We start from the raw sequence: 54,942 nt of genomic DNA, 5'->3' as shown, positions 1-54,942 counted from the left end.
GCAAACGGTAAAGCGAGTGCCGGTTGGGGCCGTTGACGTCGAGTTTTTCACCCAGCGTAAACGTCACGCCATAGTTGAGTTGGCAAAATTCGGCGATCTCTTGCTCGGTACCCGGTTCCTGCCCGGCAAACTGGTTGCACGGCAGACCCAGTATCTCCAGGCCCTGGTCCTTGTACTGCTGATAGAGGTTTTCAAGTGCCGCGTACTGCGGTGTCAGCCCGCATTTGGACGCGACGTTGACTACCAGAACCACTTTTTTTCTGAAATTCGCCAGCGGCAGTTCCTGGCCACCCAGCGCTTTCAATTTGATGTCGTGAAAAGCACTCATGAGAACCCCTTTTGAAACAAGTCGCCCCAGGCTACAACCCGAAAAAAGGCACCGTGACCGCACGCGTAACGAAAGTCGTCATCGCAGAACAGCCAGGGCGCCTTTTCAGTGCCTGAGCTTAGCAGCACAAATCAGTGTTGATGACCGCCTTCGCCGTGAACATGGCCGTGAGCCATTTCTTCTTCACTGGCATCACGGATGGCCACAACCTTCACGTCGAAGTTCAGGCGCTGACCCGCGAGCGGATGGTTGCCGTCAACGGTGACGTCGTCGCCATCCAGATCACGGATGGTCACGATCTGCATGCCGCCATCCGGGCCGGAAGCGTGAAACTGCATGCCGACTTCAAGCTTGTCGACGCCTTCGAACATGCTGCTGCTCAGGGTGCTGACCAGTTCGGCCGAGTACTCGCCGTAGGCGTCTTCGGGCTCGACGGCGACTTTCACCTGCTCGCCTACTTCCTTGCCTTCCAGTGCCTTTTCCAGGCCCGGGATGATGTTGCCTGCACCTTGCAGGTAAACCAGCGGCGCACCACCGGCAGAACTGTCGATGACCTCACCAGCGTCGTTGGTCAGGGTATAGTCAATGGAGACAGCCTTATTGGCGGCGATCGGCATGGGGACAAGACCTTTTGCTTAAGATTGAAGAACGGTCAAGTTTAACCAAGCAATCGCCCGAAAGCGAACGCAACTCTGACGGACGGCCCTGATTGGAAAGTTCAACCGTTATCGGTTTCAGTCAGGATGAAGAAGGGCACTGGATTGCGCTACTGTCCTGCGGCCACACTCAGCACCTGCGTCATCAGCCTCCCTGGCAGTCACGCGCCTGGGTACTGGCCCCTGCACAGCGTCAACAGATGACCGGTAAAGCCTTTCGTTGCGGCTGGTGTGCGAACGCTGCGGATAACGATAGTCTTGCGGCAGAGAAATCGCGTTAGACGGTTTCCGGACTTTTTCGGTCGGCAGCGGTTCCCTATGTGCTGCGACCCTTGCACTGCTCAATCGAGAAGCCAGTATGCAGACTTTTTTTATCGCCCCCACTGACTTTGGCGTGGGGTTGACCTCCATCAGCCTGGGACTGGTGCGCACGCTGGAGCGCGCTGGTTTGAAAGTAGGCTTTTTCAAACCGATCGCCCAGCCACATCCCGGTGATCTGGGCCCCGAGCGCTCGACCGAACTGATGGCTCGCACCCATGGCCTCAAGCCGCCCAAGCCTCTGGGACTGACGCATGTCGAGCGCATGCTCGGTGATGGTCAACTGGATGAACTGCTCGAAGAGATCATCAATCTTTATCAGCAGGCAGCGGTCGGCAAGGACGTGCTGGTCGTCGAAGGCATGGTCCCGACCCGCAGCGCGAGCTATGCCGCACGGGTCAATCTGCATTTGGCCAAGAGCCTGGATGCCGAAGTCATTCTGGTCTCTGCTCCGGAAAACGAAGTGCTCGCCGATCTGTCGGGCAGGGTCGAATTGCAGGCCCAGCTGTTTGGCGGCCCCAAGGATCCCAAGGTGCTGGGCGTGATACTCAACAAGGTGCGCACCGAAGAAAGCATGGAAGTCTTCGCCTCGCGCCTGAAAGAGCACTCCCCCTTGCTGCGCAGCGGCGACTTTCGCCTGCTGGGCTGCATTCCGTATCGCGCCGAACTCAACGCGCCGCGTACCCGCGATGTGGCCGAGCTGCTCGGCGCGCAGGTGCTGAACGCAGGCGACTACGATCAGCGCCGCATGACCAGAATCATCATTTGTGCGCGGACCGTGCTCAATACTGTTCCACTGCTCAAGCCGGGGGTGCTGGTGGTGACGCCGGGCGACCGCGACGACATCATCCTGGCGGTGAGCCTTGCGGCAATCAACGGCGTACCGCTGGCCGGCCTGCTGCTGACCAGCGATACCGTGCCCGACCCACGCATCATGGAGCTGTGCCGCGGCGCACTGCAGGCGGGGCTGCCGGTGCTGTCGGTCAGCAGCGGTTCGTATGACACGGCCAATCGTCTGAATCAGTTGAACAAGGAAATCCCCATCGATGACCGCGAGCGCGCGGAAAACATCACCGACTTCGTTGCCAGTCATCTGGACGCCAACTGGCTGCACCAGCGCTGCGGCACACCCCGTGAGCTGCGCCTGTCGCCCGCGGTGTTTCGCTATCAGTTGATCCAGCGCGCGCAGGCGGCCAACAAGCGCATCGTGCTGCCTGAAGGCAACGAACCGCTGACCATTCAGGCTGCCGCCATCTGCCAGGCGCGCGGTATCGCGCGTTGCGTGTTGCTGGCCAGGCCCGAGGAAGTGCATGCCGTTGCGCAGGCGCACGGCATCGAGCTGCCGCAGGGGCTGGAAATTCTTGACCCGGACCTGATTCGTGAACGCTACGTTGCGCCGATGGTGGAACTGCGCAAAAGCAAAAGCCTGAACGCGCCCATGGCTGAGCAACAGCTCGAAGACCCGGTGGTCATCGGCACGGTGATGCTGGCGCTGGACGAGGTCGACGGGCTGGTGTCCGGCGTCATTCACTCCACCGCCAACACCATCCGCCCGGCCCTGCAACTGATCAAGACCGCGCCAGGCTGCACGCTGGTGTCTTCAGTGTTCTTCATGCTCTTTCCCGAGCAGGTGCTGATGTACGGCGACTGCATCATGAACCCGCATCCGAGCGCCAGCGAACTGTCCGAGATTGCCTTGCAAAGCGCCGACTCGGCCACTGCGTTCGGCATCTCGCCACGCGTGGCGATGATCAGCTATTCCAGCGGCAACTCGGCCAGCGGCGAAGAAGTCGAGAAGGTCCGCGAAGCCACGCAACTGGCACGCGAAACCCGCCGCGATCTATTGATCGACGGGCCGCTGCAGTATGATGCGGCCGCCAACGAACAGGTCGCCCGGCAGCTGGCTCCAGACAGCGCGGTCGCAGGACGCGCCAACGTGTTCGTGTTCCCCGACCTGAACACCGGCAATACCACGTACAAGGCGGTGCAACGCAGTGCCGACTGTGTGAGCATCGGCCCGATGCTGCAGGGCCTGCGCAAACCGGTAAACGATCTGCCGCGCGGCGCGCAGGTCGACGACATTGTCTACACCATCGCGCTGACAGCCATACAGGCCGACACGCTGTCCTGATACCTGACCCGAGTGCCGCAGAGCAGTCTGCGGCTTCCGATAACTTGCGGAGCCATCTTCCTAATGGATTTTCTGCCTGCCCCGTTACGCGGCGTCATTGCCTCGCTGTTGCTGGCGCTGAACACCATCGTCTGCTGCACGGTGCTGTTCGCGGTCACGATCCTCAAGATCTGCCTGCCCTTCTCTGCGGCACAGCGCTTCACCGACTGGCTGATGAGCCACATCCATGAAACCTGGATCGGCAACAACAATGCCTGGATCAGACTGCTGTGCCACACCCGCTGGCACCTGAGCGGCCTGGAAGGGCTGGATTACCAGCACTCGTATCTGGTCACCAGCAATCACCAGAGCTGGGTCGACATCATGGTCTTGCAGTACGTGCTCAACCGACGTATTCGCCCATTGAAGTTTTTCCTCAAGCAGGAGTTGATCTGGGTCCCGGTGATCGGTCTGGCGTGGTGGGCGCTGGGCTTTCCGTTCATGAAGCGCTACTCCAAGGCGTACCTTGCCAAACACCCGGAAAAGAAAGGCAAGGACCTGGAAACCACTCGCCGCACCTGCGCGAAGTTTCGCCATAACCCGGTGGGGATTTTCAACTTCGCAGAAGGCACGCGCTTCACGGCCGGCAAACACGCGCAACAGAACTCACCCTTCCGCCACCTGCTCAAACCCAAGGCCGGCGGCATTGCCTTCGTGCTCGATGCGATGGGCGAACAGCTGGAATCGATCATCAACGTGACCATCCACTACCCTGGCGGACAACCCGGCTACTGGGACCTGCTGTGTGGGAATGTGAAGGAAGTGGTTGCGCACTTCGAAGAGATCAAAATCCCGCAGCAGTTTCTCGGCAAGAATTACGACCAGGACGGCGAATACCGCCTGGAATTCCAGCAGTGGATCAATACGCTATGGGAAGAGAAAGACCGACTGCTGGACAGCCTGCATGAGCAGTATCCGGCGCCGCATTGATATTGACTTGTGGGAAGTGGAAGCGAGCTTGCTCGCGAAGAGGCCATCAAGGCCGCCGCAAGCCTGACGTTTCAGCCATCCATCGTGCCAATGCTCCGCGTTGGCATGCCGTTCTGGACGCTCTGCGTCCTCTTTGCGACGCAGAGCGTCGCGAACTGCATTGCCACGCTGGAGCGTGAGGAACGATGATCTCAACTATCGTGATGATACTCTGCGTCCGCATTCAGGCGGACGCAGCGGCATTTATCAGTACTGCTGACCCGGAATCGGCTTGAGGTTAACCTCTACGCGGCGGTTCTGGGCGCGGCCGTTGACGTCGGCGTTGCTGGCAATCGGTTGATCAGGCCCTGCACCGCGCACTGACAGGTGCGCTTGATCGACGCCTTGCGAGGTCAGGTAAGTCGCGACGCTCTGGGCGCGCTGTTGCGACAGGTCCATGTTGTGCTGGCGGCTGCCGGTGCTGTCGGTGTAACCGACGATTTCAATGTTGTTCTGGTTGAACTGCTTGAGCGAGCTGGCCAGATTGTTGAGCGGCGAATAGAAGCTGCTGGCAATGGCCGAAGAGTCCGTCGCGAACGTGATGTTACCCGGCATGATCAGTTTGATCTGGTCACCCTGACGCTGTACCTCGACACCGGTGTTGGCCATGCTCTCGCGCAGCGCAGCTTCCTGCTTGTCTGCGTAGTAGCCATAACCCGCCGATGCGGCACCTGCCACTGCTGCGCCAATCAGGGCACCCTTGCCGCGATGATTGTGATCGATGGCCGCGCCGGCTACCGCACCGGCCAATGCGCCGAGTCCGCCGTACTTGGCCGTTTTGCTCATACCACCGGAGCTTTGCGCCTGGCCTTGATTGTCATAGGGATTGGATGTTGCACAGCCGGAAAGCATGGCTACGGCGGTGGCAACAATGATCAAACGACGCGAGGTAAACATTCAGGTGCTCCTGGTTTTGACGAACGCTGGTAACCGGATTAGAGCATACCCGCTATCAAAAATTCCTTAACCCGTGCTGAACCGCCCGTCTTGCGGGCTTCTGCGCTCAGCGGCGCTCCTCGCGAATGTAGGGTTCGCCCAGCGCACCGGGCTGGCTGCTCGATTGACGCTTGCCGCTCGCCACCCAGACCATGACCAACAGGGTGACCGCATAGGGCGTCATCAAGACGAAATACTGAGGCAGGCGCACGCCGGTTGCCGCCAACTGCGGAATCAGCGCCTCGATACCGCCGAACAGCAAGGCACCGGCCAGCGCACGCCACGGCGACCAGCGCGCGAAGATCACCAGTGAAACCGCGATCCAGCCGCGTCCGCCGGTCATGTCGGCGATCCACATCTTGGTGCTGAGCACGGCAATGAAACCGCCGGCCAGCCCCATCAACGCGGAGCCGGCGACAATCGCCGCCAGGCGGTAACCGAGCACGGAAATACCTGCGGCATCGGCGGCCTGCGGGTTCTCGCCCACCGCGCGCAAACGCAGCCCGGTGCGCGTGCGATCGAGCAGCCAGACCACCGCGATGAAAATCACCACGGTCAGGTACACCAGCGGGTTCTGCACAAATACCCGGCCCACCACGGGCAGCTCGGACAACGGCCACAGCTCGACCGCCTGAAGGCCGCTGACCGGACGGTTGGTCCAGCCCAGCAGCGTGCCCAGTAGCCCGGTCAAGCCCTGACAAAAGAACACCAGCGCCAGCCCGGCGATCACCTGGTTGATCCGCAACACCAGCACCATCAGCGCAAACAGCAACGACACCAGACCTGCCGCCGCCATCGACGCCAGCAGCGAAAGGCCCGGCGAGCCGAGGCTCAACTGCATACCGATGCCCGCCAGTGCGCCGACCAGCATCAGCCCTTCGACGCCCAGCGCCAGTACACCGCTGCGCTCGATGAGGATCAGGCCCAGCGCTGCCAGGGCGAACGGCACGGCAAAATCCGGTGCGCTGCCCAGCCAGTGGGAAATAAGCTCCATCAACGTTCTCCTGCCTGAATGCGTCGCAGGCGATGGCGGATGAAAAAGTCCGACGACGCGACGCAGATCACCAGAATCGCCTGGATCAGTTGCACCATCGAAAACGGAATCTGATAGAACACCTGCAGGTTGCGCCCGGCCACGAACAGCATGGCGATCAGCAACGCGACCACGGTGGCGGCCACCGGGTTGTTGCGGGCCAGAAAGGCGATGAGAATCCCGGAAAAACCGTAGCCCTGATAGAACGATTGAGTAAGGCGCCCTTCCTGCCCCGAGGTCACGACAAAACCTGCAAGCCCGGCCAGCGCGCCCGACAGCAGCACGGTGCCGATGATCATCTTGCGCACCGGTACGCCCACCGCTCCGGCAACTTTCGGGTTGGCATCGACAAAGCGCAGGTACAGCCCGGCCCGCGAAACACCGACGAACCACAGGGTCAGACCAGTGACCAGCAGCGCCAGAGGGATCGCCGCGTTATACCCGGCAAACAGGTCGGGCAGCCGCTCGAAGCTCTGGAACGCGGGGGAATAGGGAAAGTTGTCGCGCGGGTCCTTCCAACTGCCGTACACCAGGTGCAGGAGGAAATTGGCGGCGATGTAATTGAGCATCAGCGTCGAGATGATCTCGTTGACCTGCCACTTGAGCTTCAGCAGCACCGGCCCCAGGCTCCACAACAATCCGCAGATCACGGCTGCCGCCATCATCAGCGGCAGACGCAAAGCCTCCGGGCCCACCTGAAACAGCGAAATCGCCGTGGCGCCAATCGCGCCCCAGATCATCTGGCCTTCCAGCCCCAGGTTCCAGAAACGCGCCCGAAACGCCATGCACCCGGCGAGCCCGACCATGATCATCGGCGATGCCTGAAACAGCACTGCCTTGAAGTTTTGCGCATCGAACACCGTCTGCACGACGAACTCGTTGAGCAGCTCGTCAGCAGGCACGCCGGCAAGAATCAGAATCACGGTGCAGATCGTCAGTCCGATCAGCAACGCCAGAGCAATGATCAGCGCCTGCAATAGCCGGCCGGTCTGCTGACGAAGCTCCAGGGTGTAGCGCCGCGCCAGCAAGGGTTGCCGTGCGGATGTCATCGGTTGTACTGATTCAGTCATGGCTCACCATCGCTTTGCCGATGGCTTGCCGGTCGGCAGGGTGCGCGAACTCGGCGACGATGCGCCCGCCGTTCATCACGCCAACACGGTCAGCCAGGGCCAATACCTCGTCCAGATCCTCGCTGATCACCAGCACCGCAGCACCCGCGTCCCGTGCTGCTCGCAAACGGGCGTGCACCGCCTGGGTGGCACGCACATCCAGGCCGCGGCTCGGGCTGTGCACCAGCACCAATTGCGGGTCGCGGCTGAATTCGCGGGCGATCACCAGCTTCTGGGCATTGCCTCCCGACAACAGCGCAGCTTTCTGATCGAGAGAGCGCACGCCCTGTACGTCGAAGTCCGCCACGGCGCGCTGCGCGTCCTGCTTCAGACGCTTGTAGCCCAGACGCAAGAAAGAGCCGTATTGCCCGCTGTGGATGTTGCCGATAGCAAAGTTCTCGGCCACCGACAGCGACCCGGCCAGCGCCGCGCCGTAGCGGTCGGCCGGGATCGAGGCGATGCGCAACTGCCGACGCTGATCGGCCGACGCGTCGCGCAAATCGCCAAACCCGGTCATGTGGATTTCACCCTCGGTCGCTTGCGCCAACCCCATCAGCGCGTTGGCCAGCTCGGCCTGACCATTGCCACCCACGCCTGCGATGCCGTAAATCTGCCCGGCGTGCAGGGTCAGGTTGACGCCATTGAGCGTACTGCTGCCGACGCTGCGCAAGTCCTTGACCTGCAAACGCACCTCACCGGGTGTCGCCGGTTGATACTCGGCAACCGGCACCGATTCGCCCACCGTCAACTGCACCAGTTGCTCGACGCTGACACGCTGCGGGTCAAGGGTCTGTATCGTGCGCCCGCCGCGCATGACCGTTACCCGGTCGGCATAGCGTTTGACGTCAGCCATCTTGTGCGTAACCAGAACCACCGCCGCACCCTGCCGGGCGAATGCCTGAACGGTCAGCAGCAGACGCTCGGCTTCCTGATCGGTCAGCACTGCCGTCGGCTCGTCGAGGATCAGAATCCGCGCACCGGCCAGCAGCACCTTGAGAATCTCGACGCGCTGCTGCTCGGCGACCGACAGGCTGTCGACGGTGCGCGCCGGGTCAATCGCAAAACCCAGCGCCTCGGCCTTGCCGATAATCTCCTGCTCCAGCGTACGCAGCCGCTTGCGATAGCTGCCTTCGCCGGGTTGCTCGGGCAGTGCCAGGAGAATGTTCTGCGCCACCGTGAACGGTTTCACCAGCTTGAAGTGCTGGTGAACCATGCCGATCCGGTAGCGGCTGGCGTCCCTAGGGCCCTGAAGCTGAACCGGATTGTCGTCCAGCAGCAGGGTGCCGGTTTCCGGTGCATACAGCCCGGCGGCGATGTTCATCAGCGAGGACTTGCCTGCACCGTTCTCGCCCAGCAGCGCGTGCACTTCACCCCAACAGGCGGTGAAGTCGGCGTCGATCAGCGCCTTGAAGCCATCGAACGATTTGCTGATGCCGGTGAGTTGCAGCGCATTGACCTGACTCATTGCTGAGTCTTCACGCCTTCGACGAACCAGTCCATTTTCCACAGATCCGGGTCAGACAACTGCTGACCGGCCGCCACCCGCTCCTTGCCGTCACGATCGGCCAGCGGGCCGCTGTAGATGATTTTCCGGCCGGCCAGCAGCTCGGCGCGCTCGGCCTCGATCTTCTTGCGGTCCGCATCGGAAATGATCGTGTCCGCAGTCAGCTTGATATCGGTGCCGCCCTGCTGCATCGACAGCAGCGCGCCGTTGGCGGGCGGCGTCCAGTTGCCGGCAATGATGTTCTTCAGCTCAGGCCCGAGGAAGCGATCCCAGACCCACAGCGAAGAACAGACCGTCGCCTTGGGGGCGAACTCGCTCAGGTCGCGATGGTGGCCGGTGCCATGAATGCCGCGCTCCTGAGCGACGATCTGCGGTGTCGGGCTGTCGACGTGCTGACCGACCACGTCGGCACCATTGTCGATCAGCGCCATGGTTGCTGCGCGTTCCTTGACCGGGTCGTTCCAGGCACCGGTATAGACCACGGTGACGGTGGCCTTCGGATTGATCTGCCGGGCGCCCAGTTCATAGGCGTTGATGGTCCAGTTGACCTGGCCGAACGGGTTGGCGGCGACAAACCCCAGCTTGCCGGTCTTCGAGGCCGCGCCTGCGGCCATACCGCACAGGTACTGGCTCTCGTAGGTACGCCCGTAAAACGATTCGAGGTTGGGTGCATTGGTGGTGCCCGAGCCATTCAGGAACGCGACTTTCGGGTATTTCCTGGCCAGTGCAAGAAAGGTGTCGGAATAGCCGAATGCAGTACCGACGATGATGTTGGCACCGCGTGCGATGAGTCGGTCGACCACCGGCGTAATCGCCGCAGCGTTCTCGGGCACGCTCTCGACGTACTGGATTTTTGTGTCCAGATCCTTCTCCAGCTTCACGCGCGCTTCGTCGAAGGCCTGAGTCCAGCCGCCATCATTGCGCGGGCTGATATACACCATGGCGATTTTCGGCTTCCCTTCGAGGGTCAACCCTTCAGCCTGAGCAAGGCTGACCGCTCCCAACGCTACGGCCGCACACAATGTCCCGGGCAACAGTTTCTTGTACATAGACGTTTTCCTGAGGGTAATGGCCGATGAGGACCGCACAGGCAGGCATTAGCAGCATCCATGCCAGTACAGGAAAAGCGCTATGGAACAACGACCTGACGCCATCGAGACGAAGAAAGCAGATCAAATGGTCTGAATCGGAGCACTTGGTTTGTGCAGGACGCCCGCGCACTGCGCGAGCGGGGTGCGCGGGTCAGGCCCGGCGAGGTCCATTCACGCCTTGCGCGGCAGGATCCCGTCCAGAACCATGCTGCGCAGGCTCGTCAGCACCTCGTCGAAAAACGCCGGATCATCCAGGGTCTTGCCGGTCACGGCCTCGACCTGAGTACGGAAGTCGGCGTAATGCTGGGTGGTCGCCCATAGGGTGAAAATCAGGTGGTGCGGATTGATGGGCGCCAGCTGACCGCTGTCGATCCAGTGCTGAATCACCGCCACCTTGGCCTGCACCGTGTCACGCAACGGGTGCTGCAACTCGCCCTGAATCAGCGGTGCGCCTTGCATCACTTCCATGCAGAACAGCCGGGATTCGGCCGGGTGATCGCGGGACATCTCCAGCTTGGCCTTGATGTAGGCGCTGATCGCCTGCACCGGCTCCTTGTCGGCGGTGAAGTGCACCAGCGGGCTCAGCCATACCTCGAGCAGCTGGCGCAGCACGTTCAGGTACAGGTCGTCCTTGCTGCTGAAGTAATACAGCAGGTTGGTCTTGGAGACATCCGCCAGGCTCGCGACCTGATCCAGGCTGCTGCCATGCACGCCGTAGCGGGAAAATATCTCCAGCGCCGCATCGAGAATCAGCGTGCGCTTGCCTTCCATCAGGCGCATGCGCCGCTTCAGGGACGTCGCACTGGGTTCGCGGGTCGTCTTGACCACAGTCTCTGGCTTGGCCTTGCGTACGCGTTTGTTCGCCGGGTCAGCCAGGGGAGGTTTCTTGTTCACGCACATCCATCCAGTGATGCCGAAATGAGCGGGCATCTTAACGGGCGCAGCTGTTTTGTCGATACGGATTGCCTGCGCCGTCCGCCCTGCCCCATCTGCGTGCGCCGCGCACAAACCAAGTGCTCTGATTCGGACCAAATGGTCTGAAACGAACAGGAAAAATTCACAAGCTATTGAATAAAAACAATAAAAATTTATGGCCCGCTTAATGCAAAAGCTTATTGAGAGACGATTGAAAGGCGATTCAAGTGCCGCCAGTCGCGCTTTGGCACGCATCGACCCACGCAGAGAGGCCTCATATGGACATTGGAATCTTCATCCCCATCGGCAATAACGGCTGGCTGATTTCCAGCAATGCTCCGCAGTACATGCCGACCTTCGAGCTGAACAAACAGATCGTGCAGAAGGCCGAGGGCTATGGCTTCGACTTTGCGCTGTCGATGATCAAACTGCGTGGCTTCGGCGGCAAGACGCAGTTCTGGGAACACAACCTGGAGTCGTTCACGCTGATGGCCGGTCTGGCCGCAGTCACCAGCCGGATCCAGCTGTTCGCCACCGTTGCCACTCTGACCATCCCGCCCGCCATTGCCGCGCGCATGGCCTCGACCATCGACTCGATCTCCAATGGTCGCTTCGGGATCAACCTCGTCACCGGCTGGCAGAAGCCGGAATACGAGCAGATGGGACTGTGGCCGGGCGACGAGTTCTTCCACACCCGCTATGAATACCTGGCCGAGTACGCTCAGGTTCTGCGCGACCTGTGGGCCACCGGCAGCAGCGACTTCAAGGGCGAACATTTCAGCATGCAGGACTGCCGCGTCAGCCCTCGCCCACAGGCCGACATGAAGCTGATCTGCGCCGGTCAAAGTGAAGCGGGCATGGCGTTCTCGGCGCAATACGCCGACTACAACTTCTGCTTCGGCAAAGGCGTCAACACGCCCACGGCCTTCGCGCCGACCGCACAGAAACTGCTCGAAGCCAATGAAAAGACCGGCCGCAACGTCACCTCCTGCGTGCTGTTCATGATCATCGCCGACGATACCGACGAAGCCGCACGCGCTCGCTGGGAGCACATCAAGGACGGTGCCGACGAAGAAGCCATCGCCTGGCTGAGCGAAAAAGGTTCGGCGGATAAAAGTGCCGGCTCCAACCTGCGACAGATGGCCGACCCGACCTCGGCGGTCAACATCAACATGGGCACGCTGGTGGGCTCGTGGGCCACGGTGGCGAGAATGCTCGACGAGGTGGCCAGTGTGCCGGGGACTCAGGGCGTGATGCTGACGTTCGATGATTTCGTCAAAGGGGTCGAGGATTTCGGCGAGAAGATCCAGCCACTGATGACCAGCCGCAAGCACATCGCGCAGCTCAGGGAGGTGGTCTGATGACAACCCCGACAACCGTCGCAGGCGTTGACCTGCCGGACCTGCAGCCCGCCCGCGAGCTGCCCGCCCGTCCCGAGCCGCTGCGCATGAAACCCGGCGAAACCGCGCTGGTGGTGGTCGACATGCAGAACGCCTACGCCTCGCTCGGCGGGTATCTGGACCTGGCCGGGTTCGATGTCAGCAGCACCGCGCCGGTCATCGCCAATATCAACAAGGCCTGTGCCGCCGCGCGTGCAGCAGGCATTCCGGTGATCTTTTTCCAGAATGGCTGGGACCCGGCCTATGTCGAAGCCGGTGGCCCCGGCTCACCGAACTGGCACAAATCCAATGCCCTGAAAACCATGCGCAAGCGCCCGGAGCTCGAAGGGCAACTGCTCGCCAAGGGCGGTTGGGACTACCAGCTGGTCGACGAACTGACGCCACAGCCTGGCGACATCGTGGTGCCGAAAATCCGCTACAGCGGCTTCTTCAATTCCAGCTTCGACAGCGTGCTGCGCAGCCGCGGCATTCGCAACCTGGTGTTCACCGGCATCGCCACCAATGTCTGTGTCGAGTCGACCCTGCGCGACGGCTTTCACCTGGAATATTTCGGCGTGGTGCTGGCTGACGCGACCCATCAGGCAGGCCCCGAATTCGCTCAGCAAGCCGCGCTGTTCAACATCGAAACCTTCTTTGGCTGGGTTTCCAGCGTCGATGACTTCTGCACCACTTTCAGCCCTGTCGGGCAACCTTCGTGAGGACACCAGCATGACCAAGAAAGCGATCATCCCTGCCGGCACCAGCAAACCCATCGCGCCGTTCGTACCGGGCTCCATGGCCGACGGCGTGCTCTATGTCTCGGGCACGCTGCCGTTCGACAAGGACAACAACGTGGTACACGTCGGCGACGCCACTGCGCAGACCCGTCACGTGCTGGAAGCCATCAAAAGCGTGGTCGAGACCGCGGGCGGGACGCTGGACGATGTCACCTTCAACATGATCATGATTCGTGACTGGGCCGACTACGCCAAGGTCAACGAGGTATATGCCGAGTATTTCGCCGGCGAGAAGCCAGCCCGTTACTGCATCCAGTGCGGCCTGGTCAAACCCGAGGCGCTGATCGAAATCGCCAGCATCGCCCACATCGGCTGAATCGCGACCGTGGGCAGTTGACGCCCACCCGGAGAAAACCCATGTTCCATGAGTTTCATGCCTGCCAGCATGCCGATGCACCGACCCTGGTGCTCAGTTCCGGGCTGGGCGGGTCTGGCCGCTATTGGGCGGATGACCTGGCACTGCTGACCCGCGACTACCGCGTGCTCGTCTATGACCATGCCGGAACCGGGCGCAGCCCTGCGGTGTTGCCGGCGGATTACTCGATCCGGCACATGGCTATCGAGTTGCTGGCCCTGCTCGACTCACTCGATATCCAGCGCTGCCATTTCATGGGCCATGCACTGGGCGGCCTGGTGGGTCTGGAACTGGCCCTGCTGCGCCCGGAACTGCTGCAAAGCCAGGTACTGATCAATGCCTGGAGCAATCCGAACCCGCACAGCGCGCGCTGCTTTTCAGTGCGCAAAAAACTGCTGCTGAACAGCGGACCGGAGGCCTACGTACAGGCTCAGGCGCTGTTCCTCTACCCGGCAGACTGGATCGCCGCCAACGGCCCGCGGCTGGCCGACGACGAAGCCCACGCTCTGGCGCATTTCCCCGACACCGACAACCTGCTACGGCGCATCCATGCGCTGGAAACCTTCGACGTGGCGGCCGATCTTTCACGCATTCACACCCCGACCCTGCTGATTGCCAACCGCGACGACATGCTGGTGCCCTGGCAGCAATCCCGGCACCTGGCCAACGCCCTGCCGAATGCAACGCTGGTGCTGCTGGAATATGGCGGCCATGCCTCGAACATTACCGATCCACTGCCCTTCCAACGCGCCCTGCGTGCTTTTCTCAGCACACAACCCTGACACACAACCCTGAAAGGACTCTTCCAATGCCTACCTCCTCTGCAACTCCCGCCATTCTGCCCATCGCCGCTGTCAGCCAGCTGGCGTTTCGCGATGCGATGTCCGGCCTGGCCGCCGCCGTCAACCTCATCACCACCGACGGCCCTGGCGGACGCGCCGGCTTTACCGCGACCGCCGTGTGCAGCGTGACGGATCAACCGCCGACGCTGCTGGTCTGTATCAACCGCAGTGCGTCGGTGTATGACGCCTTCATCGAGAACGGCACGTTGTGCGTGAATACGCTGGGCAACGGTCAGCAGGACTTGTCCAACCTGTTCGGCGGCAAGAGCTCCCAGCAGGAGCGCTTTGCCTGCGGGCAGTGGGAGGCCGGCGTGACCGGCGCACCGGTCCTGGACAGTGCAAAACTGGCGCTCGACTGCAAAGTGAGCCAGTCAGTCAGCGTCGGCACGCATGACATTCTGTTCTGCGAGGTGGTGGATATCAGGCATCAGAGCGGTGCAGATGCATTGGTCTACTTCGGCCGTCGCTATCATCACCTGCCGAGCGAAACGCCAGCGGCCTGAGGGCTTTGCCGGTTGACTGGCGGACTTCCAGAATGAACCAGCCAGAATGAGCCCGCCGGAATGTACCAAATAGACATGATTTTTTGCGACAGCTCCGTATACTGGCACTGTGAGATCAGAACAATCCTTGCAGTCAACGAGGTGAAGTCATGTCGATCAACAGCGCCTGCATTCTGCTGATAGCCGCCAGCAGTCCATCGTATGCTCGTTGCGCTTACCCGCCACCAGGCATGCCTACGCACGCAGGTGGCTGAGCATGCTGAAGAAAATACCGGTGGCTGATCTTGCCCTGGGCATGTACATCCATAAGATCTGCCGCCGCTGGACCAATGACCCATTCTGGATAGGCCTGGTCGAAGTCATGCTCGATGACGTTGAAGTGCTCGAGCGCATTCAGCAATCAGGTACCAAAGAAGTCTGGATCGAAACCGGCAAAAGCCGCGTCTTGGCCCCCCGGCCCTCAACGCCATCGGCCAGCGACGATACAACGCCGGCCAGCCTCGAAAAGGAAATGCTGCGCGCCAGGCTGATCTGCGGACGGGCCAGAGATGCGGTCATGTGCATGTTTACCGAAGCGCGCATGGGCCGGGCCATGGATGTCGACAATGTGCAGTTGCTGGTGGAGGAAATCTCCAACTCGATCCTGCGCCATCCGCACGCGCTGATCAGCCTGTCACGCCTGAAGACGTCCGACGAGTACACCTACATGCACTCGGTGGCGGTCTGCGCGTTGATGGTCGCGCTGGCCAAACGCATGGGCATGCCTGACGATCAGGTCCGTGAGGCTGGCGTGGCCGGGCTGATGCACGATGTCGGCAAAATGATGATTGCCCCGGCGGTGCTCAACAAACCGGGCCGCCTGACCCGCGACGAATTCGAGATCATGAAGGCCCACCCCGAACTGGGCGTGAAGATCCTCATGGACACGCAGCCCGTGGCCGCGTCGGTGATTGACGTCTGCCTGCATCACCACGAAAAGGTCGACGGCTCGGGCTACCCGCACGGCCTGAAAGGCGACCAGATCAGCATCTTCGCGCGCATGGGCGCGGTCTGCGACGTGTATGACGCCATCACCTCCGACCGCCCCTACAAAAAGGGCTGGGGCGTTGCCCATTCGATTCGCGAGATGGCGTCGTGGCAGGGACATTTTGACGACGTGGTCTTTCAAAGCTTCGTCAAGACCGTGGGTATTTACCCGATCGGCACACTGGTACGCCTGGAAAGCGGGCGCCTCGGCGTGGTGGTCGAACAAGGTCAAGCGTCGCTGTTGAAACCGAAAGTGAAGGTTTTCATGTCAGCGCGCACCGGCAAGACGTTCGCCGCACAAGTCATCGACCTGGACTGCCCTTCCGACCCGGACAGGATCGCCAGAATCGAAAAAACCACCGACTGGGGGCTGGAAGAAGTCGATACGCTGTGGGCGGGCAGCCCGGCCTGAGTGGCCCGGTGAACGCCGTTGACGTCAACCCAGCAAGCCCAGTGTCTTGGCCCTCGCCACCGCTTGAGTGCGACGCTCGACCCCCAGTTTGCTGTTGATGTGACTGGCGTGAGTCTTGACGGTGTGCAGGGAGATGAACAGCTGCTCGCTGATTTCCTGATTGGAACAGCCCTGTGCAATCAGTTGCAGCACACCCAGTTCGCGCACGCTGAGGCAATCGCCGCCATGTGCCGCCTCGGGCGACGGCGTGCAACAGGCCGGAAGCTTTTCCAGCAATGCAGCTTGAACCCGGCAGGGTGGCAGTTGCACAAGTTGCTCATGCAGCCACTCGGGGTGCTCGCCCAGCAGCGCCTTGAACGGCATCAATGCACCGCCGGACGCTGCGGGCAGGCTGCGCAGCAACAATGCCCGCGCCTCGTCGCGTCGCGCCTGACTCAGCAGCAAGCCGATCTGCTGGGTCATGGCGATCAGTCCAAGCAGTTTCGCCCCCACCTCCTGAGCGCGCCGCTCGAGCGCCTGCAAGCGCTGCTCGCAGGCAACGCCGTCACCCTGCTGTCGTTCGAGTACGGCACGCTGCAACTCAATGTATTGCGGCAGTTGCGGATGGCACTCGGGGGCCGCAGCACCGAGACCGCCGTTGTAGGTCTGCGTCAGGCGCAGCAGCCACGCTTCGGCAAGGTCCATGCGCCCCTGCAACAGCCACAGCTCGCATTTGACCAGGGTAATCATCGCCAGGTAGTAGATCGGCGGCACGTCCCAGATGTGCATCAGCCGTTCGGCCTCGGCGAGTTCGGCGAAGGCTTCGGCAAAGCGGCCGGTGCAGCCTTCCATGGTGGCTATTACACAGTGACCGATCAGCACGCTGATGTCGCGGCAGGCGCGTGCCTCGGCCAGACCGGCCAGCAATAACACCCGCCCTTCGTCCACCTGCAGACGCAGGGTCAGCAAGTAGCCTTCATACAGCGTCAGGCGCGCGCGGACCGCGTAGAGCCGAACGGTGGACAAGCCTTTGAGGCGTTGCTGCCCCTGCCGCACTTCCTCCAGCGCGCGGAGAATTTCGCCACGCGCCTGCAGAACTCTGGCGCGGTCGTAATGCGCCAGCGCCTCGAACAACGGATTGGCGACCCGCTGCGCCAGCTCCAGCGCATCGCGATTCAACACGCGGGCGCGCCACAGATCACCGCTGGCGACCGCGAGGTTGGCCAGTGTCGACAGGCACACCAGCCGCTGGCCATAGCGTTTTTCCGGCAGGCTCAGCAGGGCTTCGGTGCAATAATGTTGAGTCTTTTCACTGTCTCCGCGGCCACGGGCGATGATGCCGCTGAGCGCCAGCCATTGGGCGAGCATGGATTTCTGAGCGGTTGCCGAGGGTGCCGGCAGAAACCGGCTCAGTTGATTGGCCAGCTCTTCGGCGGCATCCAGCTGGCAGGCCAGCCCCAACGCCCAAGCGTAAAGCACGATCAGGCGTGGCGTGCTGGTCAACAGGTCGTCCGGCAAGTCCATCTTCCAGCGCAGCAACATGCCGACATTCTGTTCGGCCAGCAGCTGTTCTTCGGAGAGGTTCTGCACCAGATTGGCCGCCACATCCAGATGCCCGGCGCGCAACGCCTGCTCGACCGCTTCGTCGAGCTGGCCCTGAGCGCTGAACCAGCGGCAGGCATTGAGGTGCAGGCGGGTCGGTGGTGCACCGGCCGCCTGCCGAGCGCGCAACAGATCGGAAAACAGATGGTGATAGCGAAACCAGTGGCCCTGCTCGTCCAGCGGTACCAGAAAGACCTGATGCGCCTGCAGATAACCCAGCATCCCGGCGCTGTCGTGACCATCCCGCGCGGCGTCGCACAGCTCGGCGCAAAAACGCTCCAGGCAGGCGGTGTCGTAGAGAAACGCCTGAACATCGGCCGGCAGGCAGTCGATCACTTCTTCCAGCAGGTACTCGCGAATCAGCACCTCACTGCCGCGCAGCGTCTGGGGCAAGGCGCTTTCATCACCGGCTTCGGACGCCGCCAGCAACCAGAAGCGCAGCCCGGCGACCCAGCCTTCGCTGCGCTGAATCAGGCTTTGCAACGCCTCGCTGTCGAGCGATCCGCTGTGCCGCTCCAGCACTGCCATGGATTCGGCGTGCGTGAGGCGCAGGTCCTGTTCGTTGATTTCCAGCAACTGCCGCGTCAGACGCAAGCGTGCCAGATGCCAGTCCGGGCGCTGCCGGCTGGTCACCATGACCACCAGCCCGGCCGGTAGATGGTTGAGAAGGAACTGCAGGCAGCGATCGAGTACCGGCCCCTGGGCCAGATGATAGTCATCGAGCACCAGCAACAGCGGCTTGCTCAGCATCAGGTGCATGGCCAACTCGTCGAGCAGGCCGTCGAGCCACTCCTCGAAGGCAAACGGCTGGTGGCGCTGGCGCATCTTCAGCAAAGCCATCGCCTGAGTACCCAGTTGCGGGAAGAACTGTTGAAGGCTGGCCAGCAAACGCTCGAGAAAACGACCCGGGTCGCTGTCCCGCGCGCTCAGACCCAGCCATACGTTTTGCCAGTTGTCCGGCAACCCCTGACAGAACTCGACAGCCAGCGAACTCTTGCCGAACCCGGCCGGGGCGCAGACCAGCAGCAGTCGGCCGCCAAGCCCGGCATCGAGACGCTGACACAGGCGCGCACGGGGAACATAACCCTCAGGCAGAGGTGGACGGAAAAACCGCCCTTCCAACGCAGGAATCGCGCCGTCTGCAAACCCTTGCATTCGGGACAGATCAGTCATGGCCGGCTCGTGTAGGAATCGTTGTTTCGGCATCGCGGTGTTCGGAGACTAGCGGGTAAATCGCTACTTTTGAAAGGCCATCACCGAAAAGACTGTAACAAAATTCCTACAGCTTATAAGGCCACTTCCCACAACTTAAAAAGCCCCGATCAAGGGGCTTTTCAGGCGCACAAGGCAGGCGCTGCGCTACAGCGTGTATCGGTCAGGTATCAACGAACCCCTTCCTGACGCAGCGCGTTGGGGGTGAAGTCGCTGGTGCCGGCCGTGAAGCCGAACTCGTAGGCCTTCTTCTCTTCGTTTTTCATGCCCAACGCCACGTAGCGACCCGATTGCAGGTCGTACAGCGTCTCTACCGCGTACCACGGTACTTGCTTGTCGTAGTAGTTTTCCGAGTGCGCCTCGGCCACGCGCCACAGCTGACCACGCCCGTCGTAATGGTCGATGACGGCGGCCTGCCAGGTGTCTTCATCGATGAAGAAGTCACGCTTGGCATAGATATGACGCTGCCCTTCCTTGAGGGTGGCGGTCACGTGCCAGACGCGGCGCAGCTCGTAGCGGGTCAGGTCCTGGTTGATATGGCCGGCCTTGATGATGTCGGCGTACTTGAGCGTCGGATCGTCCAGCTTGTGGCTGTTGGCGGCGATGTACATTTCCTGCTTGCCGATCAGTTTCCAGTCATAGCGATCCGGCGCGCCGTTGTACATGTCAAGGTTATCGGAGGTGCGCAGCCCGTCGGAGGCAGTACCGGGGCCGTCGTAGGACACCTGCGGCGCACGACGCACGCGGCGCTGACCGGCGTTGTACAGCCACGCCGAGCGTGGTTCGGCCACTTGGTCCAGAGTTTCATGCACCAGCAACACGCCACCGGCCAGACGCGCCGGAGCGGTGACTTCCTGCTTGAAGTAGAACAGCACGTTGCCCGGATTTTTCGGGTCGAAATCCCTCATCTTGTCGCGAAACACGAACTGATCGGAGAAATACACCAGGCTGTAGGAGCCGTTGGGCTGTGGTGTGGCCTGGGTGACCAGACGCTTGACGCTGCCGCCGCGGTAGCGGGTGATGTGGTTCCAGATGACCTCGACGCCACTGGCCGGGATCGGGAACGGGATGGCCGTATCGAAGTTTTCCAGGCCACTGCCGCCACCGACCAGCTTGCTGGTGGTGGCGTTTTTTTTGATCGCGGCGAACACGTCATCCGGCACGGTGGCACCGCGATGGGTCGGGTAGACCGGAATCCGGTAGCTGTCCGGGTAGCGCTTGAACATCGCGTATTGGCCCGGCGCCAGCTTGTCCTTGTACTGCTCGACGTTGGCCGCGGTGATGATGAACAGCGGTTTTTCACTGGCGTACGGGTTGGCAAGGAAACCCTTGCTGTCCACCGCCCCGGCGTTTTTCGGCATCGGGCTCCAGGCCGGAATGGTGTTGGCCGCATTACCGGCCTTTTCCGCGCCCATCGGCGTCAGCGAGGTGCCCAGCTTTGCCGCTTCGGACTCGGACACCGCCGCCATCACACCCGTCGCCAGCAGCGACATACCCAGAACCCCGACCTGCAACAGATTTTTTGTTATTTTCATGTTCATCGTCATCCTGAAAACCATGTTCTTAGAAGTTCATGCCGAAGCTCAGCGCCACGAAGTCCCGGTCATCGACCGTGGTGTACTTGCCATCAAAGAAGTTGGTGTAGGAAAGGTTCGCGGTGTAAGTGTTCTGGTACTCGGCATCGAGCCCCAGGCTGACCGCCTTGCGCCCCTCTTCGAAGTTGCCGCCTGGGCCGGGTGAATAGCCTTTGACGTCATGCGACCAGGCCACGCTCGGCTTGAGGTTGACCCCGGCGAACACGCTGTTGTAATCCCAGATGGCGCGGGCGCGGTAGCCCCAGGAGTTGGCCGTGGTAAAGCCGTCGTCTTCGCAATAGCGGGTCAGGTTGTTCTGCTCGGCACCGGTCAGCGTGCCGGCGTTCAACGTTGCGCACTGACCGCCAGGCAGCGGCCCGGGGCCGTACACCGGATCGCGGCCGTAACGGATTTTGGAGGTGCTTTCGAGCCCGCCCACGTGCGTCCAGCCCACTTCACCGACCACCGTCAGACGCTCGGCGCCCATGACCTGATCGAAGAACTGGGTAAATGTGGTCTGCATCTGGGTGATTTCTTTGCGGCGATAACCGGCTTGATCCGTATTCGGCTGCCCGCTGAGCAGCGACACGTTGGGATTGAGCGGCGAAATGCCCGAATAGAGGATGTCGGTGGTATTGACCTGAATCGGCGCGTTGGGGCGGTAGCTGATCTCGCCGCTCCACGCCGTGCCGGTGGGCAGCGTGGTCGAGAAGCTCAGGCCGTACAGACGAATGTCTTCGGGGTATTCGACGTAGTAACTGGAGTTGCCCGCCACCACCACCGGCAGCAGGCCGGGGGCCAGCGCGGCGGCAGTGCTGGCAGGAATACCGTTGCGCACCAGCGAACCGACCAGCCCTTGCGGGCTGAACGAAGCAGCCGAGCCGCCGCGCCCGCTGAAAATCGGTGCACGGCTGTGGTAATTCATCATGTACGCGCCGAACTCGGTGTCCAGCGGTTCGAAGTTGTAACGCAAGGCGAAACCGAACTGGCCGCTGTCGCGCGCATCGCGGTCAGGGCCTCGGCGCACCACCGCGCCCTCATCCGGGTTGCCGAACACCACGCCCTGTTGCGACAGCGAATTGAACACCGCACCGCGCGCGCCAGCTGGCAGACCGGCCGCCGTCAGCGAGCTGTTCAGGCCGCTGCGGCTGCGCAATACCGCGAGGTTGTTGTTGCAGCCATCGGCAATCACATCGGGTTGCGAGAAGAAAGTGCCGCAGTTGTCGACGACCGTCTGGTCCCATTCCAACTGGTAGAAACCTTCGGCAGACAGGTTGTCGGTCAGGCTCTGGGACAGGTAGAACATGTTGACCGGAATCAGGCCTTCCTTGATTTCCGAACCGGGTCGCCGGAAGGCCGAAACATCGACCGGGTTGACGCTGTTGATGCCGCCCTGAATGAAGGTACTTTCCCCCCAACTGATGACCTGCTTGCCGAAGCGCACCGCGCCCGGCTGATCGGCAATCGAATAGTTGTGATAGACGAAGGCGTCGAGCAGCTGGAACCCGGACGACTTGGCGCCCTCCTTGCGGCCCGAGTCGCTGATGTCCTTGAACTCGCGGTTTTCATCCTTGAGTTCGAAGTCGTACCAGTATTTGCCGCGCAGGAACACACCGGTATCGCCGTACTTCAGTTCCAGATCATGAATGCCCTTGAAGATCTTCGAAAACGTCTCCCCACGCTTGAAGTTCAAGTGACCGTCATCGGACGTCTGCGACAGACCACGCCCGCCGTTGTTGGCGCCGATAAGGTTCTTGTTGGGATTGGCCGTCGACCAGCTCGCCCCCACTGACAGCGACGAGTCGAAACTGCCTTCGATCTCGCCGACATTGAAGGTCACGGCAAAGGCCGGGCCGGCGAGCGACGAGGCAAGGCTGACGGCCAGAGGCAGCCTGGCCCGACGCCAGAAGGGGGATGTGCTTGTCATCGACGCTACTCCTTGTGTTTTATTGTTATGGCGGTGGGGAAATCCAGAAACGAATCAGTCATCGAATCAACACACGCGCCAGGTCCGTTCTTGCCATTCCCGGTGCTGACTATAGCCAGCACGCTCTGACGCTAGATCCCTCTAAAGTGTGATTTGCACGACCAACGCCTCTGGACCGACCGTTTCCGGGAAGCCGCCAAAAAACATGTGGCGGGGAGGATGGCGTAATTTGCAAATTTGGCAAGTCACAGAGCAGGACCTGCAGCGCAGACACGTGCCGTCGCCAACGGATACGGCACGCCCGAGGTGTCAGAGGGTCGAGAGAAAGGCACTGTTGCTGCTTTGCCACTCCACGATGTCCAGGCGCATGCGTTTCTTGTCCAGTTTGCCGACGCTGGTCTTGGGAATTTCGGTAACAAGCGCGATCTGGCTGGGAATGGCCCACTTATTGATGTGACCTTGCTCGACAAACGGCTTGAGGTGCTCCTTCAAACCCTTGGCATCGAGCTGGTGGCCATCGCGGATCACCAGCAAGGCAAACGGCCGTTCTCCCCATTGCGGATCGGCGATGCCGACCACTGCCACTTCGCGCACTGCCGGATGGCGGCTGCACAAATCTTCGAGTTCCAGCGACGAAACCCATTCGCCACCGGTCTTGATCACGTCCTTGATGCGGTCGCGAATGTCGATGAAGCCCATGCCGTCCAGCGTCGCCACATCGCCGGTGTGCAGCCAGCCGCCCGCCCACAGCTCGGCGCCTTTTTCGGGCTCGCGAAAGTAGCTTCCGGTCAGCCAGGGCGCACGCAGCACCAGCTCTCCCTGGGTTTCGCCGTCGGCCGGGAGGAAGTTGCCCTGCTGATCGATGATGGCGGCTTCCACCAGCATTCCCGGCACGCCGGCCTTGATCCGGTAGGTGATGCGCTCGTCTTCACTGCCGGCTTTCAACTCTTCGTTGATGTGCGCTACGGATATGAGTGGTCCGGTTTCAGACATGCCGTAGGCGGCAGTGAGCTGGATGCCGCGGGATTTGGCGGCCTGATACAGGCTGCGGGTCAGGGAACTGCCGCCAATGATGATCTTCCAGCCACCGAAATCGACGCCCTGGGCAGAGTTGGCGTTGAGCAGCATTTGCAGAATGGTCGGCACGCAATGGGAAAAGGTGACGTTCTCCCTGCGCCAGAGCTCCACCAGCAACTCGGGATCGTAGCGGCCGGGGTACACCTGTTTCAGACCGAGCATGGTTGCCGCATAGGGAATGCCCCAGGCGTGCACGTGAAACATCGGTGTGATGGGCATGTAGACGTCATCGGTGCCCAGCAGCCGGGTGCTGTCGATACAGCCCATGATGGTCGCCACGCCCATGGTGTGCAGCACCAGTTGGCGGTGGGTGAAATACACCCCTTTGGGGTTGCCAGTGGTGCCGGTGGTGTAAAACGTGGTGGCGACCGAGTTTTCGTCGAAATCCTCGAACACGTATTCGGGGCTGGCCGCCGCCAGCAGGGTCTCGTACTCGCCCACGAGGTTGGGCAGCTCGGCAGTCTTGTCTGGCAAATCCGTCAGCAACAGGGTCTTCTCGACCGTGCTCAGGTGTCCGGACATCGCCTGATAGAGTCCCGTGAACTCGCTATTCACCAGCACCAGACGGTCGTCGGCGTGGTTGATGGTGTAGGCGATCTGCTCGGGAGAAAGTCGCACATTGACGGTGTGGATGACCGCGCCAATCATCGGGATGGCGAACATGCATTCCAGGTAGCGGTGGCTGTCCCAGTCCATAACCGCCACGGTATCGCCAGCCTTCACGCCCGCCGCTGTCAGTACGTTGGCCAGGCGACAGATGCGTTCGTTGAGGGTCGCGTAGGTGTAGCGGACCGAATCACGGTAGATGATTTCGCGCGTCTTTTCATAACGACCGCCCGACAACAGCAGGCGCTTGATCAACAGAGGGCACTGATACGCGCCATCGGCGGGCGGAAGAACGCGAGTCTGTAACATATGAAGCCCTTTTTCAAAGTCCATAAGCGTGCTGAAAATATGCACTCTAGGGCCTCGGGCTGCCAGTGAAATCAGTAAAAGGGATGATTTTTCGAGACGCCCCGCGCTGTCTGCAAGGGGCGTCCGGACTGCTGCATGTGCTCGGTAAGCGGCGTACTGAACTCAGGTTTCAGCGCACTTCGGTCAGCGCCAGCTTGATGCCCAGCGCGATCAGCACGCCGCCCATGGCCCGGTCGAACCAGTGCCCCATGCGCGCGAATCCTGCGCGCACCCGGGCCTGGCTGAACAGTCGCGCCACCAGACAGAACCACGCCGCCGTCGCCACTGCGAGGTACACGCCGTAACCGCCCTGCACCAGCAGTGGCGTGTGCGGATTGATCACCACGGTGAACAGCGAGAGGAAGAACAGCGTCGCCTTGGGATTCAGGCCATTGGTGACGAAACCGCTGATGTAGGCACCGCGTGCCGTGCGCTCGCCGGGAGGGGCCTTGATGGCGGTATCCCCCGTTGCAGCGGCCGGCTTGGCGCGCAACGCCTTGATGCCGATGTACAGCAGATAGGCCGCGGCTGCCCATTTCAGCGCGTTGAACAGCACGATGGACTGGGAGACGATAATCCCGATCCCCAGCAGCGAATAGCCCACATGCAGAAAGATCGCCGAGCCGACGCCCAACGCCGCCCAGGTCCCTGCCTTGCGCCCATGAGTGACGCTTTCACGCACCACCACCGCGAAATCCGGACCGGGGCTGGCAACCGCCAGCAAGTGAATCAGCGCAACGGTAAGAAATTCTGCCCAGTACATGTGGGACCTCCTGGAGGGTTGACGTCTGACCCGGCAGATTACGCTGTCTGATGTCTTCGCAACAGATGCCGGCATTGATGCGACGCAGGGCGTGCTCTAACTATCGTGCGTCGCATGCCTTTCCGGACGCTCCGCGTCCTCGTGACGACGCAGAGCGTCGTGAACTGCATTCCCACGCTGGAGCGTGCGGAACGATCATCGCAACTATCGTGCGACGCTCCGCGTCGCATGCTGTTCCGGACGCTCCGCGTCCTCCCGGCCCATATCCTGTTAGACTGCGCGCTTTTTCAGGAGCCATTCCATGGACCCGCGCAGTGAAGTGTTACTCCGTCAGGCCGAGCTGTTTCAGGGCTCGCTGTTGTTGGTCGGGCTGCCCGCCGATGACCTGCTCGGAAAACTGCCGGATGCACGTGGTTGGTGCTGGCACGCCGGTGATCAGGCGGCCCTGGATGCGCGTTTTGAAGGGCGCGTGGATTTCGGCGTCGAGGCGCCACAGACTGGCTTCGAAGCCGCCGTGCTGTTCCTGCCCAAGGCACGTGATCTGACCGACTACCTGCTCAATGCACTGGCCTCGCGACTGGCCGGACGCGAGCTGTTTCTGGTCGGCGAGAAACGTGGTGGCATCGAAGCGGCTGCCAAGCAACTGAGCCCGTTCGGCCGCGCGCGCAAGCTGGACAGCGCCCGCCACTGCCAACTGTGGCAGGTCACCGTCGAGCACGCACCGCAAGCCGTCAGCCTGGACAGCCTCGCCAGGCCCTACCAGATCGAATTGCAGGACGGCCCGCTCACCGTCGTCAGCCTGCCCGGTGTGTTCAGCCATGGCCGGCTCGACCGTGGTTCAGCCTTGTTGCTGGAAAACATTGACAAGCTGCCCAGCGGCAACCTGCTCGATTTCGGTTGCGGCGCCGGCGTGCTGGGCGCGGCGATCAAGCGTCGTTACCCGCATAACGAAGTCATCATGCTCGATGTCGATGCCTTCGCCACCGCCAGTTCGCGCCTGACCCTTGCCGCCAATGGCCTGCAAGCCCAGGTGCTGACCGGTGACGGCATCGACGCAGCGCCGATGGGCTTGAACACGATTCTGAGCAATCCGCCGTTCCACGTCGGGGTTCATACCGATTACATGGCAACGGAAAACCTGCTGAGAAAAGCACGCCAACATCTTAAATCAGGTGGCGAACTGCGCCTGGTCGCGAATAACTTCCTGCGTTATCAGACGCTGATCGAGGAGCAGGTCGGGCAGTGCGAAGTCAGGGCTCAGGGCAACGGTTTCAAAATCTACAGCGCCAAACGCCCCTGAAATAAGCACTTGCCGAAACGTTTTCGCGGAGGCAGAATCCGCTCCGTCCTAGGGGAGTAGTCTCCCACGAGCGCCATGCTCGTCCGGCACGTATCAACATACTTGGTCCTCAGGCCATGGTACGTGCGACCCGGAATCCGCTCAGACGGATCGGTGGTTTGACAAGACCTATGACACGAACACCTTACCCGGGGCGGGGAGGTCGTACGTGTCATAGCCGTGTCGACCCGCCCCTCAGGAAGCCTGATGCTGGAATCATTCTTAGTCCCTACCGCAGTGGTCGCGCTCGCCGAAATCGGTGACAAGACGCAGTTGCTCGCGCTCGTTCTCGCCGCGCGCTTTCGCAAGCCATGGCCGATCATTGCCGGCATCGTTGCCGCAACCCTCGCCAACCATGCAGCCGCCGGCGCAGTGGGTGCGTGGTTCAGCAGTTATCTGTCAGACGCAGTGCTGCACTGGATCCTCGCCGCCAGCTTTACCGCCACGGCGCTGTGGACACTGGTTCCGGACAAGATGGACGACGACGAAGCCAGCACGGCACGCAAGTTCGGCCCGTTCATGACCACGCTGATCACGTTCTTCATCGCTGAAATCGGTGACAAGACGCAGATCGCCACGGTGATGCTGGCGGCGCAGTATTCCTATCTGTGGCTGGTCATTCTGGGCACCACGGTGGGCATGCTGCTGGCCAACGTGCCGGTGGTGCTGGCGGGCAATTTCGCCGCCGAGAAGCTGCCGCTGACCCTGATCCGCCGACTGGCTGCCTGCGCGTTCTTCGTGCTGGCGCTGGTGGCGGTTTACAAGGCAATGCAGGTCAGCGGCTGGGTGTAATGCCGGCCCGTAGCGTTGCGAAAACACTCGCAACGCTACGGGCGACTCATCCACTCAGGATTTAGCGGCTTTCTGGTACAGCGGCATGACTTTCGGTATCGCAGCCTGCAACGAGGCGATGCGACTTTCCGAGGCCGGGTGAGTGCTCATGAACTCAGGCTGCGAACCGCCGGAGTTCTGGGTCATTTTCTGCCACAGGGTGATCGCTGCATTAGGGTTGTAACCGGCGCGTGCGGCCAGTTCCAGACCGAGCAGATCAGCTTCGTTCTCGTTACTGCGGCTGTTGGGCAGCGTCAGGCTGTAGTTGACCACGGTATCTGCCAACGCCAGGCTGTCCTGACCCAATCCCAGCAAGGCGCCTGCGCCCTGCTTGGCCATCGAAACACCGTACGCCTTGGACATCGCTTCACGCCCGTGCTCGCGCAACGCATGGGCGATCTCGTGGCCCATGACTGCAGCGATTTCATCGTCGGTCAGTTTGAGGGTATCGATCAGGCCACTGTAGACAATGATCTTGCCGCCAGGACCACAGTTGGCGTTCAGCTCGTCACTCTTGATCAGGTTGACTTCCCACTGCCACTGCGCCGAATCAGGTCGCAATTTGGGCGCCTGGGCAATCAGTCGATCGGCGATTGCATGGACCCGCCTGGCATTTGCGCTGGTGGTGTCCAGTACCCCTTTGCTGGTCGCCTCGCCAACGGTCTGCTGGTAGGACTGGGCGTACATTTTGTTGACTTCATCCGTCGAGAGCATGCTGAACATGTACTGTTTGCGCTCCACACCGACCGAGTCGCCACTCGTGGTATTGACTGCCTGACACCCGCCGAGCAGCAACGCAGCGCTCAAGGCACAGAAGGCAAATGAAGGACGCATGGTGTATCTCCTAGTGTATGAAACGGTCATTCCCGGGGCAGACCTCTGCGCCAGATACCGGCCAGCTGGCATCTTGGTCTTTGCACAGGGGCTGATGGTTCCCGCAGGTGTGTCCAGTTTGTATCAGATGTACTTCAGTGCGGATATCGGATTTGTCCGATTCGGCGTTTTTTGCCTGCCCCGACTAGCTCAGAGGCGTAAGGCACTCAGGGGCATTGAGCTTGGGATCATTGACCAGATTGGCCAGTGGCCGCTCGCGCAGCGCCGTCTGCGGGGCAGCCAGCAACGCTTGCAGGGTCGGCAGCGGCGTGTCGGCGGCCAGCCAGTCTTTCTGGCCCTTGGCGTCCAGAATCAATGGCCGACGCTGGGTTGCCGCGGCCTGGGTAACCACTGCGACGCTCAGGTACGTATGCCCCTGCACCGGATAGGCTTCCCAGATCGCGGCGAAAAACAGCGCGGCGCCCTCCCCCGGCGTCAGCCAGAACGGGCGTTTGCGCATCGTGCCGCGCCATTCGTAAAAGCCGTTGGCGGGGAGCAGACAGCGGCGATGGGTGAAGGCATCGCGAAACATCGGCTGCTCGGCCACCGTTTCAGCGCGGGCATGGGCAGGCGTTTTCGACAGGTCAGTGAGCCAGGCCGGCGTCAGGCCCCAGCGCGCGCGCACCAGCTCGATGCCCTCCGCGTTGTCGGCGGCACGCATGATCAACACCCAGTCGGCTGGCGAAATATTCCATTGCGCCTGCTGATCGGCAGGAAAACCGGGCAAGGCGGCAAAGGCAGGGGTCCAGCGAAACAGGGCGTAGCGTCCACACATGGGGGCTAATCAGACTCGTTTGAAGGTGCTCAGCACACCAGTACATCGGGGAAGTCGTCCGGCTCATCGCCAGACAGGGGCGAGGCGCTATTGTACGCAGTGATCAACGCTCGTGCGCGAGCGACCTGCGCATCTTCGACCTTGAGGGCCAGGAGGCCCAGCCCCGGCAGCTCGCCCATCGCCCCAAGCAGATCACGACCGGCCAGATGCGCGTTGATGCCTTCGCTGGCAAGCATTGCCAGCAGCAACTCGGCCTCCATCAGGTTCTCGGGCTCGTAGATCTTCTGCATCACTCGTTCTCGCTGCGAACATCCAGATTCCAGTCTTCGCCGTCGGTCTGCAGGTCGAAAACGATCGGGCGGCAACAGACCGGACAGTCTTCAATGTACTGTTGATCGCCGCCGGAAATATCCAGTACGGCTTCGACAGGTTCGCCGCAATAAGGGCAGTCGTAACTCTGTAATTCCTGCATCACGGTCTCCGGGATCAGTTATGCGTATAATTGACCCATTCTTCAGAAGGCAGTTTTAACAAATCCGTCTTCTTTTTACCCTATTCGATTCAAACAAGAGAGCATGATGGGCGAATTTGATGCCATCCGACCTTACAACGATGCAGAAGTCCCCGCCGTATTGGCACGTCTGCTGAGCGACAAAGCCTTTCTCGCCATTCTGACCCGGTTCCGCTTTCCCCGCCTGGCGGGCGCATTCGGCTGGCTGCTGCAGCCAACCCTGGCACGCAAGCTGCGCCGCGAATTTGCCGGTATCGACTCGGTCGCCACGCTGCAGGACAAGGTTGAATATTATGTCGACCACACCATCGAACGCGCCACCGACGGGGTCACCTACACTGGCGTCGAACAGCTGAAGTCCGGTTGCGCCTACCTGTTTCTGGCCAACCATCGCGATATCGTCATGGACCCGGCGTTCGTCAACTATGCCGTGTACCACGCAGGCCTGCCCACTCCGCGCATCGCAATCGGCGACAACCTGCTGCAAAAGCCATTCGTCAGCGACCTGATGCGCCTGAACAAGAGCTTCATCGTGCATCGCTCGATCACCGGGCGACGCGAGAAGATGGCGGCTTATCAATTGCTGTCGGCGTACATCAATCACTCGATTACCCAGGACTGCCAGTCGATCTGGATCGCTCAGGCCGAGGGCCGCGCCAAGGACGGTGACGACCGTACCGAGTCAGCGATCCTCAAGATGTTCCACATGAGCCGCAAGGATGAGCCGTTTGGCGACGTGATTCGTTCGCTGAACCTGATCCCGGTGTCGATCAGCTATGAGTATGATCCGTGCGACAGCGCCAAGGCCCGCGAGCTGTACATTCGTGCGACAACCGGCGCCTACACCAAGACGCCGGGCGAAGACGACGTGAGCATTGCCCTGGGGATCACCGGCTATAAAGGCCGTGTGCATGTGAACTTTGCACCGCCGATCACCGAGCACTTCGAGGACACCAAGCAACTGGCCATCGAGATGGACCGGCAGATTCTCGGCGGCTATCGGCTGTTCCCGGTGCATTACCTGGCGTACGCGCAGTGGAGCGATGCCGATCCGGCGCTTGAAGTGCCGAAGGCTGAAGCCCTGTTCCCGGCCGATGAACTCGAACGTGCCAGGGAGGAGTGGGAAAGTCGTCTGGCAGGCACGCCGATCGAGCACCGCCCTTACATGATTCAGCAATACGCGACACCGGTGCGCAACCAGTACCGCGTCAAGGCAGGGCTGGCGCTTTAAGACCTGCGCCAGAATGCCTACCGTACCCATGCTCCGCGTGGGTACGCCGTTGCGGGCGCTTTGCGTCCGGTCGTGGGCGGGTCAGCGTGAGGAACGATAGGTGTACGGGAGAGCACGCATCCTGCTCAGGCTCCGCGTGGTCATACGGCCCCAGAAACATCCTGCATGACAATTCTCTGCCGCTGTCACCCCAGCGTCATACTTCGCCTGCATTGTGTGGCTCCTCGAGAAACGGACTTCCCTCTCTTTGGAGCTTGTCATGCTGCATGCAAAAAATCAGGATCGCCTTTATCTCATTGCCCCAAGCGATGAACAGCAGGAGTTGATCGATGGCCTGGCCTTCAATGTTCAGGACCGCCACTGGCTGGTCTACTGCGCACTGGGCGGGCATGTTCATCATGATTTGCCGGATCTGGATCAGGATACGGGGTTGAGTTTCCTGGACTTCTACCAGCAGGCAGCCTGATAGCAAACCCTGAACAGCAAAAAGCCCGGCCCCTTCAACAAGGGCCGGGCTTTTTTTATCGCGATGGTTAGAGGCTTACTGCGACAGGGTCGAACCGATGGTCGGGTCCTGGAAGACGCGAGTCAGCGCGTCACTCAACACGTCGCTGACCAGCTTGGTGTTGGTTTCCTGGTTCGGCGCCATACCGAAACGCTGGTCCAGCGATGCGGCGTAACGACCACTGTAGGTGCGACCGTTATTGCGCACGTCAGCGCGGAACGTCGAGCTGATGGTGGCTTCAGTCACGTACAGACCTTCCTTCGGCGACTGGTACTTCAAGTCTGCCAGGGTCACGGTCAGCTGTGGAGCGTTGCCGCTCTGGGTTGGCGTAAAGCCCAGCAGGCGCACGGCCGCTTCAGCCTGAGCTTGAAGCTTGGGAACGATATCGGCACCGTTGACGCTGATTGCGCTGGTTTCCGGGTACATGCCACCGCGCGTACCCAGCGTCGGCCCAGGACGGCCATCGACGACACGCACCACCACAGGCTGACCACGCCCTACGGCCGCCAGCTGCGCGTTGAGCTTGGGCGTGGGGCTGAGTTGTTGCGGACTGTGGGCACAGCCCACCAGGGTCAAACTGCTTACAGCAAGCAAACCGAACAAAATGCGACGCAGCATGCTCATTTCTCCATGGGCCAGACACTGAATGTGCCGCAGTATAGCGGCCTGTAACAGCCGCTAACCAGAGGCCACTGACCGTTAAGCCTCGGACATTCGACACGCATCGGGGTTCACGCAGCAACGCAGGGCAAGATTCATCCAGCACGGTGTAATCAGGGCGTCACATCCACGCGGCAGACTCGCCTCCATCGCCCAGACGCTCATTAAAGTCACAGGAGCTGCGCCATGAATCTGTTCCGGTCTCTGTTCACTGCACGCCCACAGCATCGCCACTACGCGCGTATCGATCAGGCAGGCGTCTGCCGTGCGTTCAAACACTGCGCGCAACGTCCGACCGGCGTGGAATGGGTCGAAGTGACCGAGCAACGGCTCAGCTGGCTGAATCAGCCCCTGCCCGCCAGCGCCCGCGTGACGCAGCGTAGCGAACGCTCACCGCGCGGCCAGTTGCTCACCGCCTGACCGGGGAGCGAATAAAAGTCATTTAAAGCGATCAATTCCTGCCATTTCATCGCTATAATCTCCCCCCGATTATAAGGACGTCTCCTGATCGGGCCTCGCAGCACTGCTAATCGCCGTATTAGCGCCTTCGTAATGCCCACAGAGAGCCGCCCACACAGGTCATTTGCGCACGAGTGTGCTCGATGAAAGGTGAAGAATGCTCGAATCGTATCGAACCTTTCTCGCCGGCCAGCGCCTCACTCTTTATGCGCCTGACCTGCCAGCGCTGTCATCGCAGCCATTTCGAGGTTTGGTTCGCGTTCCCAAAAGGACGTGAAAAACGGGTTTCACTACTTCACAAGAGTGTGGCGAGCAAATGAATAGGTACGCGTTTGTAAATGCACCATCAGCGTCTGAACCGGCTCTCTTGAACAGGACTGACCGCAGCCGCGCCTCCATGACCGGAGCCTGACGCCATCGACAGGAGCCCGTTGCACAAGGGGCTCCCTGACGATGGTCGAATGGCCTCGCCGGCCTGGAAATGCGTTCATGAAGCATTGATGAACCATGACCGGGCCTGACCGGGACCTGCGCTTTGGATGCGAAAAATTGCGAAGAATCGGTCAGGCGATCCTGGCCAGGCAAGCGAGGGTGAGAGTTGATCCAGCCCGCGAACACCTGGCAACCAGCCTCAGGATCGTATGCCGTCAATTTGGTGCTGCAGATTTTGGAGACGCGTTAATGGCGCATAACGAAGCAGTCGATGTAGTACTGGTCGGAGCGGGCATCATGAGTGCCACTCTGGCGGTATTGCTAAAAGAGCTCGACCCCGGCATCACGCTGGAAGTCGTTGAGCTGATGGATTCCGGTGCTGCGGAGAGTTCCAACCCGTGGAACAACGCCGGCACCGGCCACGCCGGTCTGTGCGAGCTGAACTACACGCCGCCTGCGGCTGATGGCTCCATCGACATCAAGAAAGCGGTGCACATCAACACCCAGTTCGAAGTCTCGAAACAGTTCTGGGCCTACCTGGCACGCAAGGGCACCTTCGGTTCAGCCCGCTCATTCATCAACCCGGTTCCGCACCTGAGCTTCGTACAGGGCGAAAAAGGCGTCTCGTTCCTCAAGACCCGTTTTGCAGCCATGAGCAAGCATCACGCCTTCTCCTCGATGGAATACACCGAGGACAAGGCAAAACTGGCCGAGTGGATGCCATTGATGATGCCTGGCCGGCCTGCGGACGAAAAAATTGCCGCAACGCGCATGATGAACGGCACCGACGTCAATTTTGGCGCGCTGACCAATCAACTGCTTGGCCATCTGACCAGCGCTCCAGGCACGCAGATCAAGTACCGCAGCCGTGTGACCAACCTGACCCGCAACGGCGCCGGCTGGACCGTCAGCGTCAAGGACGTGAATGGCGGTGGCACGCGCGAGATAGATGCCAAATTCGTGTTCCTCGGTGCCGGTGGCGCAGCACTGCCACTGCTGCAGTTGTCGGGCATCGAAGAAAGCAAGGGCTTTGGCGGCTTCCCGGTCAGCGGCCAGTGGCTGCGTTGCGACAACCCGGAAGTGGTCAAGCACCACCAGGCCAAGGTCTACAGCCAGGCCGCCGTGGGCTCGCCGCCCATGTCCGTGCCGCACCTGGACACCCGCGTGGTCGATGGCAAGAAATCCCTGCTGTTCGGACCTTATGCCGGTTTCACCACCAAGTTCCTGAAACACGGCTCGTACCTCGACCTGCCGCTCTCGGTACGCGTGGCCAACATCAAACCGATGCTGGCGGTGGCGCGCGACAACATGGACCTGACCAAGTACCTGGTCAGCGAAGTGATGCAGTCGATGGAGCAACGCCTGGAATCGCTGCGCCGCTTCTACCCGGAAGCGAAAGCCGAAGACTGGCGTCTCGAAATCGCCGGTCAGCGCGTGCAGATCATCAAGAAAGATGCGAAAAAAGGCGGCGTCCTGCAATTCGGCACCGAGCTGGTGTCTGCACAGGATGGCTCGCTGGCCGCACTGCTCGGCGCTTCGCCAGGCGCTTCGGTGACTGTGTCGATCATGCTGGAGCTGCTCGAGCGCTGCTTCCCGGAGAAAACCCGCACGGAATGGGCGACCAAGCTCGAAGAGATTTTCCCGGCCCGGGAGAAGATCCTCGAAACCGATGCGCCGCTCTACGAGCGTATCAGCGCGCAGAACGACGAGGCGCTGGAACTGGTCGAGAAAAGCAGCCAGGAACACAGCTTCGCCTGATCCGGTCGCTGCTGTGCTGTAACAAAAAGCCCCGTGAGCCTTTACCAGCCACGGGGCTTTTTATTGCGTTTATTGCAGGTGACGGTCAGAGGCTTCTGGACAGTACGGCAATGTGCTCGGGGCCAATCCCACAGCAGCCGCCAATGTGCGTGGCGCCGCGCTTGACCCAGTCTGCCGCCCACTGCTGATAGCCCTGCGGGTCAAGGTCTTCACGCAGCTCATCCAGACCGTCGTTGGCCGTAGCGTCCTTGGGTTGCGGCGGGAAGGCGTTGGCATAGGCGCCGATGGCAATGTCGACGTTCAGCGACGTGAACACCTCACGCGCCGCATCGATTGCGCCACCGATCACCTCTGGCTGGCTGCAGTTGAACAGCAGCGTGGCAACACCCATTGCGGCGGCGGCCCTGGCGGCGTCGGCGACCGGCTCGCCTGAGCGCAGCCGCGGAACCTCGTCAGTGTCTTCATCCTGCAGGGTGAAGGACAGCCAGAACGGTTTGCCGTCATTGGGCAGCCCGGCGCGGATGGTCTGCGCTTCGAGAATGCAGCTCTGGGTTTCGGCCAGCCACAGGTCGACATACGGCGACAGCCCGGCAACCAGTGGTTTCAGAACGTCGGCAGCCAGTTGCGGCTGATAGAGATCAGGGCGATAGGAACCGAACAGCGGCGGAATGGAGCCCGCTACCCGGGCGCGTCCGCCAGAAGCATCGGCCGACTCGCGCGCCAGTTGCCCGGCCAGCGCTGCCAATGCCTGACCTTCGCGGGCAAAACGCTCTTCGCCAATATGAAACGGCACGACGGCGTAGCTGTTACTGGTGATGACCTGAGCACCACTTTCGATATAAGCGGCGTGTACCGCACTCACCGCTTCGGGTGCTTCACTCAATGCCAGAGCCGACCATTCAGGCTGGCGGAACGGGGCTCCGCGACGCTGCAGTTCACGGCCCATGCCGCCATCGAGAATTACAGTTGTGCCTTGCGTCATATGTGATCTGCTTATATGTATATGAAAAAAACTCATTATGAGTCAGTCTTGTATAACGTATTTAATACGGCCCTTTCATCAAACTACAAACACTTTTTCAGGGGATATCTGTGAATTATCGCGCTCTGCTGGGCATCGGCCTGGTCACTCTGGCAGCCTCCACGCAAGTTCTGGCCGGCGCCACGCTGGATCGCGTGCAGAAAAACAAAGAGCTGGTCAACGTCCTCATGGAAAGTTACCCGCCCTTCTCTTTCCTGAATGACAAGAATGAACTGGACGGCTTCGATGTCGACGTCGCCAAGGCCGTGGCGCAGAAACTGGGCGTCAAGTTGCGCCTCGAAACACCGTCCTGGGACGTGATCGCCGCGGGCCACTGGAGCGGACGTTATGACATCTGCGTCTGCTCGATGACACCGAGCAAGGCCCGCGCCGAAGTGTTCAACTTCCCGGTCGAGTACTACGCCTCGCCTGCAGTGATCGTGGTCAACGCCTCGGATGATCGTATCCATTCGGCCAAGGACCTGAGCGGCAAGAAAGTCGGCCTGACTAGCGCCTCCAGCTACGAAAGTTACCTGAACAAGAACCTGGTCATCGATGGCGCCGAAGACAAGCCCCTGCAGTACCCGTTCGAAGACGTACAGATCGCCCCGTACGACAACGACAACGTGGCCTTTCAAGACCTTGGGCTGGGCGCTGGCAAGCGGCTGGACGCGATACTGACCAATCTGGTGACCGCAAAACCGCGTCTGGATCAGGACAAGCGCTTCAAACTGGCGGGCGAGTCGCTGTATGAGGAACCCAATTCCGTGGCCATCGAAAAAGACGATCCGGAATGGGACGCCAAGGTTCGCGAAGTCTTCGCCGAACTCAAGAGCGACGGCACCCTGAGCAAGCTGTCGCAAAAGTGGATCGGTGCTGACATCAGCAAATGACTTCCTTTCAGCCCCAGCGCCCACCCGAGCAGGCCGAGCAGAGCCTGCTCAAGCGAGTTTTCGGCTTCCGTACGCGGCTTTACCTGACCTGGCTGGTCATGTTCGTGCTGTTCGCCGGCTTCTTCCTGAGCTTCGATCTGAAGCTGTCGATCATCCTCGACAAGCTGCCGAACCTGATCGGGCTGCATATGGCCCCCAACGGCTTTCTGCAGGGAGCGGCGCTGACATTGTTCGTGTCAGTGTGCTCGATCGTGGTCTCGGTCGTGCTTGGCTTTGTCACGGCACTCGCACGGCTCTCCAGCAGCGCAGTGGCGTTTGGCATCGCCAGCTTCTACGCCTCGTTCTTTCGTGGCACGCCGCTGCTGATCCAGATCCTGTTGATCTATCTCGGTCTGCCACAACTTGGCATCGTGCCCGGAGCCATCACGGCAGGAGTGATCGCGCTGTCGCTCAACTACGGGGCGTACCTGAGCGAGATTTTCCGTGCCGGTATCATCGGTGTCTCCGTCGGGCAGCGTGAAGCCGCACTGGCCCTGGCGCTGCGCCCGACGCAGATCTTCTGGCGCGTCACCCTGCCCCAGGCCATGCGCACGATCATTCCGCCGACCACCAACCAGTTCATCTCCATGCTCAAGGACTCTTCCCTGATTTCAGTGATGGGCGTCTGGGAAGTGATGTTTCTCGCGCAGTCTTACGGCCGCTCCAGCTATCGATACATCGAAATGCTGACCACCGCGGCGGTGCTGTACTGGATCATGTCGATCGGGCTGGAGTTGTTGCAGTCACGACTGGAGCGGCATTACGGCAAGGCGTATCAGGCACGCAAGTGACTGCAGCGTTCGTCCTCACGCTTTGCGCTCAGTGTTATACGCAAGTCTGTTTTTGATTCTGGCCGAAGGCCGTGGGAGCGAACTTGTTCGCGAAGGGGGTCGTATAATCGCCGAAAATGCATCGACTAAAACACCGTCTTCGCGAACAAGTTCGCTCCCACGCCCTCTGGGCAGAAGCTCGGAAGCCCGTTATTCCGGGCGCTCTAGGACGTGTGTATAACGACTGAGAGCTCCGCGTGGGAATGCCGTTCCGGACGCTCTGCGTCCAGCTCTGGCAATGCGGAGCATTGGCACGACAGTCAAACGGCAATTACGTACGGGCTTTTTCGATCAGTTCGATGTACTCATCAGCATTGCGCTGATCCTTGATCAGGGCGATGAAGTCGTTGCCGTGCTCGTCCTTGCCATCGAAGTCATGGCCCGCTTCCTTGAAGAACACCAGAAAGCGTTCGAAATCGTTGATGCGCAGCCCACGATAAGCCTTGATCAACTTGTGCAGCGACGGCGAGGTAGCATCATACGGCTCGAAGTCGAGGAACAGTTTGATCTGCTCATCGCCGATCTCATCGCCAATCAACTGCTTCTTATCTTTACGCATTACAGGCTCCAGCAGGTCGCAGACACTTTCACGGGCGGGCAGTTTACCCTCCGGCGAGCGCCGCGCTCAACGCGCACGTGCAGAGGTGGTGTGCAGATCAGCCCAGATGTGTCCGTTGGCATAACTGAGGAACTGGCAATAGACCTTCTCGTTGCGCAGCAAGTCCACCAGCACGCGGTACTGGGACAGCGGGTAATACAGCGTCAACGTGCGCGACGGCTCATCATAGGTCGGCTTTTTAAGGCTTTTGCTATCACCGCCATCGAAGTGCACGAGCACCTGGGAGATGGATGCGCCCTTGTTCAGCGACTTGCCCTTGAGGCGCAGCGACAAGGGCGAGGTGACCGGAATCGGCTGCTGACTCGATTGCCGCTGGTTACCGGCAACGATGGTGTACTCGGTGACCCGCATCAACTGTTGCTGCTCGGGCACACCATCGCGCAGGCTCAGGTCGTCAGGCGGCAGGTATTGATCGTGCATGGGGCTGGCCGATACCGGCGCAGCAGGTGCGGCAACGGCCAGACCAGACAACAGCACCAACGCTACGGCGCCGGTAATCAGTAGCTTCATTGAGGGTTTCCATATAATTGCCAATCGACGACCGCCCCTGTTCGCAGAAGCGGCCGTCAGAATGCCTTACATCCCTTTGACCGCATAGATACCGGCAGCATTACGCCAGTAACCTTTGTAGTCCAAACCGAAGCCGAAGATATAACGGTCGATGCACGGCAGGCCGACGTAATCGGCTTTCAGGTCCGGGCGAGCCTTGCGGTCGTGATCCTTGTCGATCAGCACGGCCGTGTGCACAGCGCGGGCACCGGCGTGTTTACAGAAGTCGATGATGGCGCCCAGGGTGTGGCCTTCATCGAGGATGTCGTCGATGATCAGCACGTCACGGTCCATGAATGAGACTTCCGGCTTGGCTTTCCAGAACAGATCGCCGCCGGTGGTTTCGTTGCGATAACGCGTCGCGTGCAGGTAGGACGCTTCCAGCGGAAAGTTCAGATGGGTGAGCAGCTTGCCGGAGAAAATCAGGCCGCCATTCATGACGCAGAACACGACAGGATTGCGCTCGGCCAGTTCGGCATTGATCTGCGCGCCGACGCGGGCAATGGCCGCATCCACTTCGGCCTCGGTGTACAGGCAGTCAGCTTCGCGCATGACTTGACGGATATGCTCGAGATCAGCGGACATGACGCTCTCCAGGTAAGGCAGTTTGAGAAAAGCGGGCAAAGGTACGCATCCGTTCAAGCCAGAGCAAGTGATTCTGGACTAACGTTGCGAGTGTCTTGCAAAAGCCGCGAACGTCGAAGCTTCGAGACGATACTGCACGCGCTTTAAGACAGTAACAGCTGAATAGATTAACCTAGACCGATTTTTGCCCCGCTGGAGCCTTTCCCCATGCCCATTCGTGAGATCCGTCACCCACTGATCCGCCACAAGCTCGGCCTTATGCGCCGCGCCGACATCAGCACCAAGAATTTCCGCGAGCTGGCTCAGGAAGTCGGCGCGCTGCTGACCTATGAAGCCACCGCCGACCTGACGCTGGAAAACTACGACATTCAAGGCTGGGCCGGTACGGTGTCAGTCGAGAAGATCGCGGGCAAGAAAATCACTGTCGTGCCGATTCTGCGCGCCGGTATCGGCATGCTGGACGGCGTGCTCAGTCTGATCCCGGGCGCCAAGGTCAGCGCGGTCGGCGTGGCTCGCAACGAAGAAACCCTGCAGGCGCACACCTACCTGGAAAAACTGGTCCCGGAAATCGACGAGCGCCTGGCAATGATCATCGACCCGATGCTGGCCACCGGCAGCTCGATGGTCGCCACCATTGATCTGCTGAAAAAGGCCGGCTGCAAGGAAATCCGCGCCATGGTTCTGGTCGCGGCGCCCGAAGGCATCGCTGCCGTAGAGAAGGCGCACCCGGACGTGATGATCTACACCGCTTCCGTCGACGAGCGTCTAAACGAACACGGCTACATCATTCCGGGCCTGGGCGATGCCGGTGACAAGATTTTCGGCACCAAACAGAAGGACGCGTAACCCGATGACGCAGCAGGAGTTCAACGATCCACTGTGGCGCACGATCCTGTCCGGCGCACAAATGCTCTTCGTGGCCTTTGGCGCGCTGGTGCTGATGCCGCTGATCACCGGGCTCGATCCGAACGTGGCGCTGTTCACCGCAGGCCTGGGCACGCTGCTGTTCCAGATCGTCACCGGGCGTCAGGTGCCGGTCTTTCTGGCCTCGAGCTTTGCCTTCATCACCCCGATCATCCTCGCCAAGGGCCAGTTCGGTCTGGCCGCGACCATGGGCGGCGTCATGGCGGCAGGCTTTGTGTATACCTTTCTCGGTCTGGCGGTGAAGATCAAGGGCACCGGTTTCATTGATCGCCTGCTGCCTCCCGTGGTGATCGGGCCGGTCATCATCTCGATCGGCCTGGCCATGGCCCCGATTGCAGCCAACATGGCGATGGGCAAGTCCGGCGATGGCGTGCAGTTGATTCCCTATCAGACCGCCATGCTGATTTCGATGCCGGCCTTGCTGACCACGCTGATCGTGGCGGTGTTCGGCAAAGGCATTTTCCGTCTGGTGCCGATCATCTCCGGCGTGCTGGTGGGGTTCGCGCTGTCGTTCTACTTTGGTGTGGTCGATACCAAAAAGATCGCTGACGCCGCCTGGCTGGCCTTGCCGCACTTCACCGCACCGGAATTCAACTGGCAGGCGATTCTGTTCATTGTTCCGGTGGCCCTGGCCCCGGCCATTGAGCACATCGGCGGGGTGATTGCAGTCGGCAGCGTGACCGGACGCGATTACCTGAAAAAGCCGGGCCTGCACCGCACGCTGTTTGGCGACGGCATCGCTACCACCGCTGCCGGTCTGTTCGGCGGCCCGCCCAATACCACCTACGCCGAAGTGACGGGCGCGGTGATGCTGACCAAGAACTACAACCCGCAGATCATGATCTGGGCATCGTTCTTTGCCATCACGCTGGCGTTCATTGGCAAGTTCGGCGCGTTGCTGCAGAGCATTCCGGTGCCGGTAATGGGCGGCATTCTGTGCCTGCTGTTCGGTTCGATTGCCGCAGTGGGCATGAACACCCTGATCCGCCACAAGATCGACCTGGCCGAAGCGCGCAATCTGGTGATTGTCTCGGTCACCCTGGTATTCGGGATCGGCGGCGTATTGATCGGCACCGGCAACGGCCCGAACGATTTCGGCCTGAAGGGCATCGCCCTGTGCGCCGTGACCGCCATCGCCCTGAACCTGATCCTGCCGGGCAATGACAGCTGGAAGAACAAACAACTGGATGATCAGTTGCCGTAATCCTGCCCGGAGTGGGCTTGACCATCGTGCCAACGCTCCGCGTTGGCATGCAGTTCTGGACGCTCTGCGTCCGATCCTGAATGTGCGGTGCAGCGCAGATTTGTGACGCGGAGCGTCACGAAATGCATTCCTACGCGGAGCGTAGGAACGATCATCACCACCCTGGCGTTCGCAGCACTACAACATCAACGGCGCACGCTCGCACAGTCTGTTCAGCTCTTTCGCCCAGTTGGGGTCGTCGTTCAGGCAAGGGATCAGGATCAGTTCCTCTCCCCCCGCTTCCTTGAACTGCTCGGCACCGCGATCACCGATCTCTTCCAGCGTTTCAATGCAATCAGCCACGAACGCCGGGCACATGACCAGCAGCTTCTTCACACCTTTCGCCGCCAGTTCGTCCAGATGCGCTTCGGTGTAGGGTTCGATCCACTTGGCACGCCCCAGACGTGACTGGAACGACACCGACCATTTGCCGTCAGCAATGCCCATACGTTTGGCGAATGCCGCCGCCGACTGTATGCACTGCGCGCGATAGCAGGTGGCGAGCACTTCGGCGGGGGCGGTCATGCAGCAGTCGTCCTTCAGGCAATGCTTGCCGGTCGGGTCGAGCTTGTGCAGATGCCGCTCGGGAAGACCGTGAAAGCTCAGCAGCAAATGGTCGTAAGGCTGCTCCAGATGCGGCCGCACGCTTTCCACCAGCGCACTCAGGTACTCGGGCTGATCGTAGAACGGCTGCAGCACCGAGAACTGCATTTTCAACGATTTGGCGCGCACCACACGTTTGGCTTCTTCAATGACCGTGGTCACCGTGCTGTCGGCGAACTGCGGATACAGCGGCGCCAGGGTGACCTTCTTGAAGCCCTGCTCTGCCAGGCGCGTCAGCACGGTTTCGATGGACGGCTCGCCATAACGCATGGCCAGCTCGACCGGCCCGTGCGACCACTCCTTTTTCATCGCCTGCTGCAGACGCTTGCTCAGCACCACCAGAGGCGAACCTTCATCCCACCAGATGGACGCATAGGCGTGTGCGGACTGCTCTGGCCGTTTGATCAGAATCAGCGAGACCAACAGCCTGCGCACTGGCCACGGCAGGTCGATCACATAAGGATCCATCAGGAACTGGTTCAGATAGCTGCGCACGTCTGCCACTTGAGTAGAGGCAGGCGAACCCAGATTGACCAGCAACAAAGCGTGATCGGTCATGCAACATCCTATTCATTTCAACAGCGTTCAGTGGCGACCCAGCAAATCCTGCAGGGCGGTGTCGAGTTCGGTGTACTTGAATGTAAAACCAGCTTCCTGCAAACGCTCCGGCCGCGCACGCTGACCACCGAGCAGCAATACCGAAAGCTCACCCAGCAATACCTTCAGGGCCAGCGCAGGCATGGGCATGAACGCCGGTCGGTGCAGAATGCCGGCCAGGGTCTTGGCAAACTGACGATTGCGCACCGGTGAAGGCGCGCAAACATTATAAGGACCCTTTGCTTCATTCAGATTTAACAAAAAATCAATTGCGGCGATTTGATCCTGGATGTGAACCCACGGCATCCACTGCCTGCCGTTACCGATCGGCCCGCCCATGCCGAATTTGAAAGGGGGCAACAGACGCTGCAGAAAACCGGCACGATCGGACAGCACCAGCCCCGTGCGTATCAGCACCACCCGCACACCCAGCGCCTCGGCACGTTGCGCGGTTTCTTCCCAGGCATTGCACAGCTGGCTGGCAAAGTCTTCCTTGGCAGGCAGCGAGGTTTCGTCGATTTCGCGCTCGCCACTGTCGCCGTACCAACCGACTGCGGAACCGGAAATCATCAGCGCAGGTTTTTGCGTGCGAGTGCCCAGCCATTTCAGCAGTTGCTCGGTCAGGCCGACGCGACTCTCCCACAGCAACAGACGGCGCTTGCGGGTCCAGGGACGATCCGCAATGGGCGCGCCTGCCAGATTGATGATTGCATCCACCGGCTGCGTGCCCAGCTCATCAAGGCTGGCAATGCCACGCACTGAGGGGCCGCACAGCTCGACGACATCGGCGGGTGTTCGGCTCCATACCGTCAATTCATGGCCTTGAGCAGACCAGAAACGGCAGAGCGCTCGTCCTATCAAACCAGTACCACCGGTCAGCAATATGTGCATGGCAGATAACCTCGCGTGGCGTAGGTGACAATTGAGTAGTCTTATTTTTACCAGTGACGCTGTCCGTGACGTTGGTCCGGAAAACGAAACTGTCAGCTGAACCATAGGCCACAGCAGAATGAAGCGCAGCCTCGAGGCCTTCGCCCGAGTCGCTGAACCGTTCGACCTTGCCAGTGGCAATGTGACTCAATCGCTAAATTGCAAAACCACTGCAAGTTATACCAAACAAGAAGATTGTACAGGTTTTAACTACGGCGTAGTCTGTACAGACAAGGTAACGAGGCCCCTATGACTGTCCCTATCGCAATCATCGGTACCGGTATCGCCGGACTCTCAGCAGCCCAGGCGCTTACAGCCGCCGGGCATCAGGTGCACCTTTTCGACAAGAGCCGCGGCAGCGGCGGTCGTATGTCCACCAAGCGCAGCGACGCAGGTTCGCTGGACATGGGCGCACAGTATTTCACCGCCCGTGACCGGCGCTTTGCCACTGCAGTCAAGCAGTGGCAAACCCAGGGCCACGTCGCCGAGTGGACACCCTCGCTCTACAACTTTCATGGCGGCAGACTCAGCCCTTCACCGGATGAGCAAGTGCGCTGGGTGGGTACGCCTGGCATGAGCGCTATTACCCGGGCGATGCGCGGCGATCTGCCAGTGTCGTTCTCGTGCCGGATCACTGAAGTGTTTCGCGGCGAACAACACTGGAACCTGCTGGATGCCGAAGGCGAAAGCCACGGCCCTTTCAGCCATGTGATCATCGCCACCCCGGCCCCTCAGGCCACAGCCCTGCTGGCTGCCGCGCCGAAACTGGCAAGCGTCGTGGCAGGCGTGAAGATGGACCCGACCTGGGCTGTGGCGCTGGCCTTCGAAACCCCGTTGCAGACGCCCATGCAGGGTTGCTTCGTGCAGGACAGCCCGCTGGACTGGCTGGCCCGCAACCGCAGCAAACCCGGGCGCGACGCCACGCTCGATACCTGGGTACTGCACGCCACCAGCCAGTGGAGCCAGCAGAATATCGACGCCTCCAGAGAACAGGTGACCGAACAGTTGCACGGCGCCTTCGCGGAATTGATCGATTGCACCATGCCCGCGCCAGTGTTCAGCCTCGCCCACCGCTGGCTGTATGCACGGCCTGCCGGCTCTCACGAATGGGGCGCCCTGTCGGATGCCGATCTGGGCATTTACGTGTGCGGCGACTGGTGCCTGTCCGGACGCGTGGAAGGCGCATGGCTGAGTGGGCAGGAAGCCGCGCGTCGATTGCTGGAACACGTGCAATGAATCAGATCAACCCGCGCAAGCTGCTGCTGTCGAAATGGACAGCAGCCACCCCGCTCAACCGGGAAAAACACTTTCTGGTCACCGAGCTGTTCAAGGACGAAGAAGGCACCGTCCTGGAAATAGAGCTGCAGGCCGTGCTGACCCAGCGCAGCGAGCGACTGCCGTGGCAAGTGCTGCAACAGTCAGATACATGGCGGATGGGCTGGAAGTAGCTGGAATCAGCCCTTACCGCCCTCTACAAAGAATTTGACTTGTACAATTACACCCCTATGATGAAGACAAGTTGTACAGCACGAACTATCTGTACAAGTCTTCTGTAGAGGTGACTGATGGCGGCGTCCGCAATCGAAAAACCCAAACTCGGCATCAGTGCCTGCCTGATGGGTGCCGAGGTTCGCTTCAATGGCGGACACAAGGAATCTCATCTGTGTACGCAGGCGTTGAGCAAGTACTTCGATTTCGTCCAGGCGTGTCCTGAAGTCGCTATCGGCATGGGCATCCCGCGCGAGCCGATCAGGCTGGTGGGCGACGCAGAAAATCCCAAGGCGCTTGGTACGGTCAATCGTGACCTGGACGTTACCCAGGCCCTGGCGGATTACGGCATACAGATGGCCGCTGAGCTGGGCGATATCTGCGGCTACATCTTCATGCAGAAATCCCCTTCATGCGGCCTGGAGCGGGTCAAGGTCTACCGCGAAAACGGCGCCCCGCTCGATGGCGGCGGTCGCGGGATCTATGCGCAGGCCTTTTGCGAACGTCACCCCGATCTGCCCGTCGAGGAAGACGGCCGGCTCAACGATGCCGTGCTGCGCGAAAACTTCGTCACCCGCGTGTTTGCCTACGCGGCCTGGCAACAGTTGCTGAAAGAAGGCGTCACCCGGCGCGCCCTGACCGAATTCCACTCGCGCTACAAATACCAGCTGATGGCCAACGACCCGGTGCAATACAAGGCGTTGGGCAAGATGCTCGGCAGCATGGGCCGCACCGACCCGAACGAAATCGCGCCGCTGTACTTCAGCCAATTGATGGCAGCCTTGAAAAAGTGCGCCACGCGCAGCACTCACACCAACGTCCTGCAGCACCTGTGTGGTTATTTGAAACAAACCATTACCAGTGAAGACAAGCAGGAAATCCAGCAGGTCATCGCCCAGTATCACCAGGGCATCGTGCCCCTGATCGTGCCGCTGACGCTGCTCAAGCATCATTTTCGCCAACATCCGGACCCGTATGTGGCGCTGCAGGTGTACATGCAGCCCCACCCGGAAAACCTCAGCCTGCGCAATGCGATTTGACTCATGAATGAAACAGACACAGAGGTGCCGGGCGACTGGTTGCCGATCCGCGAGGTTGCACGGCAGACAGGCGTCAACGCCGTCACCCTGCGTGCCTGGGAGCGTCGTTACGGACTGATCGTCCCGCACCGCACCGCCAAAGGTCATCGGCTGTATTCGGACGCGCATGTGCAGCGCGTCATGAAGATTCTGACCTGGCTCAACCGCGGTGTGTCCGTCAGTCAGGTCAAGGGGCTGATCGATGACAATCGCAAGGACGCCCTGCCGCCGACCAACGACTGGGACGCATTGCGTCAGACCTTGCTGGTCGCGATCGGCGAGCTGGCCGAACGCCGGGTCGATGACGTGTTCAATCAGGCGATGTCGCTGTACCCGCCGCGCACGCTGTGTGAGCAGTTGCTGCTGCCGCTGCTGGCCGAGCTGGAACAGCGCTGGCAAGGCAAGTTCGGCGCGCAACTGGAGCGCACGTTTTTCTACTCCTGGCTGCGCAGCAAGTTTGGCGCACGCATCTACCACAACAATCGTCAGCTCAATGGCAGCCCGTTGCTGCTGGTCAATCAGTCCGATCTGCCGCTGGAACCGCACCTGTGGCTGGCGGCCTGGCTGGTGAGCAGCGCCGATTGCCCGGTCGAGGTGTTCGACTGGCCGTTGCCGGTCGGCGAGCTGGCGCTGGCAGCCGAATACCTGAAGCCACGCGGCATAGTGCTGTATTCCAGCAAGTCGCTGAACGTGCTCCATCTGCCCCGATTGCTGGCCAATATCACCTGCCCTGTCGTGCTGGGCGGACCAACGGTGCAGATCCATAATGCCGAGTTGCTCGTACAGGCCAAGGAGATATCTGGACTGACCCTTGCCCACGACGTACTCAGCGCTCAGATCGAGCTGGGCAAGCTCGGACTTATCTAAGGACTTCTCATGCAACTGATCTGGCTGCGCAGCGACCTGCGCGCTCAAGACAACACTGCCCTGACCGCCGCCATGGAGCGCGGTCCGACGCTGGCGGTCTACCTGCTCAGTCCTGCGCAGTGGCGCAGCCATGACGATGCCGACTGCAAGGTAGACTTCTGGCTGCGCAATCTGGTCGAGCTCGAGAAGGCGCTGGGCGAGTTGAACGTTCCTTTGCTGATCCGCGAGGCGGACACCTGGGATCAGGCGCCTGAAGTGCTGGCAACACTGTGCACACAGTTCAAGGTCGAGGGCCTGCACCTCAATCAGGAATACGGCATCAACGAAACCCGCCGCGACCAGGCGGTGCAGAAGGCAATGGAAAAAGCCGGTGTGCACTTCAACAGCTACCTCGATCAGCTGTTATTCAAGCCCGGCAGCATCCTGACCAAGACCGGCAACTATTTTCAGGTATTCACCCAGTTCAAGAAGGTCTGCTACACCCGACTGCACGAGGCCATGCCGCACCCGGTGCGCACCCCGCAAGCGCAGGCGGCACAGTCGATGAAAAGCGATGCGGTTCCCGAGCAGGTCAAGGGCTTTGCCACGCCCTCGAAAGCCTTGCGTGACCTGTGGCCGGCCGGTGAGGCCGAAGCCAGACGGCGCATGGACGCCTTCGCCGACGAGCAGATCAGCTACTACAAGACCGAACGCGACTTTCCGGCCAAGCGCGGCACCAGCCAGTTGTCGGCCTATCTGGCGGCCGGGGTGATTTCGCCGCGCCAGTGCCTGCACGCGGCACTGGCCAGTAATCAGGGCGAGTTCGAGACTGGCGACGTGGGCACCGTGACCTGGATCAACGAGCTATTATGGCGAGAGTTCTATAAACACACGCTGGTCGGCTACCCGCGCGTCTCGCGTCATCGCGCCTTTCGCCCGGAAACCGAGGCGTTGAAGTGGCGCGATGCACCTGAAGAACTGCGCGCCTGGCAAGAAGCGCGTACCGGGCTGCCAATCATTGACGCAGCGATGCGCCAGTTGCTGGAAACCGGATGGATGCACAATCGGCTAAGGATGGTCGTTGCGATGTTTCTCACCAAAAATCTTCTGATCGACTGGCGTGAGGGCGAGCGCTTTTTCATGCGCCACCTGATCGACGGTGATCTGGCGTCCAACAACGGCGGCTGGCAGTGGAGCTCGTCCACTGGTACCGACTCGGCGCCCTACTTCCGTATTTTCAATCCACTGTCGCAGTCGGAACGCTTCGACCCCGAGGGCGTGTTCATCAAGCGCTGGCTGCCGGAACTGGCGGATATGAATAAAAAGCAGATTCACGACCCGTCGTTAATCGGTGACCTGTTTGGCGCTGCCGACTACCCGAAACCCATCGTCGACCTGAGCAAGAGCCGCGCCCGCGCCCTGGCAGCGTTCAAGGCGCTCCCGGCTCGACAGCCGGCCGCAGGAGTCGAACATGGCTGATTTCCTGCATCGCTTCGCCGAGGGTTTTGCCGCGCTGAACAAGGACAACCTTGATCAGGTTGCCGAGCTGTACAGCGAAGACGTGTCGTTCAGCGACCCGATGCACGATATCCACGGCCTTGCCGCCATGCGCCGCTATTTCGGCGAGCTGTACGCCAACGTCCAGGACCTGCATTTCGACTTCCACGCCTTCGACGAGGTGCGCCCCGGCGAGGGCTATCTGGTCTGGACCATGAGTTATTCGCACCCGCGTCTGGCCGCCGGCCGGACAATTCAGGTAGAAGGCTGTTCGCACCTGAAGTGGCGCGACAAGGTTTATCGACACCGGGACTACTTCGATGCCGGTGCATTGCTCTACGAACATCTGCCCATCATGGGTCGAGTCATCCATTGGTTGAAGAAGAGGTTGGGATGAGCACTCCTGTTGCACGACGCATCTGGTTGACCGGAGCAAGCAGCGGCATTGGCCTGGCACTGGCCAAAGAACTGCTCAACGCCGGTCACCGGCTCGCGCTGACCGCCCGCACGCTTGAGCCATTGCAGAACCTTGCGAACGTTTATCCCACGCAGGTGCTGCTGGTGACCGGTGACATCACCGACCCCGAGCAAGTCAAGGCGATTGCCGACGACATCGCCCGGCAATGGGGAGCCCTGGACACGGCCATCTTCAACGCGGGCACCTGCGAATACATCGACGCCCGACAGTTTGAAGCGGCCATGGTCGAACGCGTGGTACGCACCAACCTGCTGGCCAGCAGTTACTGCATCGAGCACGCGTTGCCGCTGCTGCGCAAAGGTCATCAGCCGCACCTGGTCGGCGTGGCCAGTGCGGTGACCTACCTGGCCCTGCCCCGCGCCGAAGCCTACGGCGCGTCGAAAGCCGGCCTGCGTTATCTGCTCGAAGCGCTGCGCCTGGACCTGGCCAGCGAAAACATCGACGTGACAGTGGTCAGCCCCGGGTTCGTCGACACGCCGCTGACGCAGAAAAATGATTTCCCCATGCCCATGCGCTGGCCTGTCGAGAAGGCAGCCAAACATATCGCCAGCAAACTGGGGCGCAACAAACGTCCGCTGGATATCGCCTTTCCGGCGCTGTTCATCTTCAGCATGAGCTTACTGGCCCTGCTCCCGGCACGCGCCCGACTGGCCCTCGGCAAACGCATGGCGCGCAGCGAATCGTCGAATAAGGACGCGCAATGAAGATCGCAGTCATTGGCAGCGGGATTTCTGGCCTGACCAGTGCCTACCTGCTCAACCGCGCGCATGAGGTGACCGTGTTCGAGTCTTCGGACTGGATCGGCGGGCATACTCACACGGTGGATGTGCAGGTCGAAGGCCGCGCCTACGCGATCGACACCGGTTTCATTGTCTTCAACGACTGGACCTACCCCAATTTCATTCGCCTGCTAGGCCAGCTGGGTGTCGGCTTCCAGCCTGCGGAAATGAGTTTTTCGGTACATGATCCGCGCACTGGCGTGGAATATAACGGCAACAACCTCAACAGCCTGTTCGCCCAGCGCAGCAACCTGCTGTCGCCGCGGTTCTGGGGCATGCTGCGCGATATCCTGCGCTTCAATCGTCAATCGGTCGATGATCTGGAAAACCAGCGCATCGCGGCAGACACCACGCTGGGTGAATACCTGAAGACCGGCGGTTATGGCCAGCGCTTCATCGATCATTACATCGTGCCCATGGGCGCGGCGATCTGGTCGATGTCGCTGGCCGACATGCTCGGCTTCCCGCTGCAGTTCTTCGTGCGCTTTTTCAAGAATCACGGCCTGCTCTCGGTCACTCATCGGCCGCAATGGTGCGTGATCGAAGGCGGTTCCAGAAGTTATGTGGAACCGCTGACAGCCTCGTTCCGCGAGCGCATTCGTCTGTCCTGCCCGGTCACACGTGTCGAGCGTGACAGCGAAGGTGTGACGCTGCACAGCGCCATGGGCAGCGAACGTTTCGACAAGGTGGTGTTTGCCTGTCACAGCGATCAGGCCCTGGCCCTGCTGGCACAGCCATCGAATGCCGAGCAGTCGATTCTCGGCGCGCTGCGCTATGCCGAAAACGATGTGGTGCTGCACACCGACACGCGACTGCTGCCCAAGCGCAAACTGGCCTGGGCGAGCTGGAACTATCGCCTGGGCGGCGGCGAACAGCAGTCGGCCGCCGTCACCTATGACATGAACATTCTGCAAGGGATCGAGAGCGACACGACGTTCTGCGTCAGCCTCAACCAGACTGCGGCCATCGACCCGGCCAAAATCCTTGGCCGCTACCGCTATGCCCATCCGCAATACAGCCTCGATGCGATCGCTGCACAGGCGCGCTGGGAGGAAATCAACGGTGTCGATCACACCTGGTACTGCGGCGCCTACTGGGCCAATGGCTTTCACGAAGACGGCGTGGTCAGCGGCCTGCGTGTCGCCCAGGCCTTTGGTGAAACGCTGTGAACAGCGCCCTTTACAGTGGCTGGATCAGCCACCGGCGGTTTGCACCGCGCGCCCATGAGTTCACCTATCGGATAGGCCTGCTCTATCTGGATCTGGATGAACAGGACAGCGTGCTGGGGCTCTCCCCACTGGCAGGCCGGGGGCGTTTTGCGCCGTTCTCGTTTCGTGAGCGAGACTATCTGCCAGAGCTGACCGGGCAAGGACTGACGCTCATCGAGGCGGTCCGCGAGCGAGTCGGCACAGCGTTGGGGCGCATCCCGTCTGGCCGCGTCTGCCTGCTGACGCAGGCGCGCAGTTGGGGGCTGTCGTTCAACCCGGTGAGTTTTTTCTACTGCCACGAAGCTGACGGCACACTGGCCGGCATTCTGTGTGAAGTGACCAATACCCCGTGGGGCGAGCGCTACAGCTATGTGCTGCCCGCCACCGGCGAAGGCCATCAGCATTTCGCCGTGGCCAAGGCCTTTCATGTTTCACCGTTTCTGCCACGTGATCTCGAGTACCGCATGAGCTTCAGCCAGCCCGCCGAACGGATCGGTGTACACATGGCTGACTGGCAAGGCGAGCTGAAGATGTTTGACGCCACGCTCAATCTGACCCGCCAGAGTCTCAACCGCAAGACGCTGCATCGCTATCTGATCGCTTATCCATGGATGACCGCGAAAACCTGTCTGGCCATTTATTGGCAGGCCATGCGCCTGTTGGTCAAACGCATACCCATCTTTTCCCATCAGGCCGCTGACGGCGAGTACCGTGCTGCCGCCGCGCAATCCAAGGACTCACTCCATGAAAAGCAGTAGCAGTAGTTTTTCTGCCAATCTGGGCACCAATGGTTTGACTGCCAACCTCCTGCGCCGAGGCGTGCTGCGGCAACTCGCCGGGCTGCGCAACGGCCAGTTGGTGATTGTCGAACGGGGTGAGCGCCATGTGTTCGGCAAGAACGGCGCGCTGATTCAGGCTGAAATCCACCTTCTCGATTCGGCAGCCTGGGGCATGGTCGCCAGTAACGGTTCCATCGGTGCGGGCGAGGCCTTCATTCATGGCTACTGGACGACACCAGACCTGACGGCGGTGATCAGGGTGTTTGTCAGCAATCTGGATGTGCTGGATGCGATGGAGGGCGGAATGGCGCGCCTGACCCGACCGCTGATTCACGCGTTGCACTGGCTCAACCGCAATACACGCGAAGGCTCGCAGAAAAACATCGCGGCCCACTATGACCTGGGCAACACGCTGTTCGAGCAGTTTCTCGACCCGACCATGATGTACTCAGCCGCACAGTTCCTCAGCGAAGACGACACGCTGGAACAGGCGCAGTTGAACAAACTCGAGCGCATCTGCCAGAAACTCGCCCTGAAACCCACCGATCACCTGCTGGAAATCGGCACCGGCTGGGGCAGCATGGCTATTTACGCTGCGCAGCACTACGGCTGCCGGGTGACCACTACGACCCTGTCCAAGGAGCAGTTCGCCTACACCGAGCGACGGCTGATCGAACTGGGCCTGCAGGATCGCGTGACACTGCTGCTGACCGACTACCGGGACCTGACCGGTGAGTACGACAAGCTGGTGTCCATCGAGATGATCGAAGCGGTCGGCCATCGCTTCCTGCCCACCTACTTCGAGCAATGCGCGAACCTGCTGAAAAGCAACGGCATGATGCTGCTGCAGGCGATCACCATCCGCGAACAGCGTTACGCACAGGCCAAGCGCACTGTGGACTTCATCCAGCGTTACATTTTCCCCGGTGGCGCCCTGCCCTCGGTGGCGAAGATGCTCGACATCGTCGGCAGCGATACCGACATGAACCTGCTGCACATGGAAGATTTCGGCTTGCACTACGCGCGCACCCTGCGCCTGTGGCACGACAACTTCAAAAACGCCCACGGCAAACTCGCTGAGCTGGGTTACGACGAGCATTTCCTGCGCCTGTGGGAGTTTTACCTGTGCTACTGCGAAGGCGGCTTCCTGGAGCGGACCATCGGCACCGCGCAACTGCTGCTCGCCAAGCCCGAAGCGCTGCGCGAACCGCTGCTTGGGCGCTTCAATGCTTAAATCCATCGCCAACGCGCTGTTGTTTCAGATCGGCTGGTTCGCCTGCGTACTGGGTGGCAACAGCTTCTGGCTGCTGATCGCCGTGGGCGTGCTGGCGGTGCATTTTCTGTGGATCAGCTCATGGGCAGCCGAAGGCCGTCTGATTCTGACGGTGACTTTGATCGGTATCGTGCTGGACAGTACCTTGATGGTGCTCGGCGTTTTTGATTTCGGCACGGGCGGCTACCTCTTGCCGTTGTGGCTGGCGCTGTTGTGGGCGGTGCTGGGCACCACGCTCAATCATTGCCTGGCCTGGACGGCGAAGCCGCTATGGCGTGCAGTTGTGCTGGGCGCTATTGGCGGCCCGATGTCGTACTATGCCGGCTCGCAACTGGCCCAGGTCCACCTTCCCCTCGGAGTGTGGCCAGGCATGCTGGTGCTGGGGCTGGTCTGGGCGGGTGTATTTCCCCTGCTGCAATGGCTGGCAGCCCGCGCCGCCAGACACTCGGGAGAAACGCTCTGAACGCTACACTCATTCCGCTCGCCGAGGTCCACGGCGAACCGGCAGTCACTTGTTCGACCTGCGCAGCCTGCTGCTGCCAACTGGAAGTGATGCTGATCACCGACACGGGCGTGCCTGAGCGTTACATCGATACCGATGAGTGGGGTGGCGAGGTCATGTTGCGCCTGGATGACGGCTGGTGCGCTGCGCTGGATCGCAACACGATGATGTGCACGATCTACGAGAAACGCCCGTTGATCTGTCGTGAATTCGAAGCGGGTGCGGAAGACTGCCTGAACGAACGCAAAGGGATTGCGACGGCTTATCTTTGATTCATCACTATCGTCCCCACGCGCTGTGCTAAGCGTTATACACAAATCTGTTCTTGATTCTGGCCGAAGGCCGTAGGAGCGGACCGGGCGACGCTTCGCTTGTTCGCGAAGGCGTCAGTTCAGACGAAGTATTTTCGGTGAATATACCGGCCCTTTCGCGAACAAGTTCGCTCCTACGCCCTGCGGGCAGAAGCCTGAAAGCGCCGTCACCCGGGCTCTTCTGCGGGGGGGGGATGGTCCGGAGCGGAGCGTCACGAAATGCATGCCAACGCGGGGCGCTGGCATGAGAGGCAGCTGTTTTATCAGAACGGCATCTTGTAGTGCAGTGCGTAGCTCTCTATACCGTCGTTCGGCTCTTTGATGCCGGCGTTGGAGTAGTGGGTCGCACGGATACCGACTTCATGCCCGCCCGCGAAGCGCAGACCGAAACCGATACGGTCTTCGAAGTTGAAGGCAGAACCGAACTTGCGGTCTTCGACCTGGGTGTTGGAGAACACCGAGACGCCGATACCGGCTTCTACGTATGGCTTGACGTTGCCGTTGCCGAACTCGTAGACCAGAACCGGGGAGAACGACAGGCTGTGGTTATCCTTGTAGTCCTTGCCATCCCAGTAGGTGTAAGCGCCATCCCAGTAGCCGGTCAGACGACCGATGTCGCTTTGCAGCCAGGTTTTATCCCAATCAAACTGCACGCCCAGACGATAAGTCATGGTCGACTCGCCGGTCTGACCGACCGAAAACTCAACACCATCAGCCTGCGCGATTGAAGCTTGCCCTGCCAAAGCGGCCGCAATCACGGCCAGGCAAAAGAGTCTCTTCATGAGAAACGTCCTAAATATATTAAATTGTACGAAAAGTGTTGGAATTCATCAGCCGCTTTTATAGAAGCCGCGGAGGCGACGTAAGTTCACCCCAAAAGCGCTTTTTTTCACGTTTTTTTTACAAACGGAAGCTTCTCACATTGCCGACGTTTTGCGACAAAAAAGGTAGGATTTTTCTGAAATTGTCCGGTATGTCACTAGACCAATACACAGTGTCTCGGGCGACACCACTGGCAAGCAGGCCGGACCGCGCCAAAAGACGCTGCAGCTGCCGCGCCACTG

At 60.7% G+C, this 54,942-nt stretch carries 57 protein-coding genes, 1 pseudogene and 1 riboswitch (2 of these 59 running past the window's edge); of the genes and pseudogenes, 32 read left to right on the top strand and 26 right to left on the bottom strand.

Going from position 1 to position 54,942, the window contains the following annotated elements; translation table 11 throughout:
- Together KBY02_RS10530 and KBY02_RS10525 are read right to left on the bottom strand one after the other, a co-directional pair.
- Window positions 1–328: the 5' portion of a glutathione peroxidase gene (locus KBY02_RS10530; RefSeq protein WP_004406866.1), read on the bottom strand. 161 nt of this gene lie to the left of the window's left edge; 328 of the gene's 489 nt are visible here — the first part of the coding sequence; the start codon lies at window positions 326–328; its stop codon lies beyond the left edge, outside the window.
- A 131-nt stretch (window positions 329–459) separates the two neighbouring features.
- Complete coding sequence (locus KBY02_RS10525; RefSeq protein WP_004406868.1) at window positions 460–945, bottom strand: FKBP-type peptidyl-prolyl cis-trans isomerase; 486 nt, start codon at window positions 943–945, stop codon at window positions 460–462.
- A gap of 14 nt (window positions 946–959) precedes the next feature.
- On the opposite strand from KBY02_RS10525, the pseudogene KBY02_RS10520 reads away from it, so the two are divergent.
- The 3 genes and pseudogenes from KBY02_RS10520 to KBY02_RS10510 all read left to right on the top strand — a co-directional run bounded on the left by KBY02_RS10520 (window position 960) and on the right by KBY02_RS10510 (window position 4,402).
- Window positions 960–1,265 (top strand): annotated as a pseudogene (locus tag KBY02_RS10520) (DUF3565 domain-containing protein).
- 77 nt (window positions 1,266–1,342) lie between these two features.
- A complete protein-coding gene (gene pta / locus KBY02_RS10515; RefSeq protein WP_225650318.1) occupies window positions 1,343–3,433 on the top strand; it encodes a phosphate acetyltransferase in 2,091 nt (696 codons plus the stop codon).
- A gap of 63 nt (window positions 3,434–3,496) precedes the next feature.
- Window positions 3,497–4,402 (top strand): acyltransferase, encoded by a 906-nt coding sequence (locus KBY02_RS10510; RefSeq protein WP_024640129.1) that lies wholly within the window; start codon window positions 3,497–3,499, stop codon window positions 4,400–4,402.
- Between the two features lie 246 nt (window positions 4,403–4,648).
- Here KBY02_RS10510 and KBY02_RS10505 read toward each other — a convergent pair whose 3' ends face one another.
- From KBY02_RS10505 to rutR, 6 genes are all read right to left on the bottom strand, one after another.
- Entirely contained in the window at window positions 4,649–5,338 is a 690-nt protein-coding gene (locus KBY02_RS10505; protein WP_003319364.1) for an OmpA family protein, read from the bottom strand.
- Between the two features lie 106 nt (window positions 5,339–5,444).
- Complete coding sequence (locus KBY02_RS10500) at window positions 5,445–6,371, bottom strand: ABC transporter permease (protein WP_003316999.1); 927 nt, start codon at window positions 6,369–6,371, stop codon at window positions 5,445–5,447.
- Entirely contained in the window at window positions 6,371–7,480 is a 1,110-nt protein-coding gene (locus KBY02_RS10495; protein ID WP_225650317.1) for an ABC transporter permease, read from the bottom strand. The genes KBY02_RS10500 and KBY02_RS10495 overlap by 1 nt, the downstream gene beginning before the upstream one ends.
- Complete coding sequence (locus KBY02_RS10490; protein WP_225650315.1) at window positions 7,473–8,984, bottom strand: ABC transporter ATP-binding protein; 1,512 nt, start codon at window positions 8,982–8,984, stop codon at window positions 7,473–7,475. Before KBY02_RS10490 ends, KBY02_RS10495 begins: the two co-directional genes overlap by 8 nt.
- Entirely contained in the window at window positions 8,981–10,072 is a 1,092-nt protein-coding gene (locus KBY02_RS10485) for a BMP family ABC transporter substrate-binding protein (protein ID WP_024640132.1), read from the bottom strand. Before KBY02_RS10485 ends, KBY02_RS10490 begins: the two co-directional genes overlap by 4 nt.
- 213 nt (window positions 10,073–10,285) lie before the next feature.
- A complete protein-coding gene (rutR, locus tag KBY02_RS10480; RefSeq protein ID WP_024640133.1) occupies window positions 10,286–11,014 on the bottom strand; it encodes a pyrimidine utilization regulatory protein R in 729 nt (242 codons plus the stop codon).
- 293 nt (window positions 11,015–11,307) lie between these two features.
- On the opposite strand from rutR, the gene rutA reads away from it, so the two are divergent.
- The 6 genes from rutA (at window position 11,308) to KBY02_RS10450 (ending at window position 16,343) form a co-directional block, all read left to right on the top strand.
- Window positions 11,308–12,390: a pyrimidine utilization protein A gene (gene rutA / locus KBY02_RS10475; protein ID WP_054092400.1), complete on the top strand. Its 1,083-nt coding sequence runs from the start codon at window positions 11,308–11,310 to the stop codon at window positions 12,388–12,390.
- Window positions 12,390–13,127, top strand: coding sequence for a pyrimidine utilization protein B (gene rutB, locus KBY02_RS10470; RefSeq protein WP_225650313.1), 738 nt, complete (start codon window positions 12,390–12,392; stop codon window positions 13,125–13,127). Before rutA ends, rutB begins: the two co-directional genes overlap by 1 nt.
- A gap of 10 nt (window positions 13,128–13,137) precedes the next feature.
- Entirely contained in the window at window positions 13,138–13,521 is a 384-nt protein-coding gene (gene rutC / locus KBY02_RS10465; protein ID WP_003408714.1) for a pyrimidine utilization protein C, read from the top strand.
- Window positions 13,522–13,562: 41 nt separating this feature from the next.
- Window positions 13,563–14,342, top strand: coding sequence for a pyrimidine utilization protein D (rutD, locus tag KBY02_RS10460; protein ID WP_103714089.1), 780 nt, complete (start codon window positions 13,563–13,565; stop codon window positions 14,340–14,342).
- 26 nt (window positions 14,343–14,368) lie between these two features.
- Entirely contained in the window at window positions 14,369–14,905 is a 537-nt protein-coding gene (gene rutF, locus KBY02_RS10455) for an NADH-dependent FMN reductase RutF (protein WP_024652678.1), read from the top strand.
- Window positions 14,906–15,161: 256 nt separating this feature from the next.
- Entirely contained in the window at window positions 15,162–16,343 is a 1,182-nt protein-coding gene (locus KBY02_RS10450) for an HD-GYP domain-containing protein (protein WP_011266757.1), read from the top strand.
- 24 nt (window positions 16,344–16,367) lie between these two features.
- On the opposite strand, the gene KBY02_RS10445 is transcribed toward KBY02_RS10450, so the two are convergent.
- From KBY02_RS10445 to KBY02_RS10425, 5 genes are all read right to left on the bottom strand, one after another.
- On the bottom strand, window positions 16,368–19,097 hold the full coding sequence (locus tag KBY02_RS10445) for a LuxR C-terminal-related transcriptional regulator (protein WP_096127125.1): 2,730 nt from the start codon (window positions 19,095–19,097) through the stop codon (window positions 16,368–16,370).
- Between the two features lie 209 nt (window positions 19,098–19,306).
- Entirely contained in the window at window positions 19,307–20,671 is a 1,365-nt protein-coding gene (locus KBY02_RS10440; RefSeq protein ID WP_024660938.1) for a DUF1329 domain-containing protein, read from the bottom strand.
- 28 nt (window positions 20,672–20,699) lie between these two features.
- Window positions 20,700–22,637, bottom strand: a complete 1,938-nt coding sequence (locus tag KBY02_RS10435; RefSeq protein ID WP_103378298.1) for a DUF1302 domain-containing protein — start codon at window positions 22,635–22,637, stop codon at window positions 20,700–20,702.
- A gap of 309 nt (window positions 22,638–22,946) precedes the next feature.
- Window positions 22,947–24,629, bottom strand: coding sequence for a fatty acid--CoA ligase (locus tag KBY02_RS10430; protein WP_225650311.1), 1,683 nt, complete (start codon window positions 24,627–24,629; stop codon window positions 22,947–22,949).
- Between the two features lie 169 nt (window positions 24,630–24,798).
- The gene (locus tag KBY02_RS10425; RefSeq protein WP_024660939.1) at window positions 24,799–25,431 is read right to left on the bottom strand and encodes a LysE family translocator; all 633 of its coding nucleotides are present in this window, start codon (window positions 25,429–25,431) and stop codon (window positions 24,799–24,801) included.
- A 301-nt stretch (window positions 25,432–25,732) separates the two neighbouring features.
- Between KBY02_RS10425 and KBY02_RS10420 the strand changes: the two genes are divergently transcribed.
- Together KBY02_RS10420 and KBY02_RS10415 are read left to right on the top strand one after the other, a co-directional pair.
- Window positions 25,733–26,731 (top strand): class I SAM-dependent methyltransferase, encoded by a 999-nt coding sequence (locus tag KBY02_RS10420; protein WP_225650308.1) that lies wholly within the window; start codon window positions 25,733–25,735, stop codon window positions 26,729–26,731.
- Window positions 26,732–26,770: 39 nt separating this feature from the next.
- A riboswitch (yybP-ykoY riboswitch) is annotated at window positions 26,771–26,964 on the top strand.
- Between the two features lie 13 nt (window positions 26,965–26,977).
- The gene (locus KBY02_RS10415) at window positions 26,978–27,562 is read left to right on the top strand and encodes a TMEM165/GDT1 family protein (protein WP_003408669.1); all 585 of its coding nucleotides are present in this window, start codon (window positions 26,978–26,980) and stop codon (window positions 27,560–27,562) included.
- 54 nt (window positions 27,563–27,616) lie between these two features.
- Here KBY02_RS10415 and KBY02_RS10410 read toward each other — a convergent pair whose 3' ends face one another.
- From KBY02_RS10410 to KBY02_RS10395, 4 genes are all read right to left on the bottom strand, one after another.
- Entirely contained in the window at window positions 27,617–28,435 is an 819-nt protein-coding gene (locus KBY02_RS10410) for a M48 family metallopeptidase (RefSeq protein WP_004406896.1), read from the bottom strand.
- Window positions 28,436–28,619: 184 nt separating this feature from the next.
- Complete coding sequence (locus tag KBY02_RS10405) at window positions 28,620–29,249, bottom strand: SOS response-associated peptidase (RefSeq protein ID WP_011266751.1); 630 nt, start codon at window positions 29,247–29,249, stop codon at window positions 28,620–28,622.
- A 29-nt stretch (window positions 29,250–29,278) separates the two neighbouring features.
- Entirely contained in the window at window positions 29,279–29,539 is a 261-nt protein-coding gene (locus KBY02_RS10400) for a putative signal transducing protein (RefSeq protein WP_003318203.1), read from the bottom strand.
- Window positions 29,539–29,721 carry a CPXCG motif-containing cysteine-rich protein gene (locus tag KBY02_RS10395; RefSeq protein WP_004406898.1) on the bottom strand — a complete coding sequence of 61 codons (183 nt, stop codon included), beginning with the start codon at window positions 29,719–29,721 and terminating at the stop codon, window positions 29,539–29,541. The genes KBY02_RS10400 and KBY02_RS10395 overlap by 1 nt, the downstream gene beginning before the upstream one ends.
- Window positions 29,722–29,824: 103 nt before the next feature.
- Here KBY02_RS10395 and KBY02_RS10390 point away from each other — a divergent pair, with 103 nt between their 5' ends.
- Complete coding sequence (locus KBY02_RS10390; protein WP_003421706.1) at window positions 29,825–30,991, top strand: 1-acyl-sn-glycerol-3-phosphate acyltransferase; 1,167 nt, start codon at window positions 29,825–29,827, stop codon at window positions 30,989–30,991.
- Window positions 30,992–31,250: 259 nt separating this feature from the next.
- On the top strand, window positions 31,251–31,457 hold the full coding sequence (locus KBY02_RS10385; protein WP_003346138.1) for a hypothetical protein: 207 nt from the start codon (window positions 31,251–31,253) through the stop codon (window positions 31,455–31,457).
- Between the two features lie 75 nt (window positions 31,458–31,532).
- Here the strand turns inward: KBY02_RS10385 and KBY02_RS10380 are convergent, their stop codons facing one another.
- Window positions 31,533–32,114: a YajG family lipoprotein gene (locus KBY02_RS10380; RefSeq protein WP_004406899.1), complete on the bottom strand. Its 582-nt coding sequence runs from the start codon at window positions 32,112–32,114 to the stop codon at window positions 31,533–31,535.
- A gap of 228 nt (window positions 32,115–32,342) precedes the next feature.
- Here KBY02_RS10380 and KBY02_RS10375 point away from each other — a divergent pair, with 228 nt between their 5' ends.
- The 3 genes from KBY02_RS10375 (at window position 32,343) to mqo (ending at window position 34,805) form a co-directional block, all read left to right on the top strand.
- Window positions 32,343–32,576, top strand: a complete 234-nt coding sequence (locus tag KBY02_RS10375) for a hypothetical protein (protein WP_004406900.1) — start codon at window positions 32,343–32,345, stop codon at window positions 32,574–32,576.
- Window positions 32,577–32,758: 182 nt separating this feature from the next.
- Window positions 32,759–32,935 carry a hypothetical protein gene (locus tag KBY02_RS10370; RefSeq protein WP_154232346.1) on the top strand — a complete coding sequence of 59 codons (177 nt, stop codon included), beginning with the start codon at window positions 32,759–32,761 and terminating at the stop codon, window positions 32,933–32,935.
- A gap of 361 nt (window positions 32,936–33,296) precedes the next feature.
- Window positions 33,297–34,805 (top strand): malate dehydrogenase (quinone), encoded by a 1,509-nt coding sequence (mqo, locus tag KBY02_RS10365; protein WP_004406901.1) that lies wholly within the window; start codon window positions 33,297–33,299, stop codon window positions 34,803–34,805.
- Window positions 34,806–34,890: 85 nt separating this feature from the next.
- Here the strand turns inward: mqo and KBY02_RS10360 are convergent, their stop codons facing one another.
- Complete coding sequence (locus tag KBY02_RS10360) at window positions 34,891–35,787, bottom strand: homocysteine S-methyltransferase family protein (protein WP_024640144.1); 897 nt, start codon at window positions 35,785–35,787, stop codon at window positions 34,891–34,893.
- Between the two features lie 110 nt (window positions 35,788–35,897).
- Between KBY02_RS10360 and KBY02_RS10355 the strand changes: the two genes are divergently transcribed.
- Together KBY02_RS10355 and KBY02_RS10350 are read left to right on the top strand one after the other, a co-directional pair.
- Window positions 35,898–36,719, top strand: a complete 822-nt coding sequence (locus KBY02_RS10355) for an ABC transporter substrate-binding protein (protein ID WP_004406910.1) — start codon at window positions 35,898–35,900, stop codon at window positions 36,717–36,719.
- On the top strand, window positions 36,716–37,549 hold the full coding sequence (locus tag KBY02_RS10350; RefSeq protein WP_024640145.1) for an amino acid ABC transporter permease: 834 nt from the start codon (window positions 36,716–36,718) through the stop codon (window positions 37,547–37,549). The genes KBY02_RS10355 and KBY02_RS10350 overlap by 4 nt, the downstream gene beginning before the upstream one ends.
- A 310-nt stretch (window positions 37,550–37,859) precedes the next feature.
- Here KBY02_RS10350 and KBY02_RS10345 read toward each other — a convergent pair whose 3' ends face one another.
- The 3 genes from KBY02_RS10345 to KBY02_RS10335 all read right to left on the bottom strand — a co-directional run bounded on the left by KBY02_RS10345 (window position 37,860) and on the right by KBY02_RS10335 (window position 39,341).
- A complete protein-coding gene (locus tag KBY02_RS10345; protein WP_003379227.1) occupies window positions 37,860–38,147 on the bottom strand; it encodes a PA4642 family protein in 288 nt (95 codons plus the stop codon).
- 66 nt (window positions 38,148–38,213) lie between these two features.
- Entirely contained in the window at window positions 38,214–38,717 is a 504-nt protein-coding gene (locus KBY02_RS10340) for a hypothetical protein (protein ID WP_024640146.1), read from the bottom strand.
- Window positions 38,718–38,783: 66 nt separating this feature from the next.
- The gene (locus KBY02_RS10335; protein ID WP_225650305.1) at window positions 38,784–39,341 is read right to left on the bottom strand and encodes a hypoxanthine-guanine phosphoribosyltransferase; all 558 of its coding nucleotides are present in this window, start codon (window positions 39,339–39,341) and stop codon (window positions 38,784–38,786) included.
- A 207-nt stretch (window positions 39,342–39,548) separates the two neighbouring features.
- On the opposite strand from KBY02_RS10335, the gene upp reads away from it, so the two are divergent.
- Complete coding sequence (gene upp, locus KBY02_RS10330) at window positions 39,549–40,187, top strand: uracil phosphoribosyltransferase (RefSeq protein WP_024642275.1); 639 nt, start codon at window positions 39,549–39,551, stop codon at window positions 40,185–40,187.
- Window positions 40,188–40,191: 4 nt separating this feature from the next.
- Window positions 40,192–41,469: a uracil-xanthine permease family protein gene (locus KBY02_RS10325; protein ID WP_011266747.1), complete on the top strand. Its 1,278-nt coding sequence runs from the start codon at window positions 40,192–40,194 to the stop codon at window positions 41,467–41,469.
- Window positions 41,470–41,646: 177 nt separating this feature from the next.
- Here the strand turns inward: KBY02_RS10325 and hemH are convergent, their stop codons facing one another.
- A complete protein-coding gene (gene hemH / locus KBY02_RS10320) occupies window positions 41,647–42,669 on the bottom strand; it encodes a ferrochelatase (protein ID WP_004406934.1) in 1,023 nt (340 codons plus the stop codon).
- A 27-nt stretch (window positions 42,670–42,696) separates the two neighbouring features.
- Window positions 42,697–43,599, bottom strand: coding sequence for a TIGR01777 family oxidoreductase (locus KBY02_RS10315; RefSeq protein WP_004406936.1), 903 nt, complete (start codon window positions 43,597–43,599; stop codon window positions 42,697–42,699).
- Between the two features lie 288 nt (window positions 43,600–43,887).
- Between KBY02_RS10315 and KBY02_RS10310 the strand changes: the two genes are divergently transcribed.
- The 12 genes from KBY02_RS10310 (at window position 43,888) to KBY02_RS10255 (ending at window position 53,839) form a co-directional block, all read left to right on the top strand.
- On the top strand, window positions 43,888–44,874 hold the full coding sequence (locus tag KBY02_RS10310; RefSeq protein ID WP_024640148.1) for an NAD(P)/FAD-dependent oxidoreductase: 987 nt from the start codon (window positions 43,888–43,890) through the stop codon (window positions 44,872–44,874).
- Complete coding sequence (locus tag KBY02_RS10305; protein ID WP_004406940.1) at window positions 44,871–45,086, top strand: TIGR02450 family Trp-rich protein; 216 nt, start codon at window positions 44,871–44,873, stop codon at window positions 45,084–45,086. The genes KBY02_RS10310 and KBY02_RS10305 overlap by 4 nt, the downstream gene beginning before the upstream one ends.
- 117 nt (window positions 45,087–45,203) lie before the next feature.
- Complete coding sequence (locus KBY02_RS10300; RefSeq protein ID WP_225650303.1) at window positions 45,204–46,166, top strand: YbgA family protein; 963 nt, start codon at window positions 45,204–45,206, stop codon at window positions 46,164–46,166.
- Between the two features lie 3 nt (window positions 46,167–46,169).
- Window positions 46,170–47,072, top strand: a complete 903-nt coding sequence (locus tag KBY02_RS10295; RefSeq protein WP_225650301.1) for a MerR family transcriptional regulator — start codon at window positions 46,170–46,172, stop codon at window positions 47,070–47,072.
- Between the two features lie 9 nt (window positions 47,073–47,081).
- Window positions 47,082–48,530 carry a deoxyribodipyrimidine photo-lyase gene (gene phrB / locus KBY02_RS10290; protein ID WP_225650300.1) on the top strand — a complete coding sequence of 483 codons (1,449 nt, stop codon included), beginning with the start codon at window positions 47,082–47,084 and terminating at the stop codon, window positions 48,528–48,530.
- Window positions 48,523–48,945, top strand: a complete 423-nt coding sequence (locus KBY02_RS10285) for a nuclear transport factor 2 family protein (protein ID WP_003433711.1) — start codon at window positions 48,523–48,525, stop codon at window positions 48,943–48,945. The genes phrB and KBY02_RS10285 overlap by 8 nt, the downstream gene beginning before the upstream one ends.
- The gene (locus KBY02_RS10280) at window positions 48,942–49,730 is read left to right on the top strand and encodes an SDR family NAD(P)-dependent oxidoreductase (RefSeq protein ID WP_004406947.1); all 789 of its coding nucleotides are present in this window, start codon (window positions 48,942–48,944) and stop codon (window positions 49,728–49,730) included. Before KBY02_RS10285 ends, KBY02_RS10280 begins: the two co-directional genes overlap by 4 nt.
- The gene (locus KBY02_RS10275) at window positions 49,727–50,974 is read left to right on the top strand and encodes an NAD(P)/FAD-dependent oxidoreductase (protein ID WP_024661277.1); all 1,248 of its coding nucleotides are present in this window, start codon (window positions 49,727–49,729) and stop codon (window positions 50,972–50,974) included. The genes KBY02_RS10280 and KBY02_RS10275 overlap by 4 nt, the downstream gene beginning before the upstream one ends.
- On the top strand, window positions 50,971–51,771 hold the full coding sequence (locus KBY02_RS10270) for a DUF1365 domain-containing protein (protein ID WP_024661276.1): 801 nt from the start codon (window positions 50,971–50,973) through the stop codon (window positions 51,769–51,771). The genes KBY02_RS10275 and KBY02_RS10270 overlap by 4 nt, the downstream gene beginning before the upstream one ends.
- Entirely contained in the window at window positions 51,758–53,026 is a 1,269-nt protein-coding gene (locus KBY02_RS10265) for an SAM-dependent methyltransferase (RefSeq protein WP_024661275.1), read from the top strand. The genes KBY02_RS10270 and KBY02_RS10265 overlap by 14 nt, the downstream gene beginning before the upstream one ends.
- Window positions 53,019–53,528 carry a DUF2878 domain-containing protein gene (locus tag KBY02_RS10260; protein ID WP_024661274.1) on the top strand — a complete coding sequence of 170 codons (510 nt, stop codon included), beginning with the start codon at window positions 53,019–53,021 and terminating at the stop codon, window positions 53,526–53,528. The genes KBY02_RS10265 and KBY02_RS10260 overlap by 8 nt, the downstream gene beginning before the upstream one ends.
- Window positions 53,483–53,839 (top strand): YkgJ family cysteine cluster protein, encoded by a 357-nt coding sequence (locus KBY02_RS10255; RefSeq protein ID WP_046722219.1) that lies wholly within the window; start codon window positions 53,483–53,485, stop codon window positions 53,837–53,839. The genes KBY02_RS10260 and KBY02_RS10255 overlap by 46 nt, the downstream gene beginning before the upstream one ends.
- Before the next feature lie 302 nt (window positions 53,840–54,141).
- Here the strand turns inward: KBY02_RS10255 and KBY02_RS10250 are convergent, their stop codons facing one another.
- Window positions 54,142–54,660, bottom strand: coding sequence for an acyloxyacyl hydrolase (locus tag KBY02_RS10250; RefSeq protein ID WP_002552154.1), 519 nt, complete (start codon window positions 54,658–54,660; stop codon window positions 54,142–54,144).
- Between the two features lie 118 nt (window positions 54,661–54,778).
- Window positions 54,779–54,942, bottom strand: partial view of a glutamate racemase gene (murI, locus tag KBY02_RS10245; protein WP_103378292.1) — the final stretch only. It continues 652 nt past the right edge of the window; 164 of the gene's 816 nt are visible here — the last part of the coding sequence; the start codon falls outside the window, past its right edge; its stop codon occupies window positions 54,779–54,781.

Source organism: Pseudomonas sp. P129 (assembly GCF_020312195.1).
In the GTDB taxonomy this organism is placed as follows: Bacteria; Pseudomonadota; Gammaproteobacteria; order Pseudomonadales; family Pseudomonadaceae; genus Aquipseudomonas; species Aquipseudomonas fragariae.
Note: the sequence above shows the minus strand (reverse complement) of the source record. Positions and strands in the feature narration are given on the sequence as shown.

Excerpts from the sequence above, each read along its gene's own strand:
- KBY02_RS10525 (WP_004406868.1), bottom strand. The coding sequence starts at position 945 with ATGCCGATCGCCGCCAATAAGGCTGTCTCCATTGACTATACCCTGACC.
- pta (WP_225650318.1), top strand. The coding sequence starts at position 1,343 with ATGCAGACTTTTTTTATCGCCCCCACTGACTTTGGCGTGGGGTTGACC.
- KBY02_RS10510 (WP_024640129.1), top strand. The coding sequence starts at position 3,497 with ATGGATTTTCTGCCTGCCCCGTTACGCGGCGTCATTGCCTCGCTGTTG.
- KBY02_RS10505 (WP_003319364.1), bottom strand. The coding sequence starts at position 5,338 with ATGTTTACCTCGCGTCGTTTGATCATTGTTGCCACCGCCGTAGCCATG.
- KBY02_RS10500 (WP_003316999.1), bottom strand. The coding sequence starts at position 6,371 with ATGGAGCTTATTTCCCACTGGCTGGGCAGCGCACCGGATTTTGCCGTG.
- KBY02_RS10495 (WP_225650317.1), bottom strand. The coding sequence starts at position 7,480 with ATGACTGAATCAGTACAACCGATGACATCCGCACGGCAACCCTTGCTG.
- KBY02_RS10490 (WP_225650315.1), bottom strand. The coding sequence starts at position 8,984 with ATGAGTCAGGTCAATGCGCTGCAACTCACCGGCATCAGCAAATCGTTC.
- KBY02_RS10485 (WP_024640132.1), bottom strand. The coding sequence starts at position 10,072 with ATGTACAAGAAACTGTTGCCCGGGACATTGTGTGCGGCCGTAGCGTTG.
- rutR (WP_024640133.1), bottom strand. The coding sequence starts at position 11,014 with ATGTGCGTGAACAAGAAACCTCCCCTGGCTGACCCGGCGAACAAACGC.
- rutA (WP_054092400.1), top strand. The coding sequence starts at position 11,308 with ATGGACATTGGAATCTTCATCCCCATCGGCAATAACGGCTGGCTGATT.
- rutB (WP_225650313.1), top strand. The coding sequence starts at position 12,390 with ATGACAACCCCGACAACCGTCGCAGGCGTTGACCTGCCGGACCTGCAG.
- rutC (WP_003408714.1), top strand. The coding sequence starts at position 13,138 with ATGACCAAGAAAGCGATCATCCCTGCCGGCACCAGCAAACCCATCGCG.
- rutD (WP_103714089.1), top strand. The coding sequence starts at position 13,563 with ATGTTCCATGAGTTTCATGCCTGCCAGCATGCCGATGCACCGACCCTG.
- rutF (WP_024652678.1), top strand. The coding sequence starts at position 14,369 with ATGCCTACCTCCTCTGCAACTCCCGCCATTCTGCCCATCGCCGCTGTC.
- KBY02_RS10450 (WP_011266757.1), top strand. The coding sequence starts at position 15,162 with ATGCTGAAGAAAATACCGGTGGCTGATCTTGCCCTGGGCATGTACATC.
- KBY02_RS10445 (WP_096127125.1), bottom strand. The coding sequence starts at position 19,097 with ATGACTGATCTGTCCCGAATGCAAGGGTTTGCAGACGGCGCGATTCCT.
- KBY02_RS10440 (WP_024660938.1), bottom strand. The coding sequence starts at position 20,671 with ATGAAAATAACAAAAAATCTGTTGCAGGTCGGGGTTCTGGGTATGTCG.
- KBY02_RS10435 (WP_103378298.1), bottom strand. The coding sequence starts at position 22,637 with ATGACAAGCACATCCCCCTTCTGGCGTCGGGCCAGGCTGCCTCTGGCC.
- KBY02_RS10430 (WP_225650311.1), bottom strand. The coding sequence starts at position 24,629 with ATGTTACAGACTCGCGTTCTTCCGCCCGCCGATGGCGCGTATCAGTGC.
- KBY02_RS10425 (WP_024660939.1), bottom strand. The coding sequence starts at position 25,431 with ATGTACTGGGCAGAATTTCTTACCGTTGCGCTGATTCACTTGCTGGCG.
- KBY02_RS10420 (WP_225650308.1), top strand. The coding sequence starts at position 25,733 with ATGGACCCGCGCAGTGAAGTGTTACTCCGTCAGGCCGAGCTGTTTCAG.
- KBY02_RS10415 (WP_003408669.1), top strand. The coding sequence starts at position 26,978 with ATGCTGGAATCATTCTTAGTCCCTACCGCAGTGGTCGCGCTCGCCGAA.
- KBY02_RS10410 (WP_004406896.1), bottom strand. The coding sequence starts at position 28,435 with ATGCGTCCTTCATTTGCCTTCTGTGCCTTGAGCGCTGCGTTGCTGCTC.
- KBY02_RS10405 (WP_011266751.1), bottom strand. The coding sequence starts at position 29,249 with ATGTGTGGACGCTACGCCCTGTTTCGCTGGACCCCTGCCTTTGCCGCC.
- KBY02_RS10400 (WP_003318203.1), bottom strand. The coding sequence starts at position 29,539 with ATGCAGAAGATCTACGAGCCCGAGAACCTGATGGAGGCCGAGTTGCTG.
- KBY02_RS10395 (WP_004406898.1), bottom strand. The coding sequence starts at position 29,721 with ATGCAGGAATTACAGAGTTACGACTGCCCTTATTGCGGCGAACCTGTC.
- KBY02_RS10390 (WP_003421706.1), top strand. The coding sequence starts at position 29,825 with ATGATGGGCGAATTTGATGCCATCCGACCTTACAACGATGCAGAAGTC.
- KBY02_RS10385 (WP_003346138.1), top strand. The coding sequence starts at position 31,251 with ATGCTGCATGCAAAAAATCAGGATCGCCTTTATCTCATTGCCCCAAGC.
- KBY02_RS10380 (WP_004406899.1), bottom strand. The coding sequence starts at position 32,114 with ATGCTGCGTCGCATTTTGTTCGGTTTGCTTGCTGTAAGCAGTTTGACC.
- KBY02_RS10375 (WP_004406900.1), top strand. The coding sequence starts at position 32,343 with ATGAATCTGTTCCGGTCTCTGTTCACTGCACGCCCACAGCATCGCCAC.
- KBY02_RS10370 (WP_154232346.1), top strand. The coding sequence starts at position 32,759 with ATGAAAGGTGAAGAATGCTCGAATCGTATCGAACCTTTCTCGCCGGCC.
- mqo (WP_004406901.1), top strand. The coding sequence starts at position 33,297 with ATGGCGCATAACGAAGCAGTCGATGTAGTACTGGTCGGAGCGGGCATC.
- KBY02_RS10360 (WP_024640144.1), bottom strand. The coding sequence starts at position 35,787 with ATGACGCAAGGCACAACTGTAATTCTCGATGGCGGCATGGGCCGTGAA.
- KBY02_RS10350 (WP_024640145.1), top strand. The coding sequence starts at position 36,716 with ATGACTTCCTTTCAGCCCCAGCGCCCACCCGAGCAGGCCGAGCAGAGC.
- KBY02_RS10345 (WP_003379227.1), bottom strand. The coding sequence starts at position 38,147 with ATGCGTAAAGATAAGAAGCAGTTGATTGGCGATGAGATCGGCGATGAG.
- KBY02_RS10340 (WP_024640146.1), bottom strand. The coding sequence starts at position 38,717 with ATGAAGCTACTGATTACCGGCGCCGTAGCGTTGGTGCTGTTGTCTGGT.
- KBY02_RS10335 (WP_225650305.1), bottom strand. The coding sequence starts at position 39,341 with ATGTCCGCTGATCTCGAGCATATCCGTCAAGTCATGCGCGAAGCTGAC.
- upp (WP_024642275.1), top strand. The coding sequence starts at position 39,549 with ATGCCCATTCGTGAGATCCGTCACCCACTGATCCGCCACAAGCTCGGC.
- KBY02_RS10325 (WP_011266747.1), top strand. The coding sequence starts at position 40,192 with ATGACGCAGCAGGAGTTCAACGATCCACTGTGGCGCACGATCCTGTCC.
- hemH (WP_004406934.1), bottom strand. The coding sequence starts at position 42,669 with ATGACCGATCACGCTTTGTTGCTGGTCAATCTGGGTTCGCCTGCCTCT.
- KBY02_RS10315 (WP_004406936.1), bottom strand. The coding sequence starts at position 43,599 with ATGCACATATTGCTGACCGGTGGTACTGGTTTGATAGGACGAGCGCTC.
- KBY02_RS10310 (WP_024640148.1), top strand. The coding sequence starts at position 43,888 with ATGACTGTCCCTATCGCAATCATCGGTACCGGTATCGCCGGACTCTCA.
- KBY02_RS10305 (WP_004406940.1), top strand. The coding sequence starts at position 44,871 with ATGAATCAGATCAACCCGCGCAAGCTGCTGCTGTCGAAATGGACAGCA.
- KBY02_RS10300 (WP_225650303.1), top strand. The coding sequence starts at position 45,204 with ATGGCGGCGTCCGCAATCGAAAAACCCAAACTCGGCATCAGTGCCTGC.
- KBY02_RS10295 (WP_225650301.1), top strand. The coding sequence starts at position 46,170 with ATGAATGAAACAGACACAGAGGTGCCGGGCGACTGGTTGCCGATCCGC.
- phrB (WP_225650300.1), top strand. The coding sequence starts at position 47,082 with ATGCAACTGATCTGGCTGCGCAGCGACCTGCGCGCTCAAGACAACACT.
- KBY02_RS10285 (WP_003433711.1), top strand. The coding sequence starts at position 48,523 with ATGGCTGATTTCCTGCATCGCTTCGCCGAGGGTTTTGCCGCGCTGAAC.
- KBY02_RS10280 (WP_004406947.1), top strand. The coding sequence starts at position 48,942 with ATGAGCACTCCTGTTGCACGACGCATCTGGTTGACCGGAGCAAGCAGC.
- KBY02_RS10275 (WP_024661277.1), top strand. The coding sequence starts at position 49,727 with ATGAAGATCGCAGTCATTGGCAGCGGGATTTCTGGCCTGACCAGTGCC.
- KBY02_RS10265 (WP_024661275.1), top strand. The coding sequence starts at position 51,758 with ATGAAAAGCAGTAGCAGTAGTTTTTCTGCCAATCTGGGCACCAATGGT.
- KBY02_RS10260 (WP_024661274.1), top strand. The coding sequence starts at position 53,019 with ATGCTTAAATCCATCGCCAACGCGCTGTTGTTTCAGATCGGCTGGTTC.
- KBY02_RS10255 (WP_046722219.1), top strand. The coding sequence starts at position 53,483 with ATGGCTGGCAGCCCGCGCCGCCAGACACTCGGGAGAAACGCTCTGAAC.
- KBY02_RS10250 (WP_002552154.1), bottom strand. The coding sequence starts at position 54,660 with ATGAAGAGACTCTTTTGCCTGGCCGTGATTGCGGCCGCTTTGGCAGGG.